Here is a 52536-nt window from a genome sequence, read left to right on the forward strand (position 1 = left end):
CTATCTGAAGGGAGGTGCAAAGAAATGAGGTCTGTTAATGAAGTTCGCGCTCATCTGCCGTCAGGCATCAAAAGAGAGGCGAACGCTGAAAGTTCCAGTGGAAAGAGACCTCAAATTACGAGAAAGCAGGTTGGTGAGTTGAATATCTTCCGCGAGCGCTTTGCGGAGCAAAGGGCTCTGGGAGGTGCAAAGAAATGACCGAGAAGGTCGAGTACTGGGTGAAGATACCCTTCGGGCCGATTCACCCCGGTCTGGAGGAGCCTGAGAAGTTCATACTCACCCTGGACGGCGAGAGAATCGTTGACGTCGACGTCAAGCTCGGTTACAACCTGCGCGGAATCCAGTGGATAGGCCTAAGGAGGAACTACATCCAGATAATGTACCTCGCCGAGAGAATGTGTGGGATATGCAGTTTCTCCCACAACCACACCTACACGAGGGCCGTTGAAGAGGCCGGGGGAATAGAGGTTCCCGAGAGGGCCGAATACATACGTGTCATCATCGGCGAGCTGGAGAGAATCCACTCCCACCTGCTCAACCTCGGCGTTTTGGCCCACGACATCGGCTACGACACTCTGCTCCACCTCACCTGGCTGGCAAGGGAGAAGGTCATGGACACGCTCGAAGCCGTCAGCGGTAACCGCGTGAACTACTCGATGGTAACGATAGGCGGTGTCAGGAGGGACATCGACGAGAAGAAGAGGAGGATAATCCTCGACATGATCAAGTACTATAAAGAGGTCTTTCCGCAGATCGAGGAGGCCTTCCTGCACGACCCGACAATAGAGGCCCGTTTCAGGGACACTGCGGTGATAAGCAAGCGCGTTGCACTCGAGCAGGGAGCGGTCGGGCCAACTGGAAGGGGGAGCGGAATAAGGGACGACGCGCGCTGGAGCGAGAAGCTGGGCGTTTACCCGGACCTCGGGATAAAGCCCGTAATGCCTCAGGACGTCACCGGCGAGAGGCCGAGGGGCGATGTGTTCGACAGGATGGCGGTGAGGATAGGGGAGCTCTACCAGAGCCTCGAGCTCATAGAGCACGCCCTCGATCAGATGCCAGATGGAAAGATAAAGGCCTTCCCGAAGGACAACGTCCTCTACGCGAAGCTCCGCCTTATGGTCGATGGCGAAGGAATCGGAAGGTACGAGGCTCCGAGGGGAGAGCTCGTCCACTACGTCCGCGGGAAGAAGGGAAGCGACAAACCGCTCCGCTGGAAGCCTAGGGAGCCAACGTTCCCGAACCTCTTCGCTGTGGCAAAGGGAGTCATAGGCGACCAGGTCGCTGATTTTGTCGTTGCAGTTGCGTCAATAGACCCGTGCCTGAGCTGTACCGACAGAGTTGCGGTGATACAGGACGGAAGGAAGAGAGTTCTGACGGAGAAAGACCTCCTCAAGGAGTCGATAAGGAAGACGCGCGAGATAAATCCGGATATCAAGGGAGACCCGACCCCAATAGGAGCAAGCTGTTCGAGGTGATGGCGATGGACGTCGTTGGAGAGCTCGTTTATCCAGTTGCCGGCCTTTTGGGCCTCTACGCATTCGTCTCACTCGCATCGCTCGTCTGGGAGGGAATAGACAGGAAGTTAGTAGCGAGAATGCAGAGGCGCATCGGGCCGCCGATCCTTCAGCCGATATACGACTTCCTCAAGCTGGCGAGCAAGGAAACCATAATCCCCAATACTGCCAACTTCATGTTCAGGGCGGCACCGGTTTTGGCTTTAGCCACCGCCATAGCGCTTTTAGCTTACACTCCTATGGGCTTCGCTCCAATTTTGGCGAGCAAGGGTGACGTGATAGTGTTCATCTACCTCCTGACCCTCATCAGCTTCTTCAAGATACTCGGTGCCATAAGCTCCGGCAACCCCTACGCCAAGATAGGTGCCGCGAGAGAAGCGACCATAATGGTGTCTAGGGAGCCGGCCATGATGCTGGCGGTCTTCGCCATAATGTGGCGCCTCGGAAATCTCGGAGTTCCGAAGCCCTTCAGCATGGAAATCTTTTACACCCACAACATCTGGGAGATAGGGACGCCGATGAGCTTCGTTGGGGCATTAATTCTTCTCTACGTCTTCTGCGTCTGGCTGGCGAGCGAGATAGAGGTCGGGTTCTTCAACATACCCGACGCGGAAGAAGAGATAGCCGAAGGTCTGCTCGTTGAGTACAGCGGCAGGTACTTGGCGTTGCTCAAGCTGACGCACTCGCTGAAGGCATTCATCTCCGCTTCGCTCGTCGTGGCGATATTCTTCCCGTGGGGGATCTCAGGCTACTTCAACCTCACCGGCCTTCCGGCTCAGGTTGTAGACCTGCTCTTCCACACGCTGAAGGTCTTTGCCCTGCTCTTCGTCGTCCAGAGCGTCTTCAGGGCAGTGACGGGAAGGCTGAAGATAACTCAGGCGGTTGACTTCCTCTGGAAGAACGTCTTCCTGGCTTCGCTCATCGGCTCGCTCCTCATAGCCATGGAGGTGATAATGTGAGGGCACCGCCGCTTATTCCAACTGTCCTCAGGAACCTCTTCAGGAAGCCAGCCACCAACCCGTTCCCGAAAACGGAGCCGGTTCCCATTCCAGAGGACTTCAGGGGCATGATAGCATACAACGTCGACAAGTGCGTCGGCTGCAGGATGTGCGTCAACGTATGCCCGGCTGGCGTCTTCGTCTATCTGCCAGAGATAAGGAAAGTGGCCCTCTGGACCGCCCGCTGCGTCTACTGTGGGCAATGCGTTGACGTCTGTCCCACAGGGGCGCTTCAGATGAGCAGGGACTTCCTCCTGGCGAGCTACGACAACAAAGCCGACCGCTTTATACCCCTGAAGCCAGAGAAGGTCGAAGAGCTGAAGAAGAAGGCCGAGGAGGCCAAGAAGGCGAAGGAAGCGGCAAAGAAAGAGGCAGGGAAGTAGTCAGAGAAAGCCCTTTTTCCTCATCTCCTCTTCTATCTTCCCGACGTTTATCCCCATAAGCTCGGCCTCACCGCGGAGCCTCTGGTAGTGGGTCCACTCCATGCCGGCCAGGTACCCGTAGAGCCCTTTAGCTTGCTCGTTCTCGGTTATCGAGGCAAGGTGCTCGTAGAGCTTTTTGGCGACGAGTTCCGTCTCCATCGCAACCCTGAAGACGAACTCAATGTTTGAAGGGTCTTCAAGTGCCCTCGCGAGGCTGACGGCCTCTATGTAGGGCAAATCAACCCTTTCAGGCTCCTCCCCATAGGTATTTACGTAGAGCCTCCTAAGGCTGTCCCCGTGCTCCTCCGACTCCTTGGCGAGCACTCTGAAGGTTGAAACCAGACTCGGGGGAAGCTTCAGCTCTTCGGCCTTCTTTGCCAGCTCCCAGTATATCTCCGCTTCCTCGTACTCCCCAAAAATCCAGTATGATAGGATTTCCTTCTCGGAGAGGGAGAGAACCATGTCCCTGAACTTCTTCAGGGTCTCCTCAAGGTCTTCCATCCTCATTCCTCCAGGCCGAGGGACTTCCATAGGGAAGCTAAAGCCTCGTAGTGGCCTTTCTCTGTCTCCGCCAACCGGAGGTATACTTCCCTGAGCTTGGGGTTCTCCGTTTCCTCGGCGAGCTTCCTGTATATCGTCTCGGCGAGCTTCTCGCTCTCCATGGCTATTTTGAGGACGTCCCTGATGTCCTCCACCTTCCAGAACTTGCCGAGGACGTTGAGGGATTCAACGTTCGGAACCCTAACCTCGACAAGCTCGTCTCCGTATTCATCGCTGTATATCTTAAGAAGCTCATCCCCGTGCCTCTTGGACTCGTCGCCGAGTCTCTTGAAGGTCTCCGCGACGTTCTCAGGAAGGCCGAGTTCTTTCGCACGCTCGGCAAGCTTCCAGTACGTTTCGGCCTCCTCGTATTCGCCCCTGATCCAGTAACTTAGGAGTTCGCGCTCGTTCAGCTTCCTTATCTCGTTTAAAATCTCCACGACCATTTCAATCACCCAGCTTTTCATACTCCCTCTTGAGGGCCTCGTAGTGGGTCCTCTCGACCTCGGAAAGCTTGAGGTAGAGCTCCCTCAGTTTTGGGTCTTTCACCCTCTCGGCGAGGGTCCTGTAGGCGTTCATCGCTATAAGCTCGCTATCCATGGCGGCCTTAAGAACTTCCTCCAGCTGGTCGGCCCGCTCGAACTCTTCGAGGACGGAGAGAACCTCTATCGGCGGTATATCGCTCTCGGGTTCCTTAGAATAGCTCTCCCTGAAGAGCCTTGTCAGCTCCTTTGCATGTTTCTCAGAGTCCTTTGAGAGCCTTTTAAAGGTCTCAACAAGGCTTTCAGGAAGGCCAAGGTTTTTGGCACGCTCGGCAAGCTGGCGGTAGAACTCTGCCTCTTCCCTTTCACTCTTTATCCAGTAAGCTAATGCCTCCTCGTAAGAGAGCTTTGAGAGCCTTTCAATGACTTCATCAACGTCAATCACCCTGATCACCTCCAATCCAGCCAACCGGTTCCACCTCTATCGCGGCCACACCGTATTTCTTCTCTTTCTCCTCGGAATAAAACTTCCGGTAAATCTTCACCCCCTCCTCTATGTCCTTAACCCCTGGAAGAACGTTCTCAATTCCTTCGCTCTCCAGCATCTCTCTGAAAGAGGAGTAAACCCTGATGTCCTTTACAACGCACATTAGCCTGTTCTCAAAGATTATCGTGTCCCCAGGCTTTATCCCCTGCCTCTTCTCGTCGTACAGGCGACCCTCGATTTTCTTCTTGCCTTCGGCTATCGCCTTTAGGTACTCCTCCTGGAGACCCATCCTCCACGTTGCCATACAACCACCTCACAGCAGAGCCCTGATAAGGGAAGGGCTTATCCTCAGGAGAGCCGCCAGAAGGCGCGGCTTCTTTGCAAGGGCCCTAAAAGTCCTCAGATGGTCATCGAAGTCCGCATACTCCTCTATGGTCTCAATGGCGTCCTCACTTCCAAGTATCTGGAAGATTTTCTCTATGCCCTCTTGGTTAAGCCCCTTGAAGACCTTTCTCACCCTCAGCCCGGAGGATATCTGCTTCCTGACTGCAGAGCATGAGCTCTCGTAACTTCTGAGGTCCCCTTCAATTATGGCCCGTGCCAGGTGGTGGGCACATATCGCCCCGAAGACTATCCCTCCGGCTGTGGTTGGCTTTATCTGAAGGGCTGCATCCCCAACGAGGGCAACGTTACCCGAGACCCAGGGCTTTCTCCAGCCAAGACCGACTGAGCCGGCCTTAAACTCCACTATAGAGGTCGGTTTTAGCCTCCTCTCCGCCAGGAACCTCCTGAAGGCATCGAACTCTCCAAAGGTTCCAACCCTGGCGACGTCCTCACTGACCGGTGTCACCCAGAAGAAAAAGTCCGGGTTGAGCTCCTTGTTAATCCAGACCTCAGTGAAGTCCCTCCGGAAGTTTCCAACGACCTCAACTTCATATCCCTTCAAGAATTCAGCCTCGCTCTTTGCCCCGATCTCTCTGGCGACGGTGCTCGCCACGCCGTCCGCTCCCACGTAAAAGTCAGCCTCGATTTCAAAGGTCTCCTTCAGGTGCTGGAGCCTCGCTTTTCCGTTCCTGAAGCCGGTAAAGGTCGTTCCAATGAAGTAGTCTGCACCCCTCTTTATGGCCTCTTTCGCCAGCTCCCTTTCGAGGATCTTTCTATCCACCACGTAGGCCTGAGGGGACTCTCTCTGAATTTCAAAGCTCTGGATCTTCGAGTAAAAAACCGCCCCCTGAAGCTCGTTTATCACTGCCTCCTCTGGAAAGCCAAGCTCCTTAAAGCTCTCCGCTCCAATTATCCCTGTGCAGGCTTTTCCACCGAAGGAGGATTTCTTCTCCACCACGGCCACGTCCAGTTTACCCGCCAGAAGAGTGGCTAGGTAGTTGCCAACCGGGCCCCCACCGATTATCAGAACGTCGTACCTCATCCTCACCCCTCGATGGAAGTGGTTTTTAAAGCCTAAAAACCTAACCTTTTCGGTGGTCAGAATGAAAGTTCTCGTGACTGGGTTTGAGCCCTTTGGGGGAGAGAGCATAAACCCCTCCTGGGAGGCCGTTAAAGCACTTCCCGATGAGATAAACGGGGCTGAGATAGTAAAACACCGCCTCCCCGTGACATTCAGGGGCGTCAGAGAACTTCTTCCAAGACTCATAGTGAAGGAAAGGCCAGATGTGGTTGTTCTAACGGGCCAGGCCGGCGGAAGGCCGAACATCACCGTCGAGCGCGTCGCGATAAACGTCATGGACAGCAAAATGCCGGACAACGAAGGCTTTGCCCCGGAGGACGAACCTGTCTTTGAAGGCGCTCCAGCCGCTTACTTCGCCACAATCCCGATAAAGGCCATCGTCAAGGCACTCAGAGAAGAAAAGATACCGGCGTCCGTTTCAAACACGGCCGGAACTTACGTCTGCAATACGGCCATGTTTACTGCACTCCACACGATAGCGGTTGCGGGGATGGAAACGAGGGCCGGCTTCATACACGTGCCATTCAGCCACGAGCAGGCCCTCGACAAACCGAGACCTTCGATGGCGCAGGAGACGATAAACAGGGCGATTAGAAAAGCCCTGGAAGTCTCGATTGAATGGGAAGGGTAATTTGAATCAGAGCTCGTTGAAGTCTATCTCGTACGAAACGGAGCCGTTGAAGCTCTGGGCCTCCCTAAACCTAGCTATTAAAGCGCTAAGAGCCCCTATCAGTGCTTCCCTCACCTCTCTCATGAGCCTCTCTGCCTCCTCCCTCGTCTGGAGCTCAAAGGATCGCTCCGTTAGTTCCGAGAGCTTTACTTCTTCGCCTCTTATTCTGATAGCTGGATCCATTCCGTCCAGGACTTTCCTGAGCTCCTCGTCGAACTCCAGTTCCCTGACGCGCACCCTGTAAACCCCAGAGAGGATGTCGTACTCCTTGTCAAAAACAACCCTCATCTTCATGAGATCACCCCATTGGGTTACCGTTCAACTCCCAAATTACATTATCGGTTCGAAATCATAACCGCCTAAGCTTTTAAAGCCCCGCCAACACACCCCCTAATGAAGGTGGTGCCTCATTCTAATACTCGGACTTGACGTTGTTGGTGAGAACCCAAAGAGGTTCGCCGTCGTGAGCTGGTTCAACGGAAAACTGGAAAGAAAGGGTGAGTTCACACTCTACAGGCTAATCCGCTTCATCCAAAGTAAGAGGCCCGACATCGTTGCAATTGATAGTGTTACCGAGCTCGGCGATGATTTGAGGAAGTTCCTCCGCTCACTACCGCCCGAAACGAAACTCGTCCAGATCACAGGAAAACCCGGGGAGCAGAGAAGCCTTCAGAGCCTGGCCAAAGAATACGGGATAAGAACTGCCGACCGCTTCGACCCCTACGAGGAGGCCAAGCTTTCAGCTTTGCTCGCGAGCAAAGGTGTTGGTTATGAGGTTCTTGCTTTTGAGGACGAGGTCATCATAAAGGTAACCCGCGGAAGAAGCCATGGGAAGGGCGGCTGGAGCCAAGACCGCTACAGGAAAAGGGTTCACAACCTCGTCCGCGACAAGGTGAGAGAAATAGAGGACAGGCTCAGGAAAGCCGATATACCCTTCGATCTTGAAACTGAAGAGAAGGATTACGGCCTGGCGAGGGGGGAGTTCCGCGTTTACGCGAGCAGGGAAGAGCTGGCAGGCCTCGTGAAGCCCATGCACGGCGGGGACGTCGAGGTCAGGATTTATCCAGTGGAGAGAGCCGAGCTCGGCTTTGCACCGCTCAAGGGGGAGGAGGCCATCAGGGAGCGGAGGAGCATTATAGTTGGAATTGATCCTGGGATAACGGTTGGTATAGCGGCCATAGACCTGAACGGGAGGATAATAGCTCTCCACAGCGAGAGGAACATGCCGGTTGGGGAGGTCTTCAGGTTTATCAGTGAGATTGGACACCCGGTTATAGTCGCCACCGATGTTTCTCCCGCTCCCGGCTTCGTCGAGAAGATAGCACGCTCCTTCAAGGCCCAGCTTTTCGTCCCCAGGGAGAGCCTCCGAGTAGAGGAGAAGAACGAGCTTTTGAGGAATCTGGGGATTACCGTCGACGACGACCACCAGAGGGATGCTTTGGCTGCAGCCTACAAGGCCTACCTCCGCCTGAAGCCCAAACTGGAGCACATAGATGCCCGCCTGCGGGAGGTCGGCCTTTCCAAGAAAGCCGACGAGGTTAAGGCCCTCGTTATACAGGGTTACAACCTCGGCGAAGCCATGCAAAAGGTCTCGCTTAGAGAGAGGCCAAAGGTTGAGGAAAAAAGAGAGGAGCAGGTTAGGGAAGTTCCTGACCTCGAACCTTACATCAGGCGCATAAGGGAACTGGAAAGAAAAATCGAGATGCTGGAGAACGAGAACCGCGAGCTCAGAGAAATCATCAAGGAGCAGAGGAAGACGATAGGCAGGCTTGAGAGAAAGCTCGTTGACTACGACGAAGAAGTTAGGAGGAAGGTTCTCAAAGAGAAGGAGCTAGAGGCCAAAGTAAAGCGAATTGAAACTCTAGAGAGACAGCTGAAGGAGGCAAAGGCTCTCATAGAAAGACTCAGCAAAGATCTGGTACAGGTAAAGAGAATGAACGTCATAGAGATCCGCGGTTCGGCGGTTCCGCTCAAGGTTCTCAGGGTTCTCAGCTGGAACGAGCTTGAGAGAATAGAGCGCGAAGTTGGCCTTAGAAGGGGCGACGTGCTCTTTGTAATCAACCCCGCAAGTGCCGGTAAATCCATAGGGGAAGAACTCGTGGAGAGGGGGATAAGGGCGATAATAACCGAGAAGCCCCTTCCCGAACCCGTTAGAGAAGTTCTTAGGGAAGCCCACATCCCGTTCTTTACGAGCGAGGAGCTTGACGTTAAACGTGTTGATGACTTTGCAGTAGTCGAGAGAAAAACCCTCGAGGATGCCATCGAGAAACTGCTCAGGAAGTGGGAAGAAGAGGACCGCGAGAGAGAAGCCAAAAAGTTCCTCAAGCTGATCGAGGAGTACAGAATTGAAAGGGCAAAGGAGCTGGAGAGAAAAGCCCTTGAGGAAATCGAGAGAGAGCGCAGAAGAGAACCGTGAGAAAACCGCTGGACTCTCACACCTCAATCCAGGTGAAGTCCCTTGCGACCTCCCCAATAACCCCTGCCTCTCTCACTCTCTTCTCCAGAACCTCGTGGGTGTAGTTGCTGTGGCTTATGTGGGCGAAGACAGTGTAGCCAGCTCCGACTTTCTTGGCAAGTTCAATTGCATCTTTAACCCCAAGGTGCGTCCTCGGTATTGATTCCCTGTGCGTCATCTCAGCTATTAGCAGGTCAGCTCCTTCCATCGCTTTGATTGCCTCATTATCATCCAGTATCTCCGGCCCTGTGTCGCCCGTTACCGCTATCCTCTTCCCCTTCAGCTCGGAGACGAAGCCGCCGGAGTTTTCTATCGAGCGGTGAACCGTCCTGAAGTGGAAAACTCTCATCCCATCAAGCTCAACCCATTCGTTGAACGGAATCTCGTGGTAGCGCCACACCCTGTTATCGGGGGAAGCTCCACCGAGGAAGAGGGAAGCCAAATGCTTTGCCGTTTCAACGCCCTGTCCATGGGAATACACATCGAGCTCCCCGAAGACCTGAAGCTCCGGGAAGCCCGCTATGTGGTCGAAGTGGGCATGCGTTATAAAGACCCTCTCGACTTTCCTGTTGAGCCTCTCGAGGTGGTAGTGTAAGTCTGGACTTGGATCAACGAGGGTCTTCTCAAAATAAAGTGAGAACCTCGTTCTCCTCAGGGCAGGGTTTGTTCTCGCCCTTGAGCAGTTCTCGCAGTTGCAGAACGGTTTCGGAGTCCCGCTGTAGGAGCCGGAGCCGAGGACTACCAGCTTCATCCCCTCACCTCCTCCCGCTCTTCTCAAGGGCCACTAAAAGGGTTCCGGCTATTATGAGGGCAAGCCCAACCACGTGATAAACCGTGACCCTCTCACCTAGGAGGGCCATCGAGGCTACGACCGAGAGGACCGGCGAAGGGGTAAGAATTGCCGTGGCCTTCGAGAGGTTTATCCTCGCTATCGAGTAATACCAGAGGGACTGGGTTAGGGCTATTATCACGCCCTCCGCTAAGGCCAGCGGCGTGAAGGCGAAGCCGGTCTTTAGGGCTGGGATAAGGAGCAAAAGTCCCCCGAAGGTGTTCCTCAGCGTCGCTATCGTCAGGGGGGAATAAGCGGTTCTCTTCGCTATCGCGTGGCCTATCTGCCAGAAGAGTGGAGTTAGGAGGAGTAGGACGTCGCCTTCCCTGATGGCCATTCCCTTCCCGCCTGTGACGACGAGGAAAACGCCGGAAACGAGAGCAAGGGCAGAGAAAGCACCCTTGGCTGTTATCTTTTCCCTCAGGAAGAGCCACCCGATGAGGAAGGAGTAGAAGACCTCGAAACGGGTCAGTATTGCGGAGTTTATGGCCGTACTGAGCCTCGTTCCGTAGGTGAAGAGAGAATAAGCCACGGCAGTCGCGAATAGGCCCGTCAAAAAGGTCTTTTTAATCTCACCCGGCTTTTCAAGGATTTCCCCGGCCTTTCCCGTTGCGAGCAGTGCCGCCCAAAGGATGAAGGACGCGAAGAGCGACGCCGTTGAAACAAAGGCAAATGGATTAACCGGACTGGCCTTTATGACTATTGGTTCCATTCCCAAGAGGACTAAGACCACGAAAGCCAGCAGCGTTCCAACAGTTTCCTCCTTCATCGCGATCCCCTCATGATTCTCCAAAAACTTTAAATTTGCTTCCCCCATTTTCACCCCATGCGCGGTGGTCGCTTTTGGCCCTGGTGAAGTTTGCCCCTTTCTGACCGCCCTATTCTGGAGTTTTCTTTCCACTGGAAACGGAGGTGCTCTGAATGGACGACTTTAAGGTTACTCCCTGGGACGTTGAAGGTGTGGTGGACTACAACAAGCTGATAGAGCAGTTCGGGACGAGCCCGCTCACCGACGAGCTGATCCAGAAGACGGCCGAGCTGACGAAGAGCGAACTCCCGATATTCTTCAGGAGGAGATTCTTCTTCTCCCACAGGGACTACGACAAGGTTTTGGAGGACTACGAGAGCGGGAAGGGCTTCTTCCTATACACGGGCAGAGGCCCGAGCGGGCCAATGCACATAGGCCACATAATACCGTTCTACGCAACCAAGTGGCTCCAGGAGAAGTTCGACGTCAACCTCTACATCCAGATAACTGACGACGAGAAGTTCCTCTTCAAGGAGAAGCTGAGCTTTGACGATACAAAGTACTGGGCGTATCAGAACATCCTCGACATAATAGCTGTAGGCTTCGACCCCGACAAGACGTTCATCTTCCAGAACAGCGAGTTCACTAAGATCTACGAGATGGCCCTGCCGATAGCGAAGAAGATAAACTTCTCGATGGCCAAAGCGGTTTTCGGCTTCAACGAACAGAGCAAGATTGGAATGATCTTCTATCCAGCCATACAGGCGGCGCCGACCTTCTTCGAGAAGAAGCGCTGTCTGATTCCTGCGGCTATTGATCAGGATCCATACTGGAGGCTCCAGAGAGACTTCGCAGAAAGCTTGGGCTACTACAAGACCGCGGCAATCCACTCCAAGTTCGTGCCCGGCCTAACCAGCCTCGGCGGCAAGATGAGTGCGAGCAAGCCAGAAACTGCCGTCTACCTCACCGACGACCCGGAGGAAGCTGGCAAGAAGATATGGAAGTTCGCCCTGACCGGTGGAAGGGCCACCGCCAAAGAGCAGCGCGAGAAGGGCGGAGAGCCCGAGAAGTGCGTCGTCTTCAAGTGGTTCGAAATATTCTTCGAGCCTGACGACGAGAAGCTCATGGAGCGCTATCGTGCCTGTAAGGCCGGCGAACTGCTCTGTGGCCAGTGCAAGCGCGAGCTGATCGAGCGCGTCCAGAAGTTCCTCAAGGAGCACCAGGAGAGGAGAAAGAAGGCCGAGAAGCAGGTCGAGAAGTTCAAGTACACCGGCGAACTCGCGAGGGAGCAGTGGGATAAGGCGATACCAGAGCCTCTAAAGAAATAAAGGAAAAGTCAGAACCAGTTTCCCATATCAAAGATCTCGTCTGCATCTATCCCTTCTTCTCCTGCGGACGTAATTAGTTCAAGAACAAAATCTTCAAATCTTTTTTCTTGTTCTTCGTCTTTTGAGTTCCTAGCGGCGGCGCTCATGGCTCTGCTCTTGAACCCTTCGTCGGCAGAGACTGCCCTCCCGCTATCGACGGCGCTCTGTATCCTCCTTGCTGCGTCCCAGGTCATGGGCTTGGAACTACTTTTCTTTTCCATCTGAAGTCACCCCCTTCAGGTTTTCAGCTAAATATCGGCATTTTACTTTATAAGTTAGTATTCTCAAAAGAAAATGCTTTTTTGTGAATATTCTGAGAGGTACTTGGGAACAGTTTATGGGGCGGCCAGCGAAGAGTGATAAGTTTGAAGTTGCCGAGAAGATAATAGAACTGGCAGAAAGCGGAGATGAGCTCACCATATACAATATTTACAGTAAACTTAGGAGAAAATATGGTTTCAACGTGCGACAGGAGTCTGTTCGAAGAATTCTGAATGAATTCGTACGCTTGAAAATTCTGGCGGAGTATCCAGAGGATAGAGTTTCTTCTCAGGCAGGCAGGAGAAAAAAGCCGTATAAACTTTTATGGGATACTGAAAAAGCTCGAGCGATTATCCAGTGCTGGAAGGAGTTTCACTCTTTACGTGGGAAACTTAATGCTCTGAAATCCCTGGTCGATTCCAAAGAGCAGGAGTTTGAGTTTTCAGAGCTCACTTATAAGTTCTGCCCTTATCTCGTTCTTCTCGGTATTGACTGGATTGAAGGAATTACAGGCTTCTTGGGAAAGTTTGATTGGAGGACTTTCCTAGATTACGCAATTCCCCTATATGGGGCTGTGTTCTCACTGAAGTATGACCAAGAGCTTAGGGTACTAAATGAGGAGTATCCTGGCGGAGAATTTTTCATCGCACTTGAGGGTAATTCATGTGACTTCTTTGAGAAGGCTCGATGGGTGGAATACGTGGCTCGCAGGAAGGCTAAAATGGAGATAGAAAACAAGCTTTTAGAGACTTTTTACAAGGGAAATGAATTCAAATGTGCCAGTATTCACTATGGCGATGATGGCGTTCCAAAGCTTTCGAATTATATCCTGGGCGTTAGGTACTTCGTCCAAGATTCTCGGCTTGTTGTCTTTGATCTGTCCCCAAATCCATTTTTGACAAAAGACGACGATGAAAAGGTCGCTACTGCTTTTGAGACACTGGTTCAAGAGCTTCCTAAAAAACACCCTGAAGTGGAGTTTATTCAAGTTAGGTCTGTTTCATCAGCTATGGGTGAGCTCCTAAAGTCTATGGGATTTGAAGAGTGCTGTAAGTTCTATCTCTCCACCAGAACGGAGAAAGTTGGCGATGCTTCTCGTTTCATTGTTGAATTCTCGAAAAATCAGCCACTTGCAAGTGAAAGGGAATGGGCGATAAGAGTCTTTGAGAAACCGGTAAAGTGACTGTCTTTAATTCCATTTTATTCCTCGGTCGTTTCTTTATCAGAGTTGTGAAGAGATTGGATCAGATTTTTAATCATCTCTCAAAACCCTTTTATACTTCAGTGGGTTTAACTTTTCCTGAGGGATGCGAATGAGAAAGGGCCCTCTGGCGTTCCTTCTTGTCCTTGTGGTTCTCGTGAGCGGCTGCCTGAGGGGCTCAAACACCTCAACAAGCACAACTTCCACGACGGGTTCAAGTTCCCAATCTATGACCACCACGACGCACTCATCGAGCTCAACCACGACACCACCGCACTATGAAAATTCCCGCTGAAGTTCCTGTATCCAGAATCTCCAAAGGTCGTAAACTGGAGCTACGAAGAAGCTTACCGGTTTTTTGAGGAGAACTACACCCGCGTCCCCTATTCCCAGTACGGCAACATAACGGTGAACTACTCCTACGGCGTCTTCCACGGGAGGTACGAGTTCGTCCTCACTAACTTCACGTCGGGGACGCTGTACCTGGCCCGCCCTAACGACGCCCAAGAACCCCATAACTCTGAACATAACCATTGAAGGCGTCCCGCTAAACCTCTCAAGAGTTGACCGCTACCGCCTCATTCTCCCGGACGGGGAAGGGGTCGGCATCGATTTCTACTCAGTCAACGTTTCCACAAACCTCACGACGCTGAGGGGCGTCGCCGAGTACGAACTCCGCTATTTGGAAAACGAGAGGCACATATTCTTCCTAACAAGCAGAGACATCGGATTCGGAACCGACTTTTCCTGGTGGGAGTTCGCCTCTAGGAACGTGAGCATAAGGGTGGTCCCGGAGTTCCCCAAGGACACGGTCTTCGTGCTCTTCTACGGGGGCATAATCCGCTCAGGCATGGAGGTTACCTACTCTGATAATTCCTATCCCCACGGTGGCTTCACCCTCTACCTCCAAAATATGGAATGGAAGGGCTTTGAGTGGGGTGGAATAAACTTCACGGTCTACTTCACCCCCGATATCTACAGCGATGAGGGCTTTGAGTTGATTAAGGAGGAGCTCATCTTCGCGATGGACCTCTACAGGAACATGATCGGTATCCTCCCCACAACGAAGTTCGACGCGATGTTCTATCCGGATTTCAGCCAGGCCATGGCCAAACGCCTCGGCACTAAGGCATTCGCGTTGAACTTCGGGCATGTCATAATCATCAACTGTCCAGCCGACATGGAGGACTCCGCAACCAACTACGCCTCCTTTATATTCCACGAGGTTGCCCATGAGTGGGCCGGTCCATATATCTCCCTAGACCTTGACGTTCACAGGCTGGTCGAGCCGCTGGCAACCTTCATGCAGATGGAGGCCTATGGTAAGTGGGAACCGGACGGCTACCTCCGCTGGCTGAACGACAAAGAGTACACGACCCTCAGGTACGGAAATATGAGAACCTTCTACGAGTCCTTGGGTCCCACAGACAAATACACCGTCTACGTTCTCTACTACAGGGGAGCCTTCACCCTGCGCTCCCTGAGGTTCGTCCTCGGCGAGGAGAACTTCTCGAAGGTGTTCAGGGGAATCTTTGAGAAGTTCCACACCACCCAGTGCAAGAACATCACGATGTTCGAAGATACCATCGAAGAGCTCAGCGGGAAAGACCTCGACTGGTTCTTCAGCGAATGGTTCAACTCGACGCTCTACCCGGACTACAACGTGACTGACCTAAGCCTAACTAGGGGAGCGGACGGCTATATCCTCACCTTCACCGTAACCGACGCCAGCAACTTCACGATGCCCGTCCCGGTAAGGGTCTACTCGAGGACGGGAGCTTCAGAGACTACAGGGTCTGGGTGAACGGCACCGCCAGGGTGAGCATTGAACTGCCCGAAAAACCCGTAAAAATCGTCATTGATCCAAACGAGGTTATGGCCAACGTAAACAGGGAGTTCGAGGTGAACGGGATAAAGGTAAAGGTCAATTAAGGAGCAAGCCCCCATCCACCCGCTGTGGTTTCCTTTTCTTCACCTATCTTCCGTTCTTCGAATTCAACTTCAACCTTGAAAACATCCGTCTCAACAACGTCCCTACCCAAGGGTATATCTAGAACAGCCTTGAGCTCAAAGGTTCCGTGTCCCATGATAACGGGCCCGCTCCACAGCTTTCCGAGTATCGAGCGGGGCGTAACCGAGCCATAGTGTGTGAAGAGCACAGTTTTCTCCTCGGGGAGAGTTGAAAAGCTGAAGTCAAAGCTGCCTCCTTCGGCGACTTTTTTCCATATATCACCCGAGCCGACTTCTATTCTAACTTTTCTTGCCTTCGAAAGCTCTGCCCAGACGTTACCGCGCAGGAACTTCCCATCTCCCCTAAAGCTCACCTGAGCCATGTCGTCTCCTCTGCTCAGGCTGAGCTGTCCTTCTCCTTCAACAACTCCTTTATCTGTCAGGACGAGTATAAGGGAACCGTCGTACCTGCCGCCCCTGATCCTCAACGCAGGAGCTTCAATGATCCCAGTGCCGTCCGGACGGAGCTCAACGCGGAAGGGGCCCTCCGGAAGTGGAGCTTCCAGGCCGCGTCCCCGCTCTTCAGCCCTAAAGCTCCTTCTCGTTCGGTACCTCCTACTGGTCGTGGTTCCAGAGCTCGTTGTGGTATGCCCGTACGTCCAGTAGCCCTCGAGGAAGACCCTGCCCAACTCGTATTCAACTTCCTCAGGAAAAGCCACCGAAGTTTCAGTTAGAGAAGCCTCATTGAACAGGGACGAGGCCTTCTTTCCACCACCAAGGACTCTCACGCCCATCCCAAATATCGCTCCCAGAATCAGCAGAGGGACCAGGATAAAGGGAAGGAGGAACCATGAGGACACGAAAGATGATGCCAAGCTGAGTATCGAAAGGGACGTTATTATGAAAACGATTGTGAAGAATGCTCCAGCAACCATAACACCCGTTGGATTCTCCTTAACGAGCACCTTTTTCATGAGGACCACCGTACTAAGATGGGCATAGAGCTTATTACCTTTTCCCATCGTAGGGAAAAGCTTTAACCCCGCACCTCTGAAACCCCGTGGTGATACCATGGTCAGACTTCCATTCCGAGATACCTATTACGAGCTCCGCCCGAGCAAGATAGTGGCTCTCGCTAAAAACTACGCCGAGCACGCTAAGGAGATGGAGAGCGATGTCCCGGAAAGACCGGTCTTCTTCCTGAAACCTCCAAGCTCGCTGATAGGCCCTGGAGAGCCGATAATTCTTCCAAGGATGAGCAAAAGGGTTGACCACGAGGTCGAGCTGGCGGTGATAATCGGAAAGCGCGCGAAGCGCGTTCCAGCGGAAAAGGCGATGGACTACGTTTTAGGTTACACCATAATGCTCGACATCACCGCCAGAGACCTTCAGGCAGAGGCGAAGAAAAAGGGCCTCCCCTGGACGATTTCCAAGGGCTTCGACACCTTCGCCCCGGTCGGGCCGAGGGTTGTTGACAGGCGCGAGTTGAACATTGACGACCTCGAAATCGGCCTTAAGGTGAACGGCCAGCTGAGACAGCTCGGGAGGACGAGTCAAATGGTCTTCAAGGTTCCGGAGCTGATTGAGTACCTAAGCTCCGTCATGACGCTCGAGCCCGGCGATATCATAGCCACCGGAACTCCCGCCGGAGTCGGCCCGCTGAGGCACGGTGATAAGGTTGAGGCCTGGATAGAGGGCATAGGAAGGGTCGAGTTCGACGTTTTAGCAGAGGACTCGATACTGTGCTGAGAAACTTTTTTAAGTTCTCTTTCTTTAACTCTACTAGGTGGTACCATGAGGGGACGCTTCGCGGTGTTTCTGACCCTAATGCTTATCGGCACAGTGGTAACCGCTGGATGCATCGAGGGCGGCAACTTCGTCTACTCCAAGGGAAAGAGCCTCTCCCCTGGAGACTCGCTCACCTAAGTCTTCAGCGGGCCTGTGAACCTGACGGTCAAGGTGAGTTCGAACGTTCCCGTTGAGGTTAAGATAGTTGGAGACAAGGACGTCCTAAGGGATTTTGGTTGGACAAAGAAGATAGACACCATTGTGGAGCTTCCAAAGGGGAAGTGGAAGGTTGTAATTAAAAATCCAGGGAACGAGAAGGCAACACTCGATATAGAGCTGAAAGGCTCGTGAGGTCACTCTATCACGTACGTGTGCACCATCAGCCCGCCGTGGCCGATTAGGCGGTGGTGTTTAATCTCGAAGCCGTTCTCCTCTATCGCCTTTTCTATTGCCTTCTTTTCGGTCGTTATGAAGACGCCGCGTTTCTCAAGGACTTTGGCGAGTTCACCAAAGAAGTCCATGTAAAGCTTGGGTATCATGCTCTTCCGCCCTATCTTGAGGCCGTAGGGGAGATTGCTCACCGCAAAATCAACCCTATCAACGTACTCGCTAAGCTTTGTTGCGTCTCCGAGAATGAACTCAATCCTATCATAAACGCCAGCGCTTAAGGCGTTCATCTCCGCCCCGAGGAGGTGCTTCCGATACTTCTCAAGGCAGATTATCCTTCCGGAATAGCCCCTCAGGGCGAGCTCTATTGGAATGGTCCCAGAACCGCAGAAGGGGTCAATAAATGAGCCACCATCGGGTTCCGCCAGCTCTATGAGAGCGTTAGCTATGCTGGCCTTGAGGTGGGCTGGGTGGTCGTAAACGCGCCAGGGCCTCTTGTGGAGGGATGAATCGCCGGTCGTGTCAATCCCGAGGAAAAAGGTTTCACCAATAAGTTCAGCCCGGAAGATTACAGAGGGATGGTCGAGGTTCACCTTAGGCTTTCCGAAGCGCTCCAAACGCTCGAATATGACCTTTCCAACGGTTTTCGCTATATCAACGCTCGTTATTTTATGCTCGCCCTTCCTAAAGCTCCTGACGGCGAAGCTTTCGCTCACCTTTACGAAGCGCTCCACAGGAAGGGAGGCCACGAAACCCTCTATTCTCCTCAGGGCCTTTTCAGGCTCATCCTCGCCAATTCCCTCAAACCCCTCACTCGCCATCTCGACTATGACCCTGTGGAGGAGCCTTGAGCGCTCGTTGAGATACGTGGCAACGCTTAGCTCCCTCTTCCGGCCCTTCTCATCGGTGTAGAAGGCCTCGCCAACCTCTGCTAAAACACGACCTTCAACGCCGAGGGGTTTTTCCTCCACTCGAAACGGAACTCCAAGTTTCGAGAGCAGGCTCTCAACCTCTGCCCTCGCCAGGTCTTCGATCCCCTGGGAGGTAGTTAATAAAAGCCTCATGATTGGCGCTTTTTGGCATCTCTTAATAAGGCTTTGGGCTAAGCCTTAAATATTCCAAAGGGCTAACTGCTTTCATGGAGGGCTCCTGGCGCTTCAGGAGGCTCGTCTTCTTGGTCTTCTCGACAATCCCGGTTATCTCTGCGCTAGCCCATTATCCAGCCATAACGGGCACGGTCGGAGAGCTTATGCGCTTTACCGGTTTGGCAATCATGCTCATCTCCGGCGGGATGGCCGTCTACATCCACTCGCTCTTTCCCAAAAAGCACGACAGACCTGAGAACTTTGAAAAGCTCCTCAAGGACGGTCCCTACCGCTTCGTTAGGCACCCCTTCTATTCGGCCTTCATGTTCCTCGGCTTTGGGATTGCCCTCTTCTTTGCCAGCGTTCCAGGAATGGTTGTCTCGCTCCTCATGGTTCCCCTCTGGGGGAGGCTTGCCGAAATGGAGGAGAGGGAACTCTTAGAATACTGGGGCGAGGAGTACGCGAAGCTTATTGAGACGAGGGGCAGGTTTTTGCCAAGGGCTGAGTCCTGCCCCGGTAGAGTTCTTCTTGTTCTCTCGATTTTCCTCCTCGACTATTTTACTCTCTATGGCCTCAAGGCGCTTTTCGTTGATAGTTACACGGTTGAATTCTTCATCCGCGTTGCCATTCTCTTAACCATGACCCTCGGCTTTGCCCTTCTCATCTCAAAATCCCTGGGGGTAAGGGCTGAATTCGGCTTCAGAAGGGACGAAATCTGGAGGAGTTTCTTACTTGCCTCGGCCCTCTCACTGCCCAGCCCGCTCCTCCAGCTTCAAGCGGGGAGCTTTCACGGCTTTCACGTTCAAACATCCGTTGCCTTGATATTCCTCGCCTACCTGCTCTTCGCTATCTACACTTTCTCCGTTTTCGTTGCCTTCCCAATCGAGGTTTTAGCTCCGTGCGGAAGGCTCTGGCTGATTGTTCCGCCGCTCTTTCTCTTCGTTTACGACAACTACTACTTCAACGCGGGGAAGATGCCTCCACTCGGCGACCTCATCCTGTTCGTCCTCCTGTACCCAGTCGTTTACAAGAAGACGAGAAATGTTGCCGGGATTATTCTGGCTTACCTTTTCATCGCCGAATGGGACCCCTGGTGGGCCTTCGGGAGCTCTTACGGATGGGATGCCTTTAAACTCGCCGGGCTGATTAGGGTTGGCATTTCTCTGCTCTCCATCCCTCTGGCGGTTAAGTTCTGGAGGAGGTGACTTCACTCCATCACCGCTATTACTCCCTTCCACTTCTTCCCAAAGCACTCGCTGGCCAAAGCGTGCTTTCCAGTTAGTTCTTCAAGGAACTTAACGGCCGAGTCACACTTCTTGAAGCCCGTCGCGATGCCAACCGTTATCCCCTCGATTTCCCTTACTCCGGCGCGCTTCTGGTTGTCCAGCTTATCCCGAAGTTCATCCCCATACTTCCACAGGATTCTCCTCGGGTCGAGGAGCAGGTCTTTCTCAACTCCCTCAAGCACGTCCTCGAAGTCCCAGACGAAGTCTCTTTCCTTCTCCTCCTCGCTCGCGAAGAGGGTGAAGCGACCTGTCTGCCACTCGCGGAGGAGCCATCTAGCCGTCTCCTCAAGGTCGACCTCGCCACCGGTCTTTATCATTCCGCGTTTCTCGCCAATCCTTCTAAGTACTTCCTCCTCGTTCTCAAACTCCTCGATGCCAAACTTTTCGGTTATCGCTTCCTTTCTCGTCTCAAGGATGCGCGAGATAAGCTTTAGGGCTGGCTTAACTGGTTCCTCTATCTTGTCCGCTGGAAAACCACCCTTTATTACGAGCTCGTCGAAGTCGTCTATCGGAACGACGCCGGGGCTGTCGAGAAGCCATATCCTCTTGCTCAGCCTTATGAGCTGTTTTCCCTTTGTGTAGCCCGGTATCGGTGCCGTTCCCACGGCTCTTTTCCCCTTGAGGGTGTTGATTATCGTGCTCTTTCCAACGTTGGGGTAGCCTATGAGGGCCACCTTAACTCTCTCCTTATCATCCAGCAGGGGCTTTGCGAGCTTTTTTATTTCCTTCCTCAGGATTCCAGTCCCTTTTCTTTCCCTCGCGCTTATGAAGACAACAGGAATCTCACTCCTCCTCTTGTACTCTTCCGCCCACTCCTTCGGCACTAAATCGGCCTTGTTCATGACTATAAGGAGAGGTTTTCCGCTCTCCTGGATTAGTCTTTCCAGCTTTCTGTTGCGAGTTCCTATTGGGTCCCTGGCGTCAACTACCTCAACGATAAGGTCAGCCTCGTCTATTACTTCCCTCACCACTCGCCACGCTTTCCTCTGCTTCATCCTTAATCACCGTTATCTCGAATATTACCGTCCCGCCGTCCGTGTAGGGTGGCCCCGGATCGAGGCACTGGACGTAGGCTTTGTCCCCTCTGCCGAGGCCTAGCTCGCTCGGTTTAATACCCTTTCGGAGGGCCACGATGTAAGGCAACAGCGAGGCGAATGCATGGGTGCATATCGCGTCCGTTTCATCAAGCTTCACCCTCGGCCCTTCAATAACGATTCGGTCGCCAAGATGAAAAACCGGGCATTTTCCTCGAATTTTCACTACACGAGCCTCAAGCCTTTCCACAGGCCACACCGAAACCTAAATAAGGTTTGAAGTTCAAAAGACCAACTGACTTAAGGAAAAGGTGGGTATAACTCTCACGGTGGTGTTCAAAGTGGCCGAGGATATAGAAAGTAAGATTAGACGCCTGAGAGAACTGGGAAAGGCCGCCACAGAACCCGAAACCCCCCCGACAGCCAGACCTAAACCCGAATCCAGGTTCAGAATTCCGAGAAGGAGAATAGGGAGTATAAGGGAAAGAGAGAGAAGGAGAAGGATAATCATTGGTGCATCAATCATTGTAGTGCTCATCCTGATTGCATCGTTTGGTGTTTACACGTGGTATTCCAATAAAAAAGCCTCCGAGCTTGAAAAAGCAAAACAGGAAAAACTACAGCTTCTAGACCAGACGTTTAAACCCTTATTAGACAAAGGATACGGAACGGAAACGTACTCCCAGCTGAGGGCAAAGATACTCCAGGCCAAGTCAAAGGAGGAACTGAACGAGATAGATATAAACACCGCTTACGCACAGGTTCTCCAGAAATATGAGGCTGATCAGCAGAGACAGAAACAGCTGGAGTTCCAGAAAGAGCTAAACCAGACAAAAGAGAGAAAAATACAGGAGATAAACATCCTCTTCCAGCCGCTTCTGGAGCAGAGCGTGTCAACTCCCGTTAGAGGAAAAATCCTCGACGCAAGGAACAGTTTGATCAATCAGGTGAAGAAAGCCAACTCCATTGAGGAAGTTAACGGAACCAACCCAATTCCGATAGTGGTTTCCCTCTGGCATGAAGTGTACAAGGACAGGATAAACAGGATGCCCGGAAGTTACGTCATCTTTGAATACAACGGCACTGCAAGGATGCTCACTAAAACAGAGGCAAAGGAATTCATAACATCGATAATGGACCTGAATGAACTTTTGAAGTACAGGGTAAGAAAAGTGGAGTTCGTAAGGTTAGCCCTTCTCGTTCCGAGGGAGAGAGCAAATGGAGGATTCCTTAAGAAAGGAGCAAAGGTAAGAATATACACCGAGGAAGGAACGGTAGCAGACATGGGTTACATCGAAGAGATACTTATTCCAGCAACAGCTGGAGTCATTAACCTTAACGAGAACATGGAGAGTGTATCCGGAAACGTCTCGGACTACTCCCGGTATTACTACTCCATAGACCTCGTACAGCTTCTGAGGGCTCTTGCTGCCAACGAGGCTGACAATCCAGACGAACTCATAGCAAAGCTCAAAGACTACGGAATAAAGCTGACGAGCCTGGAGGAAGAAACTCAGCTTCAGTCTATCCCATATGGGGTTCCATACCTGGTAATCGTAAAAGTTCCAGACATATACGTTCCAAAGATCATCTATGCCACACAGCACCAGTACAACTCCCTGACAATAGGGGAGGTACTCGGGTGAGAGGGTAAGACCAGAACTGGGTGAGATTCGTGGGAGAGGAAAAAAAGAAGAAGGAAAACTCCAGCTCCTGGATAGACGAGATACTTAGAGGGAAAAGCGATCCCCTAGCAAATGTCTTCGAAAAGGAGAAAGAGAGCAAACAGACAGAAGAGATTCCTCTGCTATCAACGTCGTCCTCACCATTAGAGGAAATACTCGGCGGCAGAAGTGAAGAACCCCCCAAGAAGGCAAAGGATGAGGAAAAGAAAAAAATCTCTTCTGGAGCAGATATTATTTCAGCATTACTTGGAGGGAATGCAGAAGAAAAAACAATAACCTCTCTCCAAGAAGAAAAAACAGAAAAAGAAACGAAAAAAGAAACACCACCAAAGCCATCCGGCGTTGACATGCTCGGGGCGATCTTGGGTGGAGGAAGCTCAAGCCAGACAAAACCCCAAACACCAAAAAGAACAGCACCTCCGTTGCCGCTCCCCAAACCCAGAGCATCTCCGGGCCTCCAAGCTATAATTGGGGAGACCAGGTCTGAGGAGATATCCTATGACAGAAAGGCTCAAATTCTGGATGCTTACGGTAACGTAAGAATTTTGAAGATAAAGGAGGAACCGGTCCCAATTTACGAACTTCGCCTTCCAAAACTTTCCAGAGAGGAAGAAGAACTCCTCGGGAGAGTCAGAGAAAGGGCAATAACTGAAATTCAGGTAGATCCCAGCATGATACCAAATTACGAGGAGAGGCGCAGGATATTCATGAGAGAAGTCAAAAGAATGCTGAAGGAAGCGGCGCCAAATCTATCGGAAGGAAGAATAGAGGTTATGGCCGAGCTGATAGTCCAGAATATGCTCGGATATGGCCTTCTGGATCCTCTCGTGAGGGACGACAACCTCGAGGAAATAATGGTCATAGGAACCAACAAGCCAGTCTACGTTTGGCACAGGCGCTTCTACATGTGCAAGACCAACATAGTGTTCAAAGATGAGAGGGATATACTAAATATCATAGAGAGAATAGCCAGAGAAGTCGGGAGAAGGATTGACCAGCAGAGTCCTCTCCTCGACGCCCGCTTACCCGATGGAAGCCGTGTTAACGCCACAATACCCCCCATAAGCCTTGATGGACCCACAATAACAATCCGTAAGTTCAAAAAGGACCCCCTGACGATAATAGACCTGATAAAGTACGGTACTCTGAACAGTGAGGTTGCTGCCTTTCTATGGCTCTTGGTTGATGGCCTTGGAGTAAAACCCGCGAACATTCTAGTGGCGGGAGGAACAGGTTCCGGAAAAACGACAACGCTCAACGCACTGGCAATGTTCATACCACCAAGTGAGCGTGTTATCAGCATAGAGGACACCGCAGAACTCCAGCTTCCAGTGGAACACTGGGTTCGCCTCGAAACCAGACCGCCAAACCTCGAAGGAAAGGGAGAAGTAACTATGGATGATCTAGTGAGGAACACCCTGCGTATGCGTCCGGATAGAATTATAGTCGGTGAGGTTCGCGGTCCCGAAGCGAGAACAATGTTTACAGCCATGAACACGGGACACGATGGTTGTATGGGAACCATACACGCCAACAGCGCCAGGGAGACAATAGTCAGGCTTGAGAGCCCGCCGATGAACGTCCCAAGAATAATGATCCCGGCTCTCGACATTATACTGATGCAGGTCCGCTTCCACAGCAGGAAAAAGGGAACCGTAAGGAGGGTAACTGAGATAGCAGAGGTTTCAGGAATAGAAGGAGATAACATACAGCTCAACAAGCTCTACAAGTATGACCCGGCAAGAGATGAACTATTGCCTACAGAGGTTCCGAGCAGAGTAATGAACGAACTGTCCCGGCACACCGGGATGAGCATAAGCGAGCTGGAACTGGAACGAGAGAAGAGAAAGATAATCCTGGAATGGATGATAGAAAAGGGAATCAGGAGCATCGAAGAAGTCGGCCACTACATCAAGATGTTCTACATTGACGAGGAAGCCTTGCTTGAAAAAATTGAGAGGGAAAGCTCCTCCGAACTCCAGGAGCAGATTCGGGCCCTAAAGTGAGTTGGTGATGAGCAATGGGGATTATCGAATCGTTCCTCAACTTCCTTGAAAGACTGGGCGCAACCACTATAGAAGTGACAGAGAGGCCCATTAGGCGAATACCCAAGACAGGAACCATTCAGGAGAGACTGAAAATTCTCAGAGAACTCCAAAAGGAAATAGAGGAGAGTCTAGAGAGTAAACAGGAAAAGGAAATAGAAAACATAATTGAACTGAGAAAGGAAGAGCTCAAAACTCCCTTTGGGGAAAGGCTTGCTGAGGCCTTTCTGAACAGGTTTAAAGGTCCGATTCAGTCGATCACTCAGTCGATAAAAGGCCTCGACTACGACCTTTACAGGGCCAACATAAGGATGTCCAAGGAGAAGTACGTTGCCCTCATGATAATAACTTCGATAATGGTTGGGGTATCCTCCTTTGCATTTGCCCTGCTCATTGAGATGGATCTTTTCACATCGGCGCTTATATCCCTCCTAGGATTCATAGGTGGCTTTCTCTACATGAGAAACTACCCGAAGATAGTGTGGAGAAGAAGAGTAGCAGAGGTCGAGAAAGCACTCCCCTACGTTCTCAGACACATAGCATCCCTACTGAGTGCGGGCGTTGGTATTGCCGAAGCCCTCGTTTCGGTGGCAAAAGCCGACTACGGACCCGCATCCGAGGAGTTTGAGCTCATAGTTAGGGACATGAGGGCAGGAGCATCGTTTGAAGATGCCTTGGAGAAGTTCGAGGAGAAGATGGGATCGGAGAACGTAAGCAGAGTAGTGAAGCAGATACTCAGGGCCATAAAGTTTGGTGGAAACCTGGCGGAGATCCTCTACAAGATGGCCGAGGATTTCGCCTTCGAGTACAGGATGAAGCTGGTGGAGTACGTCCAGAAGGTCAACGGTATAGCGTTTATATACATGTTCATGACGATAGTGATGCCGACGATGTTCGTGGTAGCTGTTCTGGCGGGATCAGCTTTCAGCGCCGCAGGCGGTGGTGGTGGAACGGCTATTTCTCCCGGAGCACTGGCAGTTCTTCTGCTGTTCGCCTTCCCTATGCTCTCCCTGATAATAGTTATGATGATAAAGCGCAGTGAGCCGAGGTGATAGAATGCCAAGAGCACCAAAGGCAGGTAGCATTGGGGTTACCCTAACGAGGATCCTAGAGCGTACTCTACCAGCCAAATGGCTGAAAAGGTACGAAATCTTCGTTTATTCGGCGGGAATAGAGTTCCTAGCAATTGAATACCTGCTCATTTCTATTCTGCTGGGCGTGATTGCAGGAGCCGCGGCAATAATTCTCATCCCTCCAATCTACGCAGTGCTAATCACAGTAGTGATCTTCGCGGGCATGGCCTTTCTGTACCCCTACTGGAGGATAGCAAAAAGAACGGAGGAAATGGAGAAAAACCTTCCCGATGCATTCTTCTATCTCGCAAGCTCATTGAGAGCAGGTATCTCTTTCTCGGAGGCGCTGGAGGATCTCACAACTGCCAAATTTGGTGCTCTTACTGAAGAGTTTAAGAGGGTGGTAAACGAGATAAAGAGAGGTAGATCCACCGTTGAAGCACTCCGGGTTATGGCACTCCGCAACAAGAAGTCTCCAGTTATATACCGCTCGCTCATGATAATAATTGAGGCCCTAGAGAGAGGTGCCCCGATGAGTGATGTCTTGGTTTACGTTGCCAATGACGTCAGGGAGATACTCAGGATAAGGCAGGAGAGAAAGGCCTCAACCGGAATGCAGATGATGTTCTTTATAATAACGAGCGGATTCATAGGGCCAGCAATACTTGGAATAGTGGGGAAGCTTATGTACGAGATGATCCAGGGAGAGGCGGCTGCCCAAATACCAACAATGATAAACATCCTTCTGGGTTTTGTTGTAATACAGGGTATTGTGTCAGGGCTAGGAATTGGCGTTATAAGGGAAGGAGAGTTCTCAGCGGGTCTGAAGTACGGGATAATGCTGGCAGTTATGGGAGCCCTAGTCTTTCAGGGAATGAAGTTTGTGAACATAAGCTTCTAAAGAAAAAAGAGTCAAGAGCTCTCTTTTTTCTTTATCTCCACCACCTCAAGCTCAAAAACAACTTTCTTGCCTGCTAGAGGATGGTTGAAATCCAGTATCACCGCATCATCCCTGACCTCAACGATCCTGGCCATGCCGGCATCGGTCATGACGTACATGCCCTCAACGGGCTCAAGACCCGCCGCAGTGAATTGTTCGACCGGAACGGGGACGATAAGTTCCTCTTTCGGCATGCCATAGCCCTTCTCGGGCGGCACAACAACTTCCTTCTTCTCTCCGACTTCCATACCAATCAAAGCTTCCTCAACGCCGGGGATGAGTTCACCGGCGCCAACTGTGACCCCCAAGGGGCCGTATTCCCTCTCCTCAACGAGGATACCGTTCTCCTCAGCAACATCGCGGTAGCTGGTATCAAAAACCTCGCCGTTTTCGTATCTCCCAATATAGTTGAACAGAACGTAGTCTCCAACTTCAACCTTCATCTTCTTCAGCTCCAAAACCTTTGATAGGTGTATCCGAGATCCCTTATAAACTTTTGGGCATTGTGGAACACACTTGAGAACCGGAAAAGGTTGATACACGATAAAAAGCAAGTAGAAACGATGATACGCACGGTTATTTCTCTGAGATGCTTCGCAAAGAGTACAAGAAAACTTGGGAACACTGACGTTGAGATAGTTGAGGTCTCGATTGAGAATGAAAAATTCATAGCGATGTTCCAGAGCAGCCCGCTGAAAAACAACTTGTACAAATGGTCCCTTATAATAACAAGCCCCAACAATACCAGGACGTTAAAGGGAATGGACGATGAAAAGGGAATAAATCTGGCCATAAAGTCCAGCATAGAGGCTATGATAAAAGGAATAAAGGGCTGATCACTCCTCGGGAAGGAGGTAATAAACGTAGTGAGGCCTGTTAGTTATTTCGTCGATGAAAACTACCGTGCCAGGCTTTGGTGGTTTTAGGTAGTGGACTTCCCCTTTTCTTGTCGTCACCGCGGCAAAGGCGTCTCCGGTTCTTACTCTGTTGCCGACGTTAGCTATCAATGTCTTTGTGAACCCCTCCACCGGAAGAAGCATGAGTTTATCGCCCTTCTTGAGGTATATCCTCGTTCTTCCGTCGGGGAGAACTATGATGGCATCAACAATCATTTTCTGCTCCAGCCGATCAACATAGAGGTAAAAACGGTCATAGACTTCTTTTCTCAGGAATTTAGAGATCTCAACGTTGATGAAATCCGGAATCGAATCCCCCTCTTTCAGCCACACTTCAACGTTCCCCATCAGGATTACGCACTCGGTTTTCAGCTTTCCGTTTTCAATGCATGAATCCGGGGAGTCCTCAACGTAGAGTTTTGGCAGTTTTTCCATTTCCTCTCACCAATTCAGGGGGAGTTAAAAAATTTTATAAAATTGTCCCCCGATAACACACGGGACAAGGAATGAAAAACAGGCACCACCTGTTAATAACGTTCACAGTTATTCTAATCCTAATGGCCGCCATGTCCAGCTATGAAATAGAAGACAGGCCCCTTTCGAAAAGCGGTGCAAACTCTTACATTGGCATAGCAATCGTCTCAGCGGCGGCCGTTGGGGCCATAGTAATTACCCTTGTTCTCCTAGGCTGGAGAGACCCCTTTGACAGGCTAAGGTACGAAAGTGGTCCTTTCTTCTCCTACATGGCGCTCTTCCTGGCAGTTTTTCTCTTCGCCCTGCTGTTCCAGATGAAAGGGGGTCTCAAATACACAGTGAACCCAACCAATAATTCGACCATGATCAAGAACTCAACTCTTCACTCTGTGCCAATTCTGGGCTCGGCCAACGCAACTGGAATAAAGAGCAGTACCAATCCATCTCCTATAGGATTGGACGCTCTTTTTCTTGCTTCTGTGGCTGGCCTAACGGCAACTTTTGGAGTTTTCGCAGCCAAATACTACAAAGTGCTTGGTATTAAGAGGAAAAGAAAGGAAATGGCCAGAAAAGCAAAGGAATTCGACGAGAAGCTAGATCATTTTGGGCTGGAACTCTTTGACAATCCGAGGGAAGCGGTGATTGGAATCTACAAAAACGCAGTTCTATGGCTAAACTCCCTGGGGATACCATACTTGGAGAGCTGGACGCACTGGGAGCACGCCGAACACGTGAGGCTGATGCGCGAGACCTTTACTGCACTAACGAGGCTGTTCGAAAAAGCCGAATACGCTCCTGAGAGGATTACATGGGACGACGCCAAAAAAGCCCTAGAGCTTTATCTGAGTATGAGGAGGGGGCTGAATGAGCTCAGCTAAACTCGTCCCAATATTAACAGCCGCGACATTGGGGGTACTGATTATCGAAGGAAAGTACTTCCTCCGCTGGCTGACAGTTATCACCTTCGGAATCACGCTCGCAATAATTCTCTTTGGGGCCGAGCTCGGCCTGCCCGCCGTTGAGATACGGAAAAAAGAGAACAGACCAAATAGAAGGGACGAAGTAAAGGCCCTCTCGAGGATAATAAGGCAGGCTAGGAAGGGGAAAACCGCGCGAGAGATAATAGTGGAAAGGATAATAGAGATATACGCAAGCGCCTCCGAAGACTACAGCAGTACTTATTCCCGTCTTCGCTCCAGTCCGAACGAGGCCATAAAAAAGCTCAGAATGGAGGGAGATTTTGTCAAAAATCTTGAAGAAGCCCTAAAGATAGTGGAGGCTGAGATAAATGAAGATTGAAGACATCGCAGTTAAAGGAAATGCCGTGTTGGAAGAGGTCAAAAAGGTAATTGTGGGGAAAGAGGACGTTCTAAAGCTCGTACTCACGACTATTCTGGCCGACGGGCACATACTCCTTGAAGACCTCCCTGGACTGGCAAAGACTCTCATGGCAAAGAGCTTTGCAAAGGCCCTCGGAGTGGAGTTCAGAAGGGTTCAGTTCACGCCGGATTTGCTGCCAAGCGACATACTTGGCGTAAGCGTCTTCAACCAGAAAACCCTTGAGTTTGAGTTCAGAAAGGGGCCCGTTTTCACGAACATCCTGCTGGCGGATGAGATAAACCGCTCGCCCCCAAAGACCCAGTCGGCGCTACTTGAAGCCATGCAGGAAAGACAGGTAACCATTGAGGGAAAAACTTACCCCCTACCCAAGCCATTCATAGTTGTGGCCACCCAGAACCCAATAGAGCAGGAGGGAACCTACCCACTTCCCGAGGCCCAGCTGGACAGATTCCTAGTCAGATTAAACGTGGGCTATCCGACTAGGGAAGAGGAAAAGGAGATTCTTCGCAGGAGAATAAAGAGAAAGAGAGACGAAGCGGAGGTAAACCCTGTTCTAAACGACAAAGAAGTCGTGGATATGCAAAAAGCCATAGAAGACGTTTACGTCAGCGAGGCCATTCTGGACTACATCACGGCCATAGTTGAAGCCACGAGGAACAGCAAAAGGGAAGTTGAGATAGGCGCCTCACCCAGGGGTAGCCTTGCCCTCCTCAAACTCTCGAGGGCATATGCAGCACTCGAGGGGAGGGACTACGTCATTCCAGATGACGTAAAAGCCGTCGCCGTCCCGGCTTTGAGCCATAGATTAATCCTGAAGAGAGAACTGTGGTACACGAACGTAAGGCCCGAGAACGTGATGAGGAAGATCCTCGAAAAGGTTCCCGTGCCAAAGTTCGAGTGAGGGTCTAGCCTTGCAGCGCATTCCAATCCTCCCGACGTTTGGAGGTTCCAGGGTAGAAGGCCCAAAAAAAGTAGGAATACTAACAGAGGAAGGACAGGAAACTCTGCTCGCGCTATGGGTGATAATAATAATCTCCTTCCTTTTTCTTAAGTGGGAAGCGGTCTACTTGGCGATCCCAGTGCTTTGGGCATTTTTTATTGCGGGATTTTTCTTCAAACCCTCGCTGGACGTTGAGGTAGCCAGGGTTGTTGCCCACAACCGCTTTATAGAGGGGCAGGAAGCGGAGATAACCCTGAAGATAAAGGCGCGGGAGAGGATATCAAGTCTAAAGGTGATAGATGTTGTCCCCCATGGGCTGGAAATTACGGATGGAAGCCCCGAGGCTGTGATTTCTCTCAAAAAAGGGGAGGAAAAATTGATAAGGTACAGGGTAAGGGTAAAAAGGGGTATTCACGTTTTTAGTGGGGTTATACTGGCTTACAGAGATCCATTTTCGTTCTTTAAGCTAGAAAAGGAGATAGAACACTATACCGAAATAGTAGGAGTTCCCATGATAGAGGAAGTGCCAACACCCTATTCGACCAAGGGAACAAAGATAACCGTAGGCCACCTTCCCAGCCCAAGGGTCGGTGAGGGAGTAGAATTCCATGCAATAAGGGAGTACCAGCCCGGGGATCCACTCAAGATAATCAACTGGAAGGCAACCGCAAGAATGGGAAAGATAATGTCAAACGAGTACGAGAGCGAAAGAAAAGTGGACGTGATCTTCATAATAGACGGAGCAAAAAAAGGTGAAGCCGTTTTGGACTACAGCATAAGGGCGGCTGCTTCCCTCATGCTCAACAGCCTGAAGGAAGGCACCAGCTTCGGCCTGGTTCTGGCCGAGAGCGTGCCCCTGTGGGTAAGAATCGACTATGGTAAAAGGCACTTCTTCAAGTGCATAGACTTTCTCAGCACCATGAAACCGGATGAGAACAATATGATAGCCTATCAGATAGAGTACCTTGCCAGATCGCGCTTCCCGGCCAGGGCCCAGCTCGTATACATCTCACCACTCCTCACGGAAGAAAGCAGAAAAGCCCTTGAGATTATGTCGAAGTACGGCTACAGGGTGGTGGTAATAAGCCCCGACCCCTACACCACAGTTGAACCAAAAACCAGGGAAGAGGAGCTTGCATTGAAGATCCTCAGCCTCCAGAGGAAGGCCCATCTAAAGAAGATGAGAAGTTACGGGATAATCATAGACTGGGACGTCAGAAAACCCCTGAAAGCCGCTATTGCGGAGGTGCTGAAACCATGAAACCAAGACGTTTGAATAGAAAAATGTACTCCCTTCTGCCCCTGGCCTTTCTCCTCATTGCACTCTTACCCTTTGGAGTGGAAGGAGTAATAATAGCGATGCTGGCTGCACTTGGAGTGTTCTGGTATCTGCCGGGAATGCTGAACTTAGTGCTCGTAGGCGTTTTCCTGATCCATAAGAACGTAGATCCACTGTACAGCCTGATAGTCTTTTCTCTTGCCTTCCTGGTGCCGATAACGGGAAAGCTCGATAGGGAAAGGGCCCCGCTTGGGGACTACTTAACAGTGTCGAGCATCGTGCTCCTTTCAGTCCCAACTTACTTTCTCATTAAGGCAATATCAGCGTTACTCGGTGGATTTGACGTCACGATTCTGGCGACAGTTCTCCTCGCGGTGGTCTACTTTTTTGCCAAGTCCATCTCCACCTAAACACTCCAGCTCCCCTTCTTCTTCAAAACATTTCTCGCCCTTTCCAGGCCGAGTTTCACGCATTCCTCCAGTGAAAGACCCCTTGAGTATCCAGCCAGGAAGCCACCGGCGAAGGCATCCCCCGCCCCGGTTGGGTCTATCTCGCCTTCAACGGGCAATGCGGGAAACTCGTGGAAGTCACCGTCATAGATAAGAACACCCTTCTCGCCCCTAGTGACGACGACTAACTCTACCCCCCACGAGTAAAGTTGTTCTGCAGATTTTCTGACGTCTTTCAGCCCTGTTATTAGCATTGCCTCCCTCTCATTCGGAAAGATTATCTCGCTCCTCTCAACGAGCTCCCTCACGAGTTCGGGCCTTCTTTTATAGTCCTCGTAATAGGTGGGGTTAAAGTCGAGGCTTATTCTCTTCCCCTCAAGCCTTTTCAGGGCCTTCAGCTGTTCTTCTGGAGGAATCGGCGCTATGTGGAAGAATTTTGCCTCCATGTATTCCTCGGGAATCGGGGTTTCCCCCATCCTCTCTGCCACCCCAATCTCAACAGGGGCATCAACGCTCCCGTCCTCGTGATAGATCATGTAAATGTGCATCGTTTTGCCCGGGAGAACGTGAACGCCCCTCACGTCCAGGATTGAGGCCAGCTTTTCAAGCCACTCCCCTGGAAAGTCCTCCCCCACCTTAGTAACCAGTCCTACCTTTGCTCCTGCCAGAGCGGCGGAAGTGGCAACGGCCGCCGCGGCACCTCCAGGGAGTATTAGCTCGGGTTTTCCGGGCATGCGTATGTGATCTATTGAAACGTGACCGAGCACAACTAGGTCAAACCTCATGTGCACCACCTTGATAGTTTTTAGGGCGTATGACCCATCCTTTAAGCAGTTTCCGGTGGGGGTAATCGGTTTTTACTCGCACGTTTAGATGAATATCGAAAAGGTTTAAAAGATTCCCGCCCAAAAATTTTCGGTGATTAGTATGGAGTCGGTTTTCCAGAATGAAACGATAAAGGAAATTCTGTCGAGGTACAGGCGCATCTGGGCTATTGGCCACGCCCAGAGCGTCCTCGGCTGGGACATGGAGGTCAACATGCCCAGGGAGGGCATCCTTGAGAGGAGCGTTGCCCAGGGCGAGTTAAGCGTCCTCAGCCAGGAGTTCCTCCTCAAGCCGGAGTTTGTAGAGCTCGTTGAGAAGGCCAAGGGGATTGAAGACCTCAACGAGTACGAGCGCGGTGTGGTTAGAGTCCTCGACCGCTCGATAAGGATAAGCAAGTCCTTCCCGCCGGAGTTCCTCAGGGAGATGAGCGAGGTTACGAGCCAGGCCACCAAGGCCTGGGAAGAGGCCAAGAAGAGCAACGATTACTCCAAGTTCGAGCCCTGGCTCGACAAAATTATTGATCTGGCAAAGCGCGCCGCTGAGTACCTCGGCTATGAAAACGAGCCCTACGACGCTTTGCTCGACCTCTTCGAGGAGGGCCTCACTACCAAAGAAGTCGAGAAAATGTTCGAGAAGCTTGAGAAGGAGCTCAAGCCGCTCCTTGAGAAGATAATGGAAGAGGGCAAAGTTCCGAGGGAGCACCCGCTTGAGAAGGAGAAGTACGAGAGGGAGCAGATGGAGAGGGTGAACATCTGGATACTCGAGAGGTTCGGCTTCCCGCTCGGCGTTCGCGCGAGGCTCGACGTTTCCGCTCACCCGTTCACAACAGAGTTTGGCATTCGCGACGTCAGGATAACGACCAGATACGAAGGCTACGACTTCAGGAGAACTATCCTCAGCACGGTCCACGAGTTCGGGCATGCTCTCTACGAGCTCCAGCAGGACGAGAGGTTCATGTTCAGCCCGATTGCTGGTGGAGTAAGCCTCGGAATCCACGAGAGCCAGAGCAGATTCTGGGAGAACATTATTGGCAGGTCGAGGGAGTTCGCTGGACTAATCTACCCCGTCCTGAAGGAGAACCTGCCCTTCATGGGCAACTACACACCTGAGGATGTCTACCTCTACTTCAACATGGTTCGCCCGGACTTCATCAGGACCGAATCAGATGTGGTAACCTACAACTTCCACATACTCCTCCGCTTCAAGCTCGAGAGGATGATGCTCAACGAGGGCGTTAAGGCGAAGGATCTCCCTGAGCTCTGGAACGAGGAGATGGAGCGTCTCTTGGGCATAAGGCCGAAGACCTACACTGAGGGAATCCTCCAGGACATCCACTGGGCTCACGGAACGATAGGCTACTTCCCGACCTACAGCATCGGAACCCTCCTCGCGGCCCAGTTCTATTACCACATCAAGCGCGACATCCCGGACTTCGAGGAGAAGGTAGCTAAAGCCGAGTTCGAGCCGATAAAGGCCTGGCTCCGCGAGAGGGTCCACAGGTACGGCTCCATCTACCCGCCGAAGGAGCTCCTCAAGAAGGCCATCGGCGAGGAGCTGAACCCGGACTACTTCGTCCGCTGGGTGAAGGAGAGGTATCTGTGATTTCACATCTTCCCTATTCTTATTCTGTCTTCGTGGACGCTCACGATCTTCCCTTGAAAGTCTATATCCTTCGAAAGAAGAGCTTTGAGGTTTTTGTAAATGTATTCAACGTTTTTGGGAGGGAACCTCAGGAGTATTAAGCCTGGGAGCTTGAGGCCTTCAACGAAAAGTATGGTTCCAAAATCTCTGTCGAACGTTATTAGAATCCGTCCCTCGTTGTTTGCCAGTCTTTTAACAACCCCGTAGGGGACGTTTTCATCAGCCAAAAACCCCAACGTACTGCTCCTCCTTCAATATCATGCTCGCATACCTGATCGCGGCGAGTATGTCCTCCCTCGTTAGCTGGGGATAGTTTTCCAGGATATCTTCGAAGCTCCACCCGTTGGCCAGGAGCTCCAGTATGAAGTAAACTGGTATCCTTGTGCCTTTAATAACGGGTTTTCCTCCCATCTTTCTTGGGTTGATCTCAATTCTCTCCATGCTCATCACATACTACTCCGTTAATCCTCTTAAAGAAATTTTCGGGGACAAGGGATACTGCTTAAATTATGATGCATGCATTCAGTGTATTGGCGGTGCGAATGGTTAAAACCATCACAATCTCCGATGACGTTTACAAAGAGATACTCCGCATCAAGGGGGATAAGTCCTTCAGCGAGCTTCTTAGAGAGCTTTTAAGGGAAATAAAGGGCAACGCCGATGCCCTGCGACATATCGCTGGAATCCTAAACGAGGATGAGTATGAAGGGGCCAAAAAAGAATCAAAGGGCTAGAGGAGGCGTTTGACGAATGGGGGCAGTCCTTAATACGAACATGATAATCGAAATAGCCAGGGGTAACGAGGACGTGCTCAACGCTGTCCTGGGGTTTGACAAAACCTTCTACGTGACTTCCATAACGCGCTTTGAACTTCTGGTTGGTCTCCCAAGGAAAGATGACCTGATATGGCTGGACTCCCTCATTGAGCTTCCATTTGAGGGAAAATCCGCTGAGATTGCGGCTTACCTTCACAGAAAGCTGAGGGAAAAGGGAGCCCCGATGGGATTGAGGGACCTCTTCATCGGTGCCGTCTGCCTTGCCAACGATCTGCCTCTGATAACACTCGACAGTGATTTTGAGGCTTTGAGGGATTTTGGTCTCACCGTGAGGTTGATCAGGTAATCAATCTCAATCCTTAACTTCGAACTTCAGAATCTCGTCCTTCCTCAGAACCCCAACCCCTGCTTTCTTCCCAATGACTTCAACGACTACCACCCAGTCCGGGTTTGACAGGTTAACTTCCAACCCGTGCTCTTTCACGATCCTGGAACCTACGATCCTCTCGATCTCCTTCTCACCGAGCTTTTTGTTCCCCCTCACTTTCGCCCTTACCGCAAAGGTCCCGGTTTTCCCTTCCATGAGCTCAATGGCCTTCTTCTCAATCTCCTCAAGTCTAGCGGGCAGGAGACAGTCAAGGGGGATAACCCTCTGGAGTGCCTGCGTTTCGAAGGAGAGAAGCCTTTTTATTGCTTCATCCTTACTCAACGGTGTCTCGGCTATGAGAACTCCCCTCCAGTCCGTTCCCTTGGCATGAACCTTTCCGAGGGCCCATTCCAGTTCGAGTATCCCGTCTCCCTCCCTTCCAGGGGGACACGTTATAACCAAAACCACCATCCTGGCTCACCAGTGGACAAACTTTTATATTTACCAAATGCAAACTAAACAGGGTGATTTAAATGGAGAACACGGAACTTAAAGTTTATCCCGTTCAGACGTATGAAATATACGGTTTATCCAAGAATCCCTTCGAACAGCTGGCAAGCGAGGGTATCGAGGAAGTCGAGGCCATTCACGTTTACCAGGAGGTCGACATGAGGCTCTCGATGATTCTCTCGGAGGTTATCGGCAACAAAAGCTCCATAGCCCTCAGCATAGTGGGGCCCCTCGGAATGGGAAAGACCCAGAGGTTGAAAAGCATAGCCAAAGCGATAGAGCGTGAGGGAGGCAAAGCGATATACGTTAAGGTTGATACCAACGACATTTTAAAGCTCACGCGCGACATCTTCTACGCCCTGAAACCACCGAGGAGCAGGACAAACATATTTCTTGAAAACCTGAGCAGGAAACTGGGCTTTATAGACAGGCTGGAGAAAATGCTGAGCGATCCAAAGGAGTACAAGAGCAGGGACATAGCTGAACTTCTCGTCGAGCAGCTCAGGAAGTACCCCTACTCGGCCCTTCTTCTGGATGAGCTCGAAAACATGCAGGGAGCCAGGGAACAGGAGAAGATACAGTTCTTCGAGATGCTCAGGCACGTGATAAGCACCATGCCTCCTGGTTGTATAGTTGCCTTTGCCTCAGTCCCTGAAGCTTACGAAGAGTACACGAAAATATTTCCGGCATTCTTCATGCGCCTCCACTATGAGTTCAAGCTGAGGCCAATGAGCGTCGAAGAAACCTTTGAGCTCGTAAAGAAGAGGCTCAACAGGGTAAGGATAAAGGACACCGACAACCCGCTGTACCCGTTTACAGACGAGGCCGTCAGACTGATCCACGATCTGGCAAAGGGCAACCCCAGACAGATTTTAAGGCTGCTCCACTACGTTCTGAGTGAGGCAGCGAAGAGGGCCTTTGACCCCATAGATGAGCTTGTCGTGACCACAATACTGGAAGAACCCAAGAGCCTGGAGGAGTACATTAGAAGGGTTCCAAAGGACTACCGCGATCTGATAGAGGCCATAGTTTACAAGTTCAACGGCGGGCCGGTCAGCTACATCACCCTGGCCAAAGAGCTCAAAAAACCCGCAAACCAGGTTTACGAGGCCCTCAACAAGCTAGTCACCATAGGGTTCCTCGTGGGCGATCCTGGGGGGAACTACAAGGTTCCTTACTACGTTAGAAAATTCTTGGAGGCGGAAGATGCTGAGAAGAAAACAGGGTGACCCTGATGCCCAACTACGACGCCCACGTGCTCTCTGGGATAGTCACCTATCCGCTCGCCGTGGCCCTCGCGGGAATACTCAAGGAGTACGCAGGGATCCCCTTTGAGCTCAGTTCGATTGCCCTCATCCTCGGTTACGCACTCTACGTCCTCGGGGCTGATCTGCCGGACATGGACCACCCGAACGCGCTGCTCCACAGGGGGACGAAGCCCATAGTGGCAGTCGCGGTAGGGAGCGCCGTTTACCTCCAGGCCCTTCACAGGTTCAGCTTTACTGAGGAATGGCTCAACCAGACGGCCGCATGGAGCGTTGGAGTTGTGGGGGCACTGATCGGCTGGTTTGGCTTCACCTGGATCATGCCACGGCACAGAGGGATAGTCCACTCCCTCCTCTTTGCGTTCATCTACGGCGTCCTAGCTTTCCTCTTAGTGGAGTACGGACTTGGAATGAGTACCGGCGAGGGCCTCTACGTGGGCTTCGCGGCCTTCAGCGGCTACATGCTCCACCTGCTCCTCGACAGGGAGATTTCACTCATATGAGGAAAATCCTTTTATTCCTCCTTTCGTAGTAAACCCGGTGATTCAATGGATCCCGGGGCGGTGATGTTCCTGCTTTTCATTGCCGCAATCGTCGGCATGATTCTCATAGCCATAAAAGGGGAGGAATCCGCCAGGGCGAGATGCCGCAGGTTTTCAGAGTCCGTAACGGTGGAAGGAACCGTTCTGAAGTTTCCACTGAAAACCAAACTCAGTAAAGGAAGGTTCGTCCTCAGGGGAGAATGGAGGGGTTCGAATAACAGGTACTACCACATAGAGAGGAGCTTCGAAGCCCTGGAAAAACTCAGCGCGGATGAGATAGAGCTCACCCCGGAGCCGTTCTCAGTGGAGGTGAAAAAGAACGACGATGCCCTCGTGGAGCTCCCCGCGTATATTGTCGAGGAGGGAGAGTTCAAGAACGCGGTGATAGTCCCCATTATCCCCTCGTACTCGGTTGAGATTGAGAAGGATACCCTCGAAGCGTCCAGAGACATGGAGTTCGCCCACCTGAGAGTGGAAGTCCTCGAAAGCGGCCTTTACGGGAAGCTCTACGTGAACGTTAGCAAATGCAGGGGCGCCAGGGTGGAGTCCGAAAAGAATCGGCTCCACACCGGGGAGAAACTCGTCGAGGTTGAGGGGAGCGGTGAAGCAGAACTCAGAAGGGAGTTCTGGACGAAGCCGCTAATCTTGATAATGGACAGGAACCACTCCGACCCGAGGAAGCTCCGGGATGTCTTTGGGAAAAAGGAAATACTGGAGGGACACGGGGAGTATCTCATCAGACTGACTCTGGACGTTCCATTCTCAAAGGACGAGCACGACACGGCAAGGGTAACTGTCTCGCCGGGGAGAAAGGCTCCTGCAGAATTTAAGGAACCGGAGGTAAAGGTCGTGGTCTGATTATCCACATCAGGGCAATAATGCTTTTAAATAAGCCACGTTAGAAAAGCCCGGAGGTGAGAGAGATGTTCAGCCTCGGAGGATTTTCACGCAGTGGTGAGTACGAGAACAAGACCTGGGACGTGCTCATCATAGGAGCGGGGCCGGCGGGCTTCACGGCGGCGATATACGCGGCCCGCTACGGTCTGGAGACCCTCATCATCAGCAAAGACCTCGGTGGAAACATGGCCCTAACGGACCTCATCGAGAACTACCCGGGCTTTCCGGAGGGAATAAGCGGTTCAGAGCTGGCCAACAGGATGCACGAGCACGTCAAAAAGCTGGGCGTTGATATAGTGTTCGACGAAGTCGTCAGAATAGACCCGGCCGAATGTGCCTACTACGAAGGCCCGTGCAAGTTCACGGTAAAAACCGCCAACGGAAAGGAGTACAAGGGCAGAACGATAATCATAGCCGTTGGAGCTGCACCGAGAAAGCTCAACGTTCCAGGAGAAGAGGAGTTCACAGGAAGAGGCGTCTCCTACTGCGCCACCTGCGACGGCCCGCTCTTCAAGGGCAAGAAGGTTATAGTTGTCGGCGGTGGAAACACGGCACTTCAGGAGGCCCTCTATCTGAAGAGCATAGGCGTTGACGTCACCCTCGTCCACAGGCGCGACAAGTTCAGGGCCGACAAGATACTCCAGGACAGGTTCAAGGAGAGCGGAATTCCGGCAATACTAAACACCGTCGTGACGGAGATAAAAGGAACCAACAAGGTCGAAGCCGTTAGGCTGAAAAACGTCAAGACGGGCGAGGAAACCGAGATGAAGGTGGATGGCGTCTTCATCTTCATCGGCTACGAGCCTAAAACCGATTTCGTCAAGCACCTCGGCATAACCGACGAGTACGGCTACATCCCGGTGGACATGCACATGCGCACGAAGGTTCCGGGCATCTTTGCCGCTGGGGATATCACCAACGTCTTCAAGCAGATAGCGGTTGCAGTCGGTCAGGGAGCGATAGCCGCTAATTCAGCCAAGGAGTTCCTTGAGGAGTGGAAGGAGAAGAGCGGGGAGTAAATTCTCACCCTCCATCGTTCTTCCTTCTCGGCACTTCTTGCCCTCCACGTCTCCTTAGTTGAGGATTTTCCGGGTTCTCCCGAAAAATCTTCGGTCAAAAATGTTCATCGATGAACACAGACTTATATAGGAAAAAGCTCGACTTCCTCACGGTGATTAATCATGGTGATTAGACCAAGTGTTAAAGAACTCCCCGGGCCCAAGGCCAAGGAAGTCATAGAGAGGAACTTCAAATACCTCGCAATGACAACCCAGGACCCTGAGAACCTGCCGATAGTCATCGAGCGCGGCGAGGGGATAAGGGTCTACGACGTTGACGGGAACGTCTTCTACGACTTCGCGAGTGGCGTTGGAGTTATAAACGTCGGCCACTCCCACCCGAGGGTCATTGAGGCCATAAAGAAGCAGGTCGAGAAGTTCACCCACTACTCTCTGACCGACTTCTTCTACGAGAACGCCATCATCTTGGCCGAAAAGCTAATTGAGCTTGCTCCCGGCGACATGGAGAGGAAAGTTGTTTACGGCAACAGCGGTGCCGAGGCGAACGAAGCTGCCATGAAGCTCGTCAAATACGGAACCGGAAGGAAGCAGTTCTTGGCTTTCTACCACGCCTTCCACGGAAGGACGCAGGCTGTTCTCAGCCTCACGGCCAGCAAGTGGGTTCAGCAAGACAGGTTCTTCCCGACGATGCCGGGAGTTACCCACATCCCGTATCCAAACCCCTACAGGAACACCTGGGGAATCGACGGCTACGAAGAGCCCGATGAACTGACCAACCGCGTTCTCGACTTCATAGAGGAGTACGTCTTCAGGCACGTCCCGCCGCACGAGATTGGAGCGATATTCTTCGAGCCGATACAGGGTGAAGGCGGCTACGTCGTTCCGCCGAAGGGCTTCTTCAAGGCCCTCAAGAAGTTCGCCGACGAATACGGCATTCTCTTGGCGGACGACGAGGTTCAGATGGGTATTGGAAGGACCGGTAAGTTCTGGGCCATCGAGCACTTTGGAGTAGAGCCGGACCTCATCCAGTTTGGAAAGGCCATCGGTGGCGGCCTTCCGCTCGCTGGAGTTATCCACAGGGCCGACATAACATTCGACAAGCCCGGAAGGCACGCGACCACCTTCGGCGGCAACCCGGTCGCTATAGCAGCTGGAATAGAGGTCGTCGAAATAGTCAAGGAGCTCCTTCCACACGTCCAGGAGGTCGGCGACTACCTCCACAAGTACCTCGAGGAGTTCAAGGAGAAGTATGAAGTCATCGGCGATGCCCGCGGCCTCGGACTTGCCCAGGCCGTCGAGATAGTCAAGAGCAAGGACACCAAGGAGAAGTACCCAGAACTGAGAGACAGGATCGTCAAGGAGTCGGCGAAGCGCGGACTGGTGCTCCTCGGCTGTGGAGACAACAGTATTCGCTTCATCCCGCCGCTCATCGTCACCAAGGAAGAGATTGACGTGGCCATGGAGATCTTCGAGGAGGCCCTCAAAGCAGCCCTCCAGTGATCTCTCTTCAATTTTCTTTGATTTTGATTTTAGGATGGAAAAGAATTTTAAAGTCCAAAGTCCAAAGAACCGCGATAACAATGAACGGGAATGCCGTTGGGCTTATCATCCTGGCTAGCATCGTTGGCTATCTCTACTATGTGATCCACAATAGGAAGAATTTCAACACATCCCAGGGCAATCTTTTGCTCATCCTGACTGCTTCGTTTCTTCTGGGTTTACTCTCAAACGGATTCCAAAAGAACATCGATGGGTACGTATACGGCCTTTCACCCGTTTACACTGGACTGCTGTTTACGGCCCTCTCCTTCGGAGAAATCGGGGGGATTATGGCCGGTATAGGTGCCGGTGTTGCCGAATATTTCAAATCCAGCGATTCAATAGTCTTTGAGATTTTCTTCGTTGCGTACGTGGCTGGAGGTTTTCTGGCGGGTAGAATAGCCAGGGGAGATTCCTCCTTTTCAACCCTCATACTGGGTTCAGTCATCGGTGCCTTGGCTATAATGGCCATACATTACGCCTACCTGCTCCCCGTGAGGGGACTAAAAATCGGGGAGGCATACGTACAAACGTCCCCCTTACTTGCCTCCGTCACAACGGGGGTCATCCTGGGGACGGGGCTAGCGGCACTGTTTAAAAAATGGGATAAATGGCCAGAACCAATAGGGAAAATCTAAAGTTCCCGTATTTCCTCCCATAAGTTCTCTTCCACCATCAGGGGCTCAATCGAAATTCTCTTCGATGCCCTCCTGATCTGACCGAGGTACCTAGAGTCAGCCACAACTGCATCGTACTCGAGCTCGCTGATAACGTAGACCGAAAGACCAACGACATCAAGTACCTCCGAGGCATTCTGGGCAAACTGAGGACCAGCTAAGAGAATATCTGGGGAGAGACCTTCCTCCTTAAGTTCCTGAATGGCGTTTTCAATTATCTCCAATATTTGTTCTTTGAGTTCCAAATCACTCACCCCTTGCTCCCTTTACGATGCTGACCCCACTGGAAGTGCCAATTCTGTTGGCTCCTGCCTGTATCATTGCCAAAGCCTGTTCGTAGGTTCTTATGCCTCCCGCGGCCTTAACACCCATCTCAGGCCCGACTACCATTCTCATGAGCCTGACGTCTTCAACTGTAGCCCCACCGGTTCCAAAACCGGTTGATGTTTTTACAAAATCTGCCCCAGCTTCTTTTGCCAGCTCACAGGCCTTGATTTTCTCCTCCTCCGTCAGATAGCACGTCTCTATAATGACCTTGACCTTAACCCCCTTCCCATGGGCCACTTTAACGACTTCCTCAATGTCCTTCCTGACGTAGTCGTAATCCCCATCCTTCAACGCGCCAATGTTTATCACCATGTCGAGCTCGTCCGCACCATCCTCGATGGCTTTCTTTGCCTCGAAAACCTTAACTTCAGTTGGGGTCGCCCCAAGAGGGAAGCCTATGACGCTTGCCACCTTAACATCGGCGTTTTTCTCTCGAAGGTACTCCTTGGCAAGCTTAACACGGTAGGGGTTAACGCAGACAGCGTAGAAACCGTACTCTATAGCCTCGTCGCAGAGCCTAATTATGTCCTCCTTGGTAGCGTAGGGCTTGAGGTTGGTATGATCAATATACCTCGCGATTTCCTGCGCTTTCATTTTCAGTCCCCCAGTCAATCTTTAATTTAAGAAGGTATATAGGAATTTCCATCAGGCAACTACTGAAATCGGCAACTTTATGGGACAAGCCAAAATTAGTTACCATGGTGGGATCCCATGCTAAGTGAAAGTGACCTGGAAAGGTATAGCAGGCAGATAATGATATGGGGAACCGAAGGACAGGAAAAACTCAAAAAGTCCACGGTTGCCGTTGCCGGAACCGGAGGCCTTGGATCACCAGTGGCCTTCTACCTAGCGGCGGCAGGTGTGGGAAGGATAATCCTGATTGACTCGGAAAAACCCGAGTTAAGCAATCTCAACAGGCAGATACTGCACTGGGAAGAGGATCTGGGTAAGAATCCAAAACCCCTCTCAGCGGCATGGAAGCTCAGAAGGTTCAACTCATCAATCGAAATTGTCCCAGTGGTAACTAAGGTAACCGAAGAAAACGTCGATGAGATCCTAAAGGACGCGAACATCATAGTCGACTGCTTAGACAGTTTTAAGACAAGGTTCATACTCGATGATTACTCTCAGAGAACTGGAAAGCCCCTCGTTCATGGGGCCGTTGAGAGGACGTACGGCCAAGTAACAACGATAGTTCCAGGAAAAACCATGAGCCTGAGGGAAATCTTTGGAAACGTTAGAGAGAAGAAGGGCAAGTTCCCAATAATCGGAGCAACGGCGGCTTTTATAGGTTCCATTCAAGTAATGGAGGTGCTAAAACTCATAACAGGAGTTGGAGAACCCCTTCTCAACAGGTTATTGATAGTGGATCTAGCCTACAACACCTTTGAGATCGTAAACCTGAAAGATTCCTCGAAGGAGAACCCATAAATATCCAAACAAACAACCCGCACAGGTGTCGAAAATGATGAACGAGAAGGTTGCCGTATTGGAAGAGGCGTTCGACATTAACAAGGCAACCGAAATAGTAGCACACCCCGAAGCCGGAGGATACGTCATTTTCTTGGGAAAGGTAAGAAATCAGAGCCATGGAAGGAAGGTTCTAAAGCTGATATATGAGGTCTACGACGAAATGGCCGTGGAGGAAATGAAGAAAATACGGGAAGAGGCATTGAAAAAATTCAGAATAACTGACATGCTGATATGGCATAGAAAGGGGGAACTGAAAGTTGGAGAGGGTACCATACTGATAGTGGCATCGGCTCCCCACAGAAAAGAGGCCTTTGAAGCCTGCATATGGGCGGTTGACGAGGTAAAGAAAAGAGTCCCCGTATGGAAAAAAGAGATCACCGAAGAAGGGGCTTTCTGGATTGAAGGGGATAAAGCAGTTCCTGTAGAGGATTACTATGGCAAGTAGTTCGCCATTTTTTTATTACTACTTTTAGTTAAATGCAAAATTCGTATAGAAAAAGTATTTATACACGAGCCCCCAACCCATTCTGGTGAAGTTAATGGCTGAAGTAGTAAGAACTTCCCTGGGTATTTCATCAGTGAGTAGAACACCACAGAACGTCACGGTCGGGAAGCCACCATGGAGCAAAAAGGCCCACAGTGGAGATGTAGAGCGGCTGATACTCCATCTTGGAGAAGGAAAGGGAAAGTTCGACGAGGCACACGGAATACCAAGATCAATAGGCTGCATAGGAAACAACAGGTTCTTCCTCCGGAGGGAAAAGCTCAGTGAAGAAGAAATCAGGAACGTTCTTCGGGATTTTAAAGCCCTCAACGGGGAAGAAGTCTGGATAACGAATTACGACAGCCCAAGGGATCTCTCGAAGGTTGCAAAGATAGCGGTCGAAGTTGGGATTCCAGAAGTGAACGTCGTTGTCCTCGAAGAGGATCTAGATGCATACGAAGTTGTTGAAGGAGCCAGAACCATAGTAGAGCTCGAATATGATCCCGATAGAATATTGAAGATCTCTCTAAACCCCCACGTAGACGGACTTCTGGTGATGGTTCCTCAAGAGAAGGTAGATGAAGCCCTGACATTTCTGAACAAGCTCGACGAACCGGGTGACCTTGAAATATACGCGGACTTGCTGTATCCAAAATCGGCACGGTTTTTGAAGTTCAATGTTATTGAGAAAAGAATGAGCGAGAACCCAACAACACAGATGTATCATGATTGTCTGGCAGGGACAATTGCAGTAAGCGCCGACGGATATATAACGCCCTGCCCACTTCTCAGGAATTTCGTTGTGGGAGACGTGAGGAAAGGGGATATAAAGAGGATAAGAAAGAAGAGGAAACTCAAGGAGTTCTGGAAAATGACAAAGGACAAAATAAAGGGATGCTCAGCCTGCCCGTTCAGGTACATATGCCACGACTGTCGTGCCCTTGAATACCAGGCCACGGGAGAGATAGACGGCCTTGAGTACTGTCCGATCCTGCTATAATTAAAAATCGAGTATGCAACGGTACCCCTTTCCATCCTTTCTTACCATCCCTGAAAAGCGCCATTCTCTGTATTTTTCCATTACGGGGTTCAAAACATCGAAATACTCAATACCAAGCTTTTCAACGTACTTGCTGAACTCCATAATTTTCGATGCCAGATCCTCTTTTGAGGAGAAATACCACTCAATAAGATACCATCCATCCCTTGGAGAGAACCCAACCTGTATTTCGTACTCTTTGAACTTTTCAATGACTTCATCGTTAAACTCCCTGGTCAGGCCAAGAACTCCCCTATCGTAGGCCGGGGCATCCACCACAACTATGTACTCAAGTATTATTTTCTCCTTTCTGAGCCTGTCCAGCATGTAGTTCACAGTGGATCGGCTCTTTCCGAGGGCTTTAGCTATCTCCGAAATGGGCCTTCGAGCATCCCACAAGTGAAGATCCATGAGTTGAGCATAGGGATAGCTTAAGTACCAGTCGCCAAAGTTATCGTCGCCTGAGTAGTGTAGATAACTTCTCATCTCGTAGTACTCATAGTCATCGGAGTACTTGGCCAGCAGATCATCAATGAGGTCAACCTGATCCTTGGGGATGTAAAGTATCGCCGAGATACCATTCTTAAAGCCGAACATCGCATTTATGTAAACGATAAAAGGATTCGCCTTCATTCTATCAGCAACTTCAAAGAGATCCTCCTGAGGAACGGAGAGGAAGGCAACAAAACTCCTAAGGCCAAGTTTTTTAATGTCATATATCGGATTAACCGTGAGTTTTGTTCCGTAGTATTTGTCGTAGATACGTTTTAGTCGATAGTAGTCGATACCCTCAAGCTCGGCTATTTTCTTGAGGCTCTCGGTTGGATATTTCTCCAGTATACTTATTAGAAACTCCATTTCAGACTGGGAAAACTCCTCCCCAGGCATGATACTTCACGAAAAGGTTAAATCGGGGGCGGTTATATTTTTATCGGTGGTTGCGATGGTGAAGATAGAAGTCGTGGACATTGAAAAACCTGAGGGAGTCGAGGTCATAATAGGACAGGGAAACTTTTCCATATTCACAGTTGACGATCTTGCTAGGGCTCTTCTCACGGCAGTACCCGGAATAAAATTTGGAATAGCCATGAACGAGGCCAAACCCCAGCTGACTAGATATACTGGCAACGACGAGGAGCTTGAGGAGCTCGCCGCAAAGAACGCCCTCAAAATCGGTGCAGGTCATGTCTTCGTAATTCTGATGAGAAACGCATTCCCGATTAACGTTCTGAACACCGTTAAAAATCATCCAGCCGTTGCGATGGTTTACGGTGCCAGTGAGAATCCCTTCCAGGTCATAGTGGCAGAGACCGAACTGGGAAGAAGCATTCTTGGAGTGGTCGATGGAAAAGCCGCCAACAGAATAGAGACAGAGGAACAGAAGAAGGAGAGAAGAGAACTCGTCGAGAAAATCGGCTACACAATACACTGATGCAAAGCTTTTTAGGTTTCTTCCTTTTCTCCGCTCAGGTGATCTCATGAGGCTGGCCTTTATTACCTCTAACCCGGGCAAAGTAAGGGAAGCAAGGAAATACTTAGAACCGCTTGGAATCGAGGTACACCAGGTGAAGATCAGCTATCCCGAAATCCAAGCGGATACACTCGAGGAAGTAGCCGAGTACGGGGCCAAGTGGATTGCAGAGAGATTTAAGGAACCCTTTTTCCTCGACGATTCGGGTCTCTTCATTAAGGCTCTAAAAGGCTTTCCAGGGGTTTATTCAGCCTACGTTTACAAGACCATTGGGTACCAGGGAATATTAAAGCTTATGAGCGGGGTAAAAAACAGAGAAGCACACTTCAAAAGCGTGATAGCCTACTGGGACGGGGAACTGCATCTCTTCACAGGCGTTGTCGAAGGTTTCATAACTGAAGAGGCCCGTGGAAGCAAAGGGTTTGGCTTCGATCCGATTTTCAGGCCGGAGGGCTTTGAAAAGACTTTTGCCGAAATGACAACGGAGGAAAAGAACAGGATATCACACAGGGGGAGAGCCCTTAAGGCCTTTGCCACCTGGCTAAAAGAAAATCTTAAATAAGAAGAAAACCTCAACCTTATGGTCAATGATTTGAACAAATGACAGCAACGGCAGGGGATAGAGATGAGTGGACATATTGATGAAATAGACCTTCAGCTTCTTGAAGAATTAAGGGAAAATGCCAGAGAGAACATAGCTTCCCTCAGCAAGAAGCTGAAAATACCCAGGACAACAGTACATTACAGGATAAAGAAGCTCGTTGAAGAAGGAATCATAGAGAAGTTCACTATAAAGCCAAATTACAAGAAACTCGACTTGGGGACTACCGCATTTATACTCGCTCGCTATGATCCAGAATCGGGCATAAACCAGAGAGAAGTCGCCAAGATGGTCGCGGCCCTTGATGGAGTGTATGAAGTCCATATAATCACCGGAGAATGGGATCTTCTGATAAAGGTAAGGGCCAAGAACTCGGAAGAAATCGGAAAGATAGTTATTGACAGGCTCAGGGAAATAAAGGGCATTGGCCAAACTGTCACCATGGTCTCCTTCGTGTCGGTAAAAGAAGAAATCTAAGGGGGGCGATGATTGGCGTTCTCCTTTCTGATTTTGGTGATGAAGCGAGGAACAATGAGCCCTTCGAAAGATTTATAAGCGAAACCCGGAAACGGTCTCCAGTGGCTAAAAACCACCTTTCTTGGAGGTGTTCGCAGTGGAGATGAAGTTCGAGATACCCGTATGCACCTCATGCGGAAAGGAGATAACCCCAAGGGAGCACGCCACCCACTTCGTCTGCCCGAACTGTGGTGAGGCGATCATCTGGCGCTGTGAATCCTGCAGAGTCTTGAGCGCTCCCTACAAGTGCCCCAACTGCGGCTGGGAGGGGCCGTGAATTAGGAGGTGAAAGAAAATGGCAGACTACAACATGGTTGCCGTCGTTAAGGTCATGCCGACCGACCCGGATGTAAACCTCGACGAGCTCGAGGCTAAGCTCAAGGAGGCACTTCCCGAGAAGTTCGGCCTTGCCAAGGTCGAGCGCGAGCCCATAGCTTTCGGCCTCGTCGCCCTCAAGTTCTACGTCTTAGCTAAGGACGAGGAGGGCTACGACCTCGACCAGATCCTCGAGGCCTTCAGGCAGGTTGAGAACGTCGAGAGCGCAGAAGTTGAAACTGTTTCAAGGATCTGAGGGCCCTCGCCCTCTTTAAATTCCGAAACCTTTTTCTAATCCCCTTCTGATTGTGACGTGATGCCGGCGATTGAAGTCAATGATTTGCGAAAGAGCTACCCAAAGAAGATACCCCTCCCCTTTAGGCGCGTCGAGTGGGTGGAGGCCCTCAAAGGCGTCTCCTTCAAGGTCAAAAAAGGTGAACTATTCGGCCTCCTCGGCCCTAACGGTGCGGGAAAGACCACGACGATAAAAATCCTCACAACCCTTCTGGAACCGAGCGGGGGGAGCGCGAAGGTTCTCAGCTACGACGTCGTCACCCAGGCGAGGGAAGTCAGGAGAAGAATAAACCTCGTTGCCGAAGGCGAGAGGACACTCTACTGGCGGCTGAGCGCCTACGAAAACCTCCGCTACTTTGCCAGCATCTACTACGTCCCAAAAGACGAGGCCGAGAAGAGGATAAGGGAACTTCTCCAGCTCGTCGGCCTCTGGGAGAGGAGGAACGACTTGGTTATGGGCTTCTCACGCGGAATGAAGCAGAGGTTGGCCATAGCCAAGGCCCTGATAAACGACCCAGATGTTCTCTTTCTGGATGAGCCTACCCTCGGCCTCGACGTCCAGAGTGCCGTATTCGTCAGGGAGTTCGTGGAAAGACTCGTGAGGGAGGAGGGCAAGACGGTTCTCCTGACGACCCACTACATGGCCGAGGCAGAAAGACTCTGCGACAGGATTGCCATAATCGACCACGGAAGGATAATAGCCCTCGACACGCCGGAGAACCTCAAGAAGCTCGTCAGTGAGGGTGAAACGGTGGAGATACGGGTTAAAAACCTGAGACCGGAAAAGGTGAAGGCCGTTGATGAGAGGCTGGCAGTTTCCGAAGAAGATCCTACACGCGGAACCCTCATCCTCAGGGGGAACCTCGACGAGGAAGACCTACCAAAGGTTGTTGAGAAGCTCATAAAAGCAGGGGCAAAGGTTCTATCTGTGGAGAGGGTCGAGCCGACGCTGGAGGACGTGTTCATAAAGCTAACAGGAAGGGCGCTGAGGGATTAAGATGGCCTTCCTGGCTGTCATCGAAAAGGAGTTCAGGATGTTCTTCCGCTACCCGCTCAGGGTTCTGAGCTCAATCTTAGTCGGGATAGTGTTCCTCGTGCAGTTCGTCTACTTCGGAGAGGCAATCCTTGGCGGGAGGTATTCGTCCCTCCTCCAGGCCTCCACCGGGGTCGGTGACTACCCCACCTACGCCCTGATAGGCTACGTCCTCTGGTGGGTCTCGTCCTCACCGCTGGAAGCGTCCGTGTGGGGAATCCGGCGGGAGCTCCAGAGGGGAACGCTGGAGAGCAACGTGGCCTCTCCCATGGGCCTCCAGGAGATGGTGGTCAGCTTGGCCGTGAGCTGGATGCTCATGGACTCCGTGGTTATGGCCGTCGTCTTCCTGGCCGGCGTGGTGACTTTTGGAGTGAACCTCTCCTGGACGGCCCTTCTCAAGGCCCTTCCCGTTATAGGGCTGGCCTTCCTGGCTTTCCTCGGTTCGGGCTTAATCTTTGCTGGCCTCGTGATGGTCCTCAAGAACATAGGGCCCTTTGCCCAGATATTCGAGTTCCTGGTTCTCTTTCTCTCGGGCGTCTTCTTCCCCCTTTCAACGCTCCCGGGCTGGGTCGCCTCGGTCTCAAAGCTAATCCCGCTAACGCACGCCGCCAGTGCGGTCAGAAAGCTGCTCGTCGGGATGTCGTATTCAGCCGTAACCGGCGAGGTCCTGTGGCTCGCCGCATTAACGCCCCTCTACTGGCTCGTGAGCTACGCGGTGTTCAGGTGGGCGGAGAAAACCGCCAGGGTGATGGGCTATGGCGGCTACTGAAGAGCTTAGGGCCCTCATGGGGGTGGCAAGAAAAAACTGGAAGGTCTTCCTGAGCTACAAGCTCTGGTTCATCAGCGACATCCTCATGGGCTTTTTCTTCGCCGGCAACGCCCTCCTCATCGGAATAGGGCTGACAGGCAAAAGGTACTCGGAATCCCTCGCCGAGCTCACCGGCTACTCAGACTACCTCCTCTTCGCTGTCCTCGGCTTCATGGTTCTCGGCTTTGGATTAACCTTCCTCAGCGGGTTCGTCTGGAGCGTGGTTGACGAGCTCTACGCCGGGACCCTTGAGTACTCCTTCGCCTCACCGATGAGGAGGATAACCTTCTTCCTCGGCAACGTCCTCGTCAGGCTCGTCCTCAACGGGGTGTTCCTTCTGGTTTACGTTCCGCTCTTCGTCGTGCTCTTCGACCTGAGAATAGACGCTATCCCGTTCCTCAGAGGGTTGGCCGTTCTCCTCCTTGGGACACCCGGGATGATAGGCCTGGGCCTGGCCGCCGCTGGAATCGTCCTCTACCTTCGCGATCCCGGGCCCTTCGTAAGCATCCTCGAGATGCTCGTCTTTGCCCTCAGCGGGGCGATGTATCCAATCTCCATCCTCCCAAGGCCCCTTCAGGTGATGGCAAAGGTTCTCCCCTACGCTCCGACTACTGAAGCCCTCAGAGAAGCCGTTGTTCATGGGATTTCAGGGGCCAGGGAAGAGATAGCCTACCTTCTGCTGGTTTCCACAGCTTACACTATTTTCGGCTACCTGGTGTACAAATGGAGTGAAAAACAGGCGAGAAAAGTGGGGCTGAAGAGCTACTAAAGCCCGAGGCTAAGGCTCAGCTTGGGCCTCTTCCACTCGTCGAGTATGGCCTTCAGCTCCTCGTTCTCAACCTTTGAGTAAAGCTCGTCGAAGCGCTTCTTGGCCTCCTCGTCGCCGGCCTTCCAGCGGGCAAGCTCGCCTATCGCCCTGAAGAAGTAGGCTGTATCATCCTCGAAGAGCTCGGCGAAGGATTCCATGTTCTTGGCAACGACGTCATAGGCACCCTCATTGAAGAGGCCCTCGATGAAGTCAATGAGCGTGTCGAAGACAACTCCAAACACGTCGTCGCTGACGTTTATCGCCTTAAGCAAAGCCTCGCGAAGGGCTTTGAAGGCCCTGTCATAATCCTCCCTGCCGGCCCAGATTTCCGCCTCGACGAGCTTCGCGTTTATCTCTATCTCATCGTCCCTCGGGTTTCTAAGGACTTCCTTTATGAGGGCCTCGGCAGCCTCGTAGTTACCGAGCTCGTAGTGGAAGTGAGCCAAATCGAGGAGGCTTATCATATGGTTCTTCTCGTCGTTGAGCTTCTCAAATATCTCCCTCGCGCGCTCCATCAGCTCTATTGCCTTCTCGGTTTCCCCAAGCTCGTCGTAGTTCACAGCAAGGTTCGCTAAGGTCAGGGCAATCTCCTTCTCGTTCTTCAGAACCTCTTCCTCGTGTTTCAAAAGCTTTGCATAGACCTCGATTGCCTTGTCTGGCTTTCCAAAGTGCTCGTATGCATCCGCCAGGTAGTAGAGGGCCGTCGCGTACTCCTCGGGGTCGTCTTTCTTAAGCTCAACGAGTCTTTTATAGAGGTCTATTCCACCCTCAACGTCGTCGAGGTGCGCGTAGACGTGGCCAATCTCATGGGCGAGGCCGTAGGGGTCTTCACACTCCAAGACAACCTCTTTGAGCCTCTCGAGTTCCTTCTTAAGCTCCTCCTCGTCCTCAATCGTGTCAATGTAATCGTCAAAGAGTTCGAGCAACTTCTCACAGTCCTTCTTCGCTAAGGCCTTTTCCCACTCGGCTTTTACACCGGTCATCTTCAACCACCGGCCTTCGGTCGAAGGGATGAGTTAAAAATGTATCCTTCTTCATCCTTGAGTCTACCGAAAAATTTATAAATAGTCCAAAAGAATGATAACGCGGAAACACAAATTGTAACTAAAACTCATCCTCCCATAAAAGAAGAAAAGAAAGGAGGTGGGAGGATATGGCCCAGCTCGCAGGCCAGCCAGTTGTTATTCTGCCTGAGGGAACCCAGAGGTACGTCGGAAG

71 protein-coding genes (2 of these 71 cut by a window edge) are annotated in these 52536 nt (G+C 51.4%); 46 read left to right on the plus strand and 25 right to left on the minus strand.

Annotated features, from left to right (window positions below; genetic code table 11):
* The 5 genes in view from A3K92_RS08580 to A3K92_RS08595 are tightly spaced (at most 5 nt apart) and all read left to right on the plus strand, a layout consistent with a single transcriptional unit that may run on beyond the window.
* On the plus strand, positions 1 to 28 hold the end of the coding sequence (locus A3K92_RS08580) for an NADH-quinone oxidoreductase subunit C (RefSeq protein WP_088885857.1). The gene continues 539 nt to the left of window position 1, outside the view; 28 of the gene's 567 nt are visible here — the last part of the coding sequence; its start codon lies beyond the left edge, outside the window; the stop codon is at positions 26 to 28.
* Positions 25 to 198, plus strand: coding sequence for a hypothetical protein (locus tag A3K92_RS09430; protein ID WP_157722449.1), 174 nt, complete (start codon positions 25 to 27; stop codon positions 196 to 198). Before A3K92_RS08580 ends, A3K92_RS09430 begins: the two co-directional genes overlap by 4 nt.
* The gene (locus tag A3K92_RS08585) at positions 195 to 1475 is read left to right on the plus strand and encodes a hydrogenase large subunit (protein WP_088885858.1); all 1281 of its coding nucleotides are present in this window, start codon (positions 195 to 197) and stop codon (positions 1473 to 1475) included. The genes A3K92_RS09430 and A3K92_RS08585 overlap by 4 nt, the downstream gene beginning before the upstream one ends.
* 5 nt (positions 1476 to 1480) lie before the next feature.
* The gene (locus A3K92_RS08590) at positions 1481 to 2473 is read left to right on the plus strand and encodes a respiratory chain complex I subunit 1 family protein (RefSeq protein WP_088885859.1); all 993 of its coding nucleotides are present in this window, start codon (positions 1481 to 1483) and stop codon (positions 2471 to 2473) included.
* A complete protein-coding gene (locus A3K92_RS08595) occupies positions 2470 to 2895 on the plus strand; it encodes a 4Fe-4S binding protein (RefSeq protein WP_088885860.1) in 426 nt (141 codons plus the stop codon). Before A3K92_RS08590 ends, A3K92_RS08595 begins: the two co-directional genes overlap by 4 nt.
* Here A3K92_RS08595 and A3K92_RS08600 read toward each other — a convergent pair whose 3' ends face one another.
* From A3K92_RS08600 to A3K92_RS08620, 5 genes are read right to left on the minus strand one after another with little or no spacing between them, the layout of a single operon-like run.
* Entirely contained in the window at positions 2896 to 3435 is a 540-nt protein-coding gene (locus tag A3K92_RS08600) for a ferritin-like domain-containing protein (protein ID WP_157722450.1), read from the minus strand.
* 2 nt (positions 3436 to 3437) lie between these two features.
* The gene (locus A3K92_RS08605) at positions 3438 to 3920 is read right to left on the minus strand and encodes a ferritin-like domain-containing protein (protein WP_088885862.1); all 483 of its coding nucleotides are present in this window, start codon (positions 3918 to 3920) and stop codon (positions 3438 to 3440) included.
* A gap of 1 nt (position 3921) precedes the next feature.
* Positions 3922 to 4425 carry a ferritin-like domain-containing protein gene (locus A3K92_RS08610; RefSeq protein ID WP_394335175.1) on the minus strand — a complete coding sequence of 168 codons (504 nt, stop codon included), beginning with the start codon at positions 4423 to 4425 and terminating at the stop codon, positions 3922 to 3924.
* The gene (locus A3K92_RS08615) at positions 4394 to 4747 is read right to left on the minus strand and encodes an ASCH domain-containing protein (protein ID WP_088885864.1); all 354 of its coding nucleotides are present in this window, start codon (positions 4745 to 4747) and stop codon (positions 4394 to 4396) included. The genes A3K92_RS08610 and A3K92_RS08615 overlap by 32 nt, the downstream gene beginning before the upstream one ends.
* 9 nt (positions 4748 to 4756) lie before the next feature.
* A complete protein-coding gene (locus A3K92_RS08620; RefSeq protein ID WP_088886076.1) occupies positions 4757 to 5869 on the minus strand; it encodes an NAD(P)/FAD-dependent oxidoreductase in 1113 nt (370 codons plus the stop codon).
* Positions 5870 to 5930: 61 nt separating this feature from the next.
* Between A3K92_RS08620 and pcp the strand changes: the two genes are divergently transcribed.
* The gene (gene pcp, locus A3K92_RS08625) at positions 5931 to 6539 is read left to right on the plus strand and encodes a pyroglutamyl-peptidase I (protein WP_088885865.1); all 609 of its coding nucleotides are present in this window, start codon (positions 5931 to 5933) and stop codon (positions 6537 to 6539) included.
* Positions 6540 to 6545: 6 nt separating this feature from the next.
* On the opposite strand, the gene A3K92_RS08630 is transcribed toward pcp, so the two are convergent.
* Positions 6546 to 6872 carry a hypothetical protein gene (locus tag A3K92_RS08630; protein WP_088885866.1) on the minus strand — a complete coding sequence of 109 codons (327 nt, stop codon included), beginning with the start codon at positions 6870 to 6872 and terminating at the stop codon, positions 6546 to 6548.
* A gap of 169 nt (positions 6873 to 7041) precedes the next feature.
* On the opposite strand from A3K92_RS08630, the gene A3K92_RS08635 reads away from it, so the two are divergent.
* Entirely contained in the window at positions 7042 to 8994 is a 1953-nt protein-coding gene (locus A3K92_RS08635) for a DUF460 domain-containing protein (RefSeq protein ID WP_088885867.1), read from the plus strand.
* Positions 8995 to 9010: 16 nt separating this feature from the next.
* Here A3K92_RS08635 and A3K92_RS08640 read toward each other — a convergent pair whose 3' ends face one another.
* Both A3K92_RS08640 and A3K92_RS08645 read right to left on the minus strand, forming a co-directional pair.
* Positions 9011 to 9688 (minus strand): MBL fold metallo-hydrolase, encoded by a 678-nt coding sequence (locus A3K92_RS08640; protein WP_394335182.1) that lies wholly within the window; start codon positions 9686 to 9688, stop codon positions 9011 to 9013.
* Positions 9689 to 9788: 100 nt separating this feature from the next.
* Entirely contained in the window at positions 9789 to 10631 is an 843-nt protein-coding gene (locus A3K92_RS08645; RefSeq protein ID WP_088885869.1) for a DMT family transporter, read from the minus strand.
* A gap of 152 nt (positions 10632 to 10783) precedes the next feature.
* Between A3K92_RS08645 and A3K92_RS08650 the strand changes: the two genes are divergently transcribed.
* Positions 10784 to 11938, plus strand: a complete 1155-nt coding sequence (locus tag A3K92_RS08650; RefSeq protein ID WP_088885870.1) for a tryptophan--tRNA ligase — start codon at positions 10784 to 10786, stop codon at positions 11936 to 11938.
* Between the two features lie 8 nt (positions 11939 to 11946).
* Here the strand turns inward: A3K92_RS08650 and A3K92_RS08655 are convergent, their stop codons facing one another.
* Positions 11947 to 12198, minus strand: coding sequence for a hypothetical protein (locus A3K92_RS08655; protein WP_088885871.1), 252 nt, complete (start codon positions 12196 to 12198; stop codon positions 11947 to 11949).
* A gap of 116 nt (positions 12199 to 12314) precedes the next feature.
* Here A3K92_RS08655 and A3K92_RS08660 point away from each other — a divergent pair, with 116 nt between their 5' ends.
* Positions 12315 to 13421: a hypothetical protein gene (locus A3K92_RS08660; RefSeq protein WP_088885872.1), complete on the plus strand. Its 1107-nt coding sequence runs from the start codon at positions 12315 to 12317 to the stop codon at positions 13419 to 13421.
* 69 nt (positions 13422 to 13490) lie between these two features.
* On the opposite strand, the gene A3K92_RS08665 is transcribed toward A3K92_RS08660, so the two are convergent.
* Together A3K92_RS08665 and A3K92_RS08670 are read right to left on the minus strand one after the other, a co-directional pair.
* Positions 13491 to 13703, minus strand: a complete 213-nt coding sequence (locus A3K92_RS08665) for a hypothetical protein (RefSeq protein WP_088885873.1) — start codon at positions 13701 to 13703, stop codon at positions 13491 to 13493.
* 12 nt (positions 13704 to 13715) lie between these two features.
* Positions 13716 to 13973 carry a hypothetical protein gene (locus A3K92_RS08670; protein ID WP_157722451.1) on the minus strand — a complete coding sequence of 86 codons (258 nt, stop codon included), beginning with the start codon at positions 13971 to 13973 and terminating at the stop codon, positions 13716 to 13718.
* 148 nt (positions 13974 to 14121) lie between these two features.
* On the opposite strand from A3K92_RS08670, the gene A3K92_RS08675 reads away from it, so the two are divergent.
* Both A3K92_RS08675 and A3K92_RS09695 read left to right on the plus strand, forming a co-directional pair.
* Positions 14122 to 15243, plus strand: a complete 1122-nt coding sequence (locus tag A3K92_RS08675; protein ID WP_088885875.1) for a M1 family aminopeptidase — start codon at positions 14122 to 14124, stop codon at positions 15241 to 15243.
* The gene (locus tag A3K92_RS09695) at positions 15240 to 15371 is read left to right on the plus strand and encodes a hypothetical protein (protein WP_257789295.1); all 132 of its coding nucleotides are present in this window, start codon (positions 15240 to 15242) and stop codon (positions 15369 to 15371) included. Before A3K92_RS08675 ends, A3K92_RS09695 begins: the two co-directional genes overlap by 4 nt.
* On the opposite strand, the gene A3K92_RS08680 is transcribed toward A3K92_RS09695, so the two are convergent.
* On the minus strand, positions 15368 to 16363 hold the full coding sequence (locus A3K92_RS08680; RefSeq protein WP_088885876.1) for a hypothetical protein: 996 nt from the start codon (positions 16361 to 16363) through the stop codon (positions 15368 to 15370). The two genes, A3K92_RS09695 and A3K92_RS08680, sit on opposite strands and share 4 nt — an antisense overlap.
* Before the next feature lie 97 nt (positions 16364 to 16460).
* Between A3K92_RS08680 and A3K92_RS08685 the strand changes: the two genes are divergently transcribed.
* Genes A3K92_RS08685 through A3K92_RS09650 form a run of 3 tightly spaced genes read left to right on the plus strand, consistent with a single transcriptional unit; the run spans position 16461 to position 17528 of the window.
* Positions 16461 to 17138, plus strand: a complete 678-nt coding sequence (locus A3K92_RS08685; protein ID WP_088885877.1) for a fumarylacetoacetate hydrolase family protein — start codon at positions 16461 to 16463, stop codon at positions 17136 to 17138.
* A 45-nt stretch (positions 17139 to 17183) separates the two neighbouring features.
* Positions 17184 to 17315 carry a hypothetical protein gene (locus A3K92_RS09700; RefSeq protein WP_257789296.1) on the plus strand — a complete coding sequence of 44 codons (132 nt, stop codon included), beginning with the start codon at positions 17184 to 17186 and terminating at the stop codon, positions 17313 to 17315.
* 15 nt (positions 17316 to 17330) lie between these two features.
* Positions 17331 to 17528, plus strand: coding sequence for a hypothetical protein (locus tag A3K92_RS09650; protein WP_232460869.1), 198 nt, complete (start codon positions 17331 to 17333; stop codon positions 17526 to 17528).
* 2 nt (positions 17529 to 17530) lie between these two features.
* Here A3K92_RS09650 and trm14 read toward each other — a convergent pair whose 3' ends face one another.
* Positions 17531 to 18628 (minus strand): tRNA (guanine(6)-N2)-methyltransferase, encoded by a 1098-nt coding sequence (gene trm14 / locus A3K92_RS08695; protein ID WP_088885878.1) that lies wholly within the window; start codon positions 18626 to 18628, stop codon positions 17531 to 17533.
* Positions 18629 to 18702: 74 nt separating this feature from the next.
* On the opposite strand from trm14, the gene A3K92_RS08700 reads away from it, so the two are divergent.
* Positions 18703 to 19854 (plus strand): methyltransferase family protein, encoded by a 1152-nt coding sequence (locus A3K92_RS08700; RefSeq protein WP_088885879.1) that lies wholly within the window; start codon positions 18703 to 18705, stop codon positions 19852 to 19854.
* A 2-nt stretch (positions 19855 to 19856) separates the two neighbouring features.
* Here the strand turns inward: A3K92_RS08700 and A3K92_RS08705 are convergent, their stop codons facing one another.
* The gene (locus tag A3K92_RS08705) at positions 19857 to 20930 is read right to left on the minus strand and encodes a GTPase (protein WP_088885880.1); all 1074 of its coding nucleotides are present in this window, start codon (positions 20928 to 20930) and stop codon (positions 19857 to 19859) included.
* A complete protein-coding gene (locus A3K92_RS08710) occupies positions 20878 to 21219 on the minus strand; it encodes a TIGR04076 family protein (RefSeq protein ID WP_088885881.1) in 342 nt (113 codons plus the stop codon). The genes A3K92_RS08705 and A3K92_RS08710 overlap by 53 nt, the downstream gene beginning before the upstream one ends.
* 91 nt (positions 21220 to 21310) lie before the next feature.
* Here A3K92_RS08710 and A3K92_RS08715 point away from each other — a divergent pair, with 91 nt between their 5' ends.
* The 4 genes from A3K92_RS08715 to A3K92_RS08730 are packed head-to-tail and all read left to right on the plus strand — an operon-like array spanning position 21311 to position 26673.
* Positions 21311 to 22615: a DUF515 domain-containing protein gene (locus A3K92_RS08715; RefSeq protein ID WP_157722452.1), complete on the plus strand. Its 1305-nt coding sequence runs from the start codon at positions 21311 to 21313 to the stop codon at positions 22613 to 22615.
* A 29-nt stretch (positions 22616 to 22644) separates the two neighbouring features.
* A complete protein-coding gene (locus tag A3K92_RS08720; RefSeq protein ID WP_088885883.1) occupies positions 22645 to 24660 on the plus strand; it encodes a CpaF family protein in 2016 nt (671 codons plus the stop codon).
* A 14-nt stretch (positions 24661 to 24674) separates the two neighbouring features.
* The gene (locus tag A3K92_RS08725) at positions 24675 to 25751 is read left to right on the plus strand and encodes a type II secretion system F family protein (RefSeq protein ID WP_088885884.1); all 1077 of its coding nucleotides are present in this window, start codon (positions 24675 to 24677) and stop codon (positions 25749 to 25751) included.
* 4 nt (positions 25752 to 25755) lie between these two features.
* Complete coding sequence (locus A3K92_RS08730) at positions 25756 to 26673, plus strand: type II secretion system F family protein (RefSeq protein ID WP_088885885.1); 918 nt, start codon at positions 25756 to 25758, stop codon at positions 26671 to 26673.
* 11 nt (positions 26674 to 26684) lie between these two features.
* On the opposite strand, the gene A3K92_RS08735 is transcribed toward A3K92_RS08730, so the two are convergent.
* Positions 26685 to 27155 (minus strand): FKBP-type peptidyl-prolyl cis-trans isomerase, encoded by a 471-nt coding sequence (locus tag A3K92_RS08735; protein WP_088885886.1) that lies wholly within the window; start codon positions 27153 to 27155, stop codon positions 26685 to 26687.
* Between the two features lie 120 nt (positions 27156 to 27275).
* On the opposite strand from A3K92_RS08735, the gene A3K92_RS08740 reads away from it, so the two are divergent.
* On the plus strand, positions 27276 to 27548 hold the full coding sequence (locus A3K92_RS08740) for a hypothetical protein (protein WP_198361940.1): 273 nt from the start codon (positions 27276 to 27278) through the stop codon (positions 27546 to 27548).
* On the opposite strand, the gene A3K92_RS08745 is transcribed toward A3K92_RS08740, so the two are convergent.
* Positions 27549 to 28043 carry a DUF2118 family protein gene (locus tag A3K92_RS08745; RefSeq protein WP_088885887.1) on the minus strand — a complete coding sequence of 165 codons (495 nt, stop codon included), beginning with the start codon at positions 28041 to 28043 and terminating at the stop codon, positions 27549 to 27551. It abuts the gene before it with no gap.
* A 122-nt stretch (positions 28044 to 28165) separates the two neighbouring features.
* Between A3K92_RS08745 and A3K92_RS08750 the strand changes: the two genes are divergently transcribed.
* From A3K92_RS08750 to A3K92_RS08770, 5 genes are read left to right on the plus strand one after another with little or no spacing between them, the layout of a single operon-like run.
* Positions 28166 to 28960 (plus strand): DUF4129 domain-containing protein, encoded by a 795-nt coding sequence (locus tag A3K92_RS08750; RefSeq protein ID WP_198361941.1) that lies wholly within the window; start codon positions 28166 to 28168, stop codon positions 28958 to 28960.
* A complete protein-coding gene (locus A3K92_RS08755) occupies positions 28947 to 29381 on the plus strand; it encodes a hypothetical protein (protein WP_088885889.1) in 435 nt (144 codons plus the stop codon). The genes A3K92_RS08750 and A3K92_RS08755 overlap by 14 nt, the downstream gene beginning before the upstream one ends.
* On the plus strand, positions 29371 to 30324 hold the full coding sequence (locus A3K92_RS08760; RefSeq protein ID WP_088885890.1) for an AAA family ATPase: 954 nt from the start codon (positions 29371 to 29373) through the stop codon (positions 30322 to 30324). Before A3K92_RS08755 ends, A3K92_RS08760 begins: the two co-directional genes overlap by 11 nt.
* Before the next feature lie 10 nt (positions 30325 to 30334).
* A complete protein-coding gene (locus A3K92_RS08765) occupies positions 30335 to 31624 on the plus strand; it encodes a DUF58 domain-containing protein (RefSeq protein ID WP_394335176.1) in 1290 nt (429 codons plus the stop codon).
* A complete protein-coding gene (locus A3K92_RS08770; protein ID WP_157722453.1) occupies positions 31621 to 32052 on the plus strand; it encodes a hypothetical protein in 432 nt (143 codons plus the stop codon). Before A3K92_RS08765 ends, A3K92_RS08770 begins: the two co-directional genes overlap by 4 nt.
* On the opposite strand, the gene A3K92_RS08775 is transcribed toward A3K92_RS08770, so the two are convergent.
* Positions 32049 to 32876 (minus strand): carbohydrate kinase family protein, encoded by an 828-nt coding sequence (locus A3K92_RS08775; protein WP_088885892.1) that lies wholly within the window; start codon positions 32874 to 32876, stop codon positions 32049 to 32051. The two genes, A3K92_RS08770 and A3K92_RS08775, sit on opposite strands and share 4 nt — an antisense overlap.
* 142 nt (positions 32877 to 33018) lie before the next feature.
* Between A3K92_RS08775 and A3K92_RS08780 the strand changes: the two genes are divergently transcribed.
* Positions 33019 to 34518, plus strand: coding sequence for a carboxypeptidase M32 (locus A3K92_RS08780; RefSeq protein ID WP_088885893.1), 1500 nt, complete (start codon positions 33019 to 33021; stop codon positions 34516 to 34518).
* A 2-nt stretch (positions 34519 to 34520) separates the two neighbouring features.
* Here the strand turns inward: A3K92_RS08780 and A3K92_RS08785 are convergent, their stop codons facing one another.
* Both A3K92_RS08785 and A3K92_RS08790 read right to left on the minus strand, forming a co-directional pair.
* Positions 34521 to 34793, minus strand: a complete 273-nt coding sequence (locus A3K92_RS08785) for a DUF5615 family PIN-like protein (RefSeq protein ID WP_157722454.1) — start codon at positions 34791 to 34793, stop codon at positions 34521 to 34523.
* Positions 34777 to 35004: a DUF433 domain-containing protein gene (locus A3K92_RS08790; protein ID WP_232460870.1), complete on the minus strand. Its 228-nt coding sequence runs from the start codon at positions 35002 to 35004 to the stop codon at positions 34777 to 34779. Before A3K92_RS08790 ends, A3K92_RS08785 begins: the two co-directional genes overlap by 17 nt.
* Positions 35005 to 35099: 95 nt before the next feature.
* Here A3K92_RS08790 and A3K92_RS08795 point away from each other — a divergent pair, with 95 nt between their 5' ends.
* Together A3K92_RS08795 and A3K92_RS08800 are read left to right on the plus strand one after the other, a co-directional pair.
* Entirely contained in the window at positions 35100 to 35291 is a 192-nt protein-coding gene (locus A3K92_RS08795; RefSeq protein WP_232460871.1) for an antitoxin VapB family protein, read from the plus strand.
* Between the two features lie 16 nt (positions 35292 to 35307).
* A complete protein-coding gene (locus A3K92_RS08800) occupies positions 35308 to 35679 on the plus strand; it encodes a type II toxin-antitoxin system VapC family toxin (RefSeq protein WP_088885896.1) in 372 nt (123 codons plus the stop codon).
* Between the two features lie 6 nt (positions 35680 to 35685).
* Here A3K92_RS08800 and A3K92_RS08805 read toward each other — a convergent pair whose 3' ends face one another.
* A complete protein-coding gene (locus tag A3K92_RS08805; protein WP_088885897.1) occupies positions 35686 to 36171 on the minus strand; it encodes a THUMP domain-containing protein in 486 nt (161 codons plus the stop codon).
* Positions 36172 to 36233: 62 nt separating this feature from the next.
* Between A3K92_RS08805 and A3K92_RS08810 the strand changes: the two genes are divergently transcribed.
* The 6 genes from A3K92_RS08810 to A3K92_RS08835 all read left to right on the plus strand — a co-directional run bounded on the left by A3K92_RS08810 (position 36234) and on the right by A3K92_RS08835 (position 42110).
* A complete protein-coding gene (locus tag A3K92_RS08810; protein WP_088885898.1) occupies positions 36234 to 37439 on the plus strand; it encodes an ATPase in 1206 nt (401 codons plus the stop codon).
* Positions 37440 to 37444: 5 nt separating this feature from the next.
* On the plus strand, positions 37445 to 37978 hold the full coding sequence (locus A3K92_RS08815; protein WP_088885899.1) for a metal-dependent hydrolase: 534 nt from the start codon (positions 37445 to 37447) through the stop codon (positions 37976 to 37978).
* A gap of 63 nt (positions 37979 to 38041) precedes the next feature.
* Entirely contained in the window at positions 38042 to 38875 is an 834-nt protein-coding gene (locus A3K92_RS08820; RefSeq protein WP_157722455.1) for a hypothetical protein, read from the plus strand.
* Between the two features lie 65 nt (positions 38876 to 38940).
* A complete protein-coding gene (gene trxB, locus A3K92_RS08825; protein ID WP_088885901.1) occupies positions 38941 to 39933 on the plus strand; it encodes a thioredoxin-disulfide reductase in 993 nt (330 codons plus the stop codon).
* A gap of 162 nt (positions 39934 to 40095) precedes the next feature.
* Positions 40096 to 41433 (plus strand): ornithine aminotransferase, encoded by a 1338-nt coding sequence (locus A3K92_RS08830; protein WP_088885902.1) that lies wholly within the window; start codon positions 40096 to 40098, stop codon positions 41431 to 41433.
* Positions 41434 to 41513: 80 nt separating this feature from the next.
* A complete protein-coding gene (locus tag A3K92_RS08835; RefSeq protein WP_157722456.1) occupies positions 41514 to 42110 on the plus strand; it encodes a hypothetical protein in 597 nt (198 codons plus the stop codon).
* Here the strand turns inward: A3K92_RS08835 and A3K92_RS08840 are convergent.
* Both A3K92_RS08840 and deoC read right to left on the minus strand, forming a co-directional pair.
* Complete coding sequence (locus tag A3K92_RS08840) at positions 42107 to 42403, minus strand: family 4B encapsulin nanocompartment shell protein (protein ID WP_394335177.1); 297 nt, start codon at positions 42401 to 42403, stop codon at positions 42107 to 42109. The two genes, A3K92_RS08835 and A3K92_RS08840, sit on opposite strands and share 4 nt — an antisense overlap.
* Positions 42396 to 43070 (minus strand): deoxyribose-phosphate aldolase, encoded by a 675-nt coding sequence (gene deoC, locus A3K92_RS08845; RefSeq protein ID WP_088885905.1) that lies wholly within the window; start codon positions 43068 to 43070, stop codon positions 42396 to 42398. The genes A3K92_RS08840 and deoC overlap by 8 nt, the downstream gene beginning before the upstream one ends.
* 117 nt (positions 43071 to 43187) lie before the next feature.
* Here deoC and A3K92_RS08850 point away from each other — a divergent pair, with 117 nt between their 5' ends.
* From A3K92_RS08850 to A3K92_RS08860, 3 genes are all read left to right on the plus strand, one after another.
* Positions 43188 to 43907, plus strand: a complete 720-nt coding sequence (locus tag A3K92_RS08850; protein WP_088885906.1) for a ThiF family adenylyltransferase — start codon at positions 43188 to 43190, stop codon at positions 43905 to 43907.
* Between the two features lie 34 nt (positions 43908 to 43941).
* Entirely contained in the window at positions 43942 to 44394 is a 453-nt protein-coding gene (locus A3K92_RS08855) for a molybdenum cofactor biosynthesis protein MoaE (RefSeq protein ID WP_088885907.1), read from the plus strand.
* Between the two features lie 94 nt (positions 44395 to 44488).
* Positions 44489 to 45433 (plus strand): SPASM domain-containing protein, encoded by a 945-nt coding sequence (locus A3K92_RS08860; protein WP_088885908.1) that lies wholly within the window; start codon positions 44489 to 44491, stop codon positions 45431 to 45433.
* Here A3K92_RS08860 and A3K92_RS08865 read toward each other — a convergent pair whose 3' ends face one another.
* Positions 45434 to 46360: an Lrp/AsnC family transcriptional regulator gene (locus tag A3K92_RS08865; RefSeq protein ID WP_088885909.1), complete on the minus strand. Its 927-nt coding sequence runs from the start codon at positions 46358 to 46360 to the stop codon at positions 45434 to 45436.
* Positions 46361 to 46415: 55 nt separating this feature from the next.
* On the opposite strand from A3K92_RS08865, the gene A3K92_RS08870 reads away from it, so the two are divergent.
* The 8 genes from A3K92_RS08870 to A3K92_RS08905 all read left to right on the plus strand — a co-directional run bounded on the left by A3K92_RS08870 (position 46416) and on the right by A3K92_RS08905 (position 51279).
* Entirely contained in the window at positions 46416 to 46904 is a 489-nt protein-coding gene (locus A3K92_RS08870; protein ID WP_088885910.1) for an adenosine-specific kinase, read from the plus strand.
* Between the two features lie 46 nt (positions 46905 to 46950).
* The gene (locus tag A3K92_RS08875; protein WP_088885911.1) at positions 46951 to 47505 is read left to right on the plus strand and encodes an XTP/dITP diphosphatase; all 555 of its coding nucleotides are present in this window, start codon (positions 46951 to 46953) and stop codon (positions 47503 to 47505) included.
* Between the two features lie 63 nt (positions 47506 to 47568).
* Positions 47569 to 48021, plus strand: coding sequence for an Lrp/AsnC family transcriptional regulator (locus tag A3K92_RS08880; protein WP_088885912.1), 453 nt, complete (start codon positions 47569 to 47571; stop codon positions 48019 to 48021).
* A 142-nt stretch (positions 48022 to 48163) separates the two neighbouring features.
* The gene (locus A3K92_RS08885) at positions 48164 to 48337 is read left to right on the plus strand and encodes a zinc finger domain-containing protein (RefSeq protein WP_198361975.1); all 174 of its coding nucleotides are present in this window, start codon (positions 48164 to 48166) and stop codon (positions 48335 to 48337) included.
* A gap of 18 nt (positions 48338 to 48355) precedes the next feature.
* Positions 48356 to 48631, plus strand: coding sequence for an elongation factor 1-beta (locus A3K92_RS08890; protein WP_088885914.1), 276 nt, complete (start codon positions 48356 to 48358; stop codon positions 48629 to 48631).
* A 60-nt stretch (positions 48632 to 48691) separates the two neighbouring features.
* Positions 48692 to 49666 carry an ATP-binding cassette domain-containing protein gene (locus A3K92_RS08895; RefSeq protein WP_088885915.1) on the plus strand — a complete coding sequence of 325 codons (975 nt, stop codon included), beginning with the start codon at positions 48692 to 48694 and terminating at the stop codon, positions 49664 to 49666.
* A 1-nt stretch (position 49667) separates the two neighbouring features.
* Positions 49668 to 50471: an ABC transporter permease gene (locus tag A3K92_RS08900; protein WP_088885916.1), complete on the plus strand. Its 804-nt coding sequence runs from the start codon at positions 49668 to 49670 to the stop codon at positions 50469 to 50471.
* Entirely contained in the window at positions 50458 to 51279 is an 822-nt protein-coding gene (locus tag A3K92_RS08905; RefSeq protein WP_088885917.1) for an ABC transporter permease, read from the plus strand. Before A3K92_RS08900 ends, A3K92_RS08905 begins: the two co-directional genes overlap by 14 nt.
* On the opposite strand, the gene A3K92_RS08910 is transcribed toward A3K92_RS08905, so the two are convergent.
* Positions 51276 to 52301: a tetratricopeptide repeat protein gene (locus tag A3K92_RS08910; RefSeq protein WP_088885918.1), complete on the minus strand. Its 1026-nt coding sequence runs from the start codon at positions 52299 to 52301 to the stop codon at positions 51276 to 51278. The genes A3K92_RS08905 and A3K92_RS08910 overlap by 4 nt on opposite strands.
* Before the next feature lie 170 nt (positions 52302 to 52471).
* Here A3K92_RS08910 and thsB point away from each other — a divergent pair, with 170 nt between their 5' ends.
* A protein-coding gene (gene thsB / locus A3K92_RS08915; RefSeq protein WP_088885919.1) for a thermosome subunit beta crosses the window boundary here: on the plus strand, positions 52472 to 52536 show its start. 1576 nt of this gene lie beyond the right edge of the window; the window shows 65 of its 1641 coding nt (coding positions 1-65); the start codon lies at positions 52472 to 52474; its stop codon lies beyond the right edge, outside the window.

Origin of the sequence: Thermococcus gorgonarius (assembly GCF_002214385.1) — an archaeon.
In the GTDB taxonomy this organism is placed as follows: Archaea; Methanobacteriota_B; Thermococci; order Thermococcales; family Thermococcaceae; genus Thermococcus; species Thermococcus gorgonarius.

Excerpts from the sequence above, each read along its gene's own strand:
- A3K92_RS09430 (WP_157722449.1), top strand. The coding sequence starts at position 25 with ATGAGGTCTGTTAATGAAGTTCGCGCTCATCTGCCGTCAGGCATCAAA.
- A3K92_RS08585 (WP_088885858.1), top strand. The coding sequence starts at position 195 with ATGACCGAGAAGGTCGAGTACTGGGTGAAGATACCCTTCGGGCCGATT.
- A3K92_RS08590 (WP_088885859.1), top strand. The coding sequence starts at position 1,481 with ATGGACGTCGTTGGAGAGCTCGTTTATCCAGTTGCCGGCCTTTTGGGC.
- A3K92_RS08600 (WP_157722450.1), bottom strand. The coding sequence starts at position 3,435 with ATGGAAGACCTTGAGGAGACCCTGAAGAAGTTCAGGGACATGGTTCTC.
- A3K92_RS08605 (WP_088885862.1), bottom strand. The coding sequence starts at position 3,920 with ATGGTCGTGGAGATTTTAAACGAGATAAGGAAGCTGAACGAGCGCGAA.
- A3K92_RS08615 (WP_088885864.1), bottom strand. The coding sequence starts at position 4,747 with ATGGCAACGTGGAGGATGGGTCTCCAGGAGGAGTACCTAAAGGCGATA.
- A3K92_RS08620 (WP_088886076.1), bottom strand. The coding sequence starts at position 5,869 with ATGAGGTACGACGTTCTGATAATCGGTGGGGGCCCGGTTGGCAACTAC.
- pcp (WP_088885865.1), top strand. The coding sequence starts at position 5,931 with ATGAAAGTTCTCGTGACTGGGTTTGAGCCCTTTGGGGGAGAGAGCATA.
- A3K92_RS08630 (WP_088885866.1), bottom strand. The coding sequence starts at position 6,872 with ATGAAGATGAGGGTTGTTTTTGACAAGGAGTACGACATCCTCTCTGGG.
- A3K92_RS08645 (WP_088885869.1), bottom strand. The coding sequence starts at position 10,631 with ATGAAGGAGGAAACTGTTGGAACGCTGCTGGCTTTCGTGGTCTTAGTC.
- A3K92_RS08650 (WP_088885870.1), top strand. The coding sequence starts at position 10,784 with ATGGACGACTTTAAGGTTACTCCCTGGGACGTTGAAGGTGTGGTGGAC.
- A3K92_RS08655 (WP_088885871.1), bottom strand. The coding sequence starts at position 12,198 with ATGGAAAAGAAAAGTAGTTCCAAGCCCATGACCTGGGACGCAGCAAGG.
- A3K92_RS08660 (WP_088885872.1), top strand. The coding sequence starts at position 12,315 with ATGGGGCGGCCAGCGAAGAGTGATAAGTTTGAAGTTGCCGAGAAGATA.
- A3K92_RS08670 (WP_157722451.1), bottom strand. The coding sequence starts at position 13,973 with ATGGTTATGTTCAGAGTTATGGGGTTCTTGGGCGTCGTTAGGGCGGGC.
- A3K92_RS08680 (WP_088885876.1), bottom strand. The coding sequence starts at position 16,363 with ATGAAAAAGGTGCTCGTTAAGGAGAATCCAACGGGTGTTATGGTTGCT.
- A3K92_RS08685 (WP_088885877.1), top strand. The coding sequence starts at position 16,461 with ATGGTCAGACTTCCATTCCGAGATACCTATTACGAGCTCCGCCCGAGC.
- A3K92_RS09700 (WP_257789296.1), top strand. The coding sequence starts at position 17,184 with ATGAGGGGACGCTTCGCGGTGTTTCTGACCCTAATGCTTATCGGCACA.
- trm14 (WP_088885878.1), bottom strand. The coding sequence starts at position 18,628 with ATGAGGCTTTTATTAACTACCTCCCAGGGGATCGAAGACCTGGCGAGG.
- A3K92_RS08700 (WP_088885879.1), top strand. The coding sequence starts at position 18,703 with ATGGAGGGCTCCTGGCGCTTCAGGAGGCTCGTCTTCTTGGTCTTCTCG.
- A3K92_RS08705 (WP_088885880.1), bottom strand. The coding sequence starts at position 20,930 with ATGAAGCAGAGGAAAGCGTGGCGAGTGGTGAGGGAAGTAATAGACGAG.
- A3K92_RS08725 (WP_088885884.1), top strand. The coding sequence starts at position 24,675 with ATGGGGATTATCGAATCGTTCCTCAACTTCCTTGAAAGACTGGGCGCA.
- A3K92_RS08730 (WP_088885885.1), top strand. The coding sequence starts at position 25,756 with ATGCCAAGAGCACCAAAGGCAGGTAGCATTGGGGTTACCCTAACGAGG.
- A3K92_RS08735 (WP_088885886.1), bottom strand. The coding sequence starts at position 27,155 with ATGAAGGTTGAAGTTGGAGACTACGTTCTGTTCAACTATATTGGGAGA.
- A3K92_RS08740 (WP_198361940.1), top strand. The coding sequence starts at position 27,276 with ATGATACGCACGGTTATTTCTCTGAGATGCTTCGCAAAGAGTACAAGA.
- A3K92_RS08745 (WP_088885887.1), bottom strand. The coding sequence starts at position 28,043 with ATGGAAAAACTGCCAAAACTCTACGTTGAGGACTCCCCGGATTCATGC.
- A3K92_RS08750 (WP_198361941.1), top strand. The coding sequence starts at position 28,166 with ATGGCCGCCATGTCCAGCTATGAAATAGAAGACAGGCCCCTTTCGAAA.
- A3K92_RS08755 (WP_088885889.1), top strand. The coding sequence starts at position 28,947 with ATGAGCTCAGCTAAACTCGTCCCAATATTAACAGCCGCGACATTGGGG.
- A3K92_RS08760 (WP_088885890.1), top strand. The coding sequence starts at position 29,371 with ATGAAGATTGAAGACATCGCAGTTAAAGGAAATGCCGTGTTGGAAGAG.
- A3K92_RS08770 (WP_157722453.1), top strand. The coding sequence starts at position 31,621 with ATGAAACCAAGACGTTTGAATAGAAAAATGTACTCCCTTCTGCCCCTG.
- A3K92_RS08775 (WP_088885892.1), bottom strand. The coding sequence starts at position 32,876 with ATGAGGTTTGACCTAGTTGTGCTCGGTCACGTTTCAATAGATCACATA.
- A3K92_RS08780 (WP_088885893.1), top strand. The coding sequence starts at position 33,019 with ATGGAGTCGGTTTTCCAGAATGAAACGATAAAGGAAATTCTGTCGAGG.
- A3K92_RS08790 (WP_232460870.1), bottom strand. The coding sequence starts at position 35,004 with ATGAGCATGGAGAGAATTGAGATCAACCCAAGAAAGATGGGAGGAAAA.
- A3K92_RS08795 (WP_232460871.1), top strand. The coding sequence starts at position 35,100 with ATGGTTAAAACCATCACAATCTCCGATGACGTTTACAAAGAGATACTC.
- A3K92_RS08800 (WP_088885896.1), top strand. The coding sequence starts at position 35,308 with ATGGGGGCAGTCCTTAATACGAACATGATAATCGAAATAGCCAGGGGT.
- A3K92_RS08805 (WP_088885897.1), bottom strand. The coding sequence starts at position 36,171 with ATGGTGGTTTTGGTTATAACGTGTCCCCCTGGAAGGGAGGGAGACGGG.
- A3K92_RS08810 (WP_088885898.1), top strand. The coding sequence starts at position 36,234 with ATGGAGAACACGGAACTTAAAGTTTATCCCGTTCAGACGTATGAAATA.
- A3K92_RS08815 (WP_088885899.1), top strand. The coding sequence starts at position 37,445 with ATGCCCAACTACGACGCCCACGTGCTCTCTGGGATAGTCACCTATCCG.
- A3K92_RS08820 (WP_157722455.1), top strand. The coding sequence starts at position 38,042 with ATGTTCCTGCTTTTCATTGCCGCAATCGTCGGCATGATTCTCATAGCC.
- trxB (WP_088885901.1), top strand. The coding sequence starts at position 38,941 with ATGTTCAGCCTCGGAGGATTTTCACGCAGTGGTGAGTACGAGAACAAG.
- A3K92_RS08830 (WP_088885902.1), top strand. The coding sequence starts at position 40,096 with ATGGTGATTAGACCAAGTGTTAAAGAACTCCCCGGGCCCAAGGCCAAG.
- A3K92_RS08835 (WP_157722456.1), top strand. The coding sequence starts at position 41,514 with ATGAACGGGAATGCCGTTGGGCTTATCATCCTGGCTAGCATCGTTGGC.
- deoC (WP_088885905.1), bottom strand. The coding sequence starts at position 43,070 with ATGAAAGCGCAGGAAATCGCGAGGTATATTGATCATACCAACCTCAAG.
- A3K92_RS08850 (WP_088885906.1), top strand. The coding sequence starts at position 43,188 with ATGCTAAGTGAAAGTGACCTGGAAAGGTATAGCAGGCAGATAATGATA.
- A3K92_RS08855 (WP_088885907.1), top strand. The coding sequence starts at position 43,942 with ATGATGAACGAGAAGGTTGCCGTATTGGAAGAGGCGTTCGACATTAAC.
- A3K92_RS08860 (WP_088885908.1), top strand. The coding sequence starts at position 44,489 with ATGGCTGAAGTAGTAAGAACTTCCCTGGGTATTTCATCAGTGAGTAGA.
- A3K92_RS08865 (WP_088885909.1), bottom strand. The coding sequence starts at position 46,360 with ATGCCTGGGGAGGAGTTTTCCCAGTCTGAAATGGAGTTTCTAATAAGT.
- A3K92_RS08870 (WP_088885910.1), top strand. The coding sequence starts at position 46,416 with ATGGTGAAGATAGAAGTCGTGGACATTGAAAAACCTGAGGGAGTCGAG.
- A3K92_RS08875 (WP_088885911.1), top strand. The coding sequence starts at position 46,951 with ATGAGGCTGGCCTTTATTACCTCTAACCCGGGCAAAGTAAGGGAAGCA.
- A3K92_RS08880 (WP_088885912.1), top strand. The coding sequence starts at position 47,569 with ATGAGTGGACATATTGATGAAATAGACCTTCAGCTTCTTGAAGAATTA.
- A3K92_RS08885 (WP_198361975.1), top strand. The coding sequence starts at position 48,164 with ATGAAGTTCGAGATACCCGTATGCACCTCATGCGGAAAGGAGATAACC.
- A3K92_RS08890 (WP_088885914.1), top strand. The coding sequence starts at position 48,356 with ATGGCAGACTACAACATGGTTGCCGTCGTTAAGGTCATGCCGACCGAC.
- A3K92_RS08895 (WP_088885915.1), top strand. The coding sequence starts at position 48,692 with ATGCCGGCGATTGAAGTCAATGATTTGCGAAAGAGCTACCCAAAGAAG.
- A3K92_RS08900 (WP_088885916.1), top strand. The coding sequence starts at position 49,668 with ATGGCCTTCCTGGCTGTCATCGAAAAGGAGTTCAGGATGTTCTTCCGC.
- A3K92_RS08905 (WP_088885917.1), top strand. The coding sequence starts at position 50,458 with ATGGCGGCTACTGAAGAGCTTAGGGCCCTCATGGGGGTGGCAAGAAAA.
- A3K92_RS08910 (WP_088885918.1), bottom strand. The coding sequence starts at position 52,301 with ATGACCGGTGTAAAAGCCGAGTGGGAAAAGGCCTTAGCGAAGAAGGAC.